Raw genomic sequence first — 55195 nt, 5'->3', positions numbered from 1 at the left:
GGCTGGTCAGGCTTGCGACTGGTGGCTCGGCCCGACCCGGGTGAGCGAGCGGAGCCGGGCCAGGACCCCGTCGCGGCGCGGCGGAGCCAGGGGCGGGCTCGCCGCCCCCGCGCCCGACCGGAGCCCGGCAACCAGGTCGGCGAGCGCGGCCGCGGCGTCATACCGAGGTTGCCAGCCCAGCGCGGTCTCCGCCAGGGTGGTGTCCCCGAGCGCGGCGCGATCGGCCAGCTCGAGCCAGCCCGGGTGCACCGGCAGCACCCCGCCCAGCCAGGCCGCCCGGGTCGCGAGCTGCACCACCGGCTTCGGCACCGGGAGGCGGGTGCCACCGAGGACTCCGGCCAGCGCATCCGCGGCGAGCACCTCCGGCGCGGCCAGGTTGACCGCGCCGGTGAAGCCCCGGCCGAGGATCAGCCGGATGGCTTCGGCGACGTCGGTGGTGTGCACCACCTGCGCGCGCAGGTCCGTCCACAGCGGAACCGGCAGCCGCCGTCCGCCGACGAGGTGAGCGGGCACCGCCGGGCCGAGCAGCCAGCGCGCGAACTCCCCGGCCGCGCTGCGGTGCAGGATCGCGCACGGCCGGATCCGCGCCACCTTGACCTGCGGATACTCCTCTTCGAACCGGTCCAGCAGCGTTTCCAGCGCGGCCTTGCCACGGCTGTAGGCGCTGCCCGCGATGCCGTCGCACGGCCAGTCCTCGGCCACCTTGTCCCAGCGGGGCGCGGGCCCGTAGGCGGCCACGGACGAGGCGACGACCACGTGCGGGACCCCGGCGCCCGCCGCCGCGGCCAGCACGTGCCGGGTGCCGTGGTCGTTGGTGCGCTCCATCGGCGGGTCGCCGCGCACCGGCGAGATCGCCCACGCCAGGTGGACGACGGCGTCCGCGCCCGTGAAGACCTCGGCCAGCTCCTCCTCCGCGCCGGGGAGGCCGATGTCGACGGTCCGCCAAGCCGCCCGCCGGTACGGTTCGGCCGTCGTGTCCGGCAGCCGCCGCGCGAGCCCGACCACCTCGTGGCCGGGCTCGAGCGCGTCCAGCAGTGCCGTTCCGACGTTCCCGGTCGCCCCGGTGATCACGATGCGCACCCGAAAGGCTTACCCGGTGTCGCGGTCGCGAAACTCAGTGACAACCGGGGCTTCGCCCCGGGCCGGGGGCTTCGCCACCCGGACCCCCGAAAACCTCAGACGAGGTCACGCGGAATCCGCCGGTGCCAGTTCCGCGACACGATCCGCCGGGCCCCGTCATAGCCGTCGAGCTGCGCATCGACGACGAACTCGGTGTCGGTGCACGAGACGCGCGTGCGGGTCTCGCTGCGCGCCACCCAGTCGCCGCGCGCGAAGGTGACGTCCCACGTGGTTTCCGCCACCGGGGAGCAGAAGTCGTCGGCGACCCAGCTGTACCGCTCGCGGACGTCCCGGGTGACCTCCAGGTCGAGGTCGTCGTACCGGACGGTCCCCGCGTCCTTCACGATGTCCAGCGCCGACCGGTAGTCGACGAGGTCCCGCGAGACGGTCCAGCGCTGCTCCCCCGGCGTCACGGCCGTCACGGACATCGGCGGCGCGCCCTCGGGTTCCCCGAACGGCCGGGCCGGCAGCTCGTCCGGCTCGGCGACCGGGCGCACCGGCAGCTCGAGCGCGCTGTGTCCGGTGTGGACACTCAACAGCACCGGCGTCGGCGGCGGCCAGGCCAGCGGCCAGTACGACGTCGACAGCGAGAGCCGGATCCGGTGCCCCGCCGGGAAAGCCTGCGCCACGGCGTTCAGCTCGATCTCGACCGAACAGCGCTCCCCCGGCTCCATCGGCGCCGGCTCGTCGTGGCCGTCGCGGTGGGTCAGGTTGAGCAGCCCGTAGGTGACCCGGGTGGCCCGCCCGTCCGGGGCGACGTCGGACAGCCGCGCCGCCACCATCGCGACCGGCCGATCGGCCGAGACCTCCAGCCGCACCTTCGGCGAGCCGAGGATCTCGCAGCGCTCGGTGAGCACGTCGGTGTCGAAGACCAGCGATCCGCCGTCCTCTTCGCGCTGGTCGTAGGGCAGGTCCGGCGGCGCGCTGTAGGACGCCCACTTCCCGGAGAACTGCCCGACCGACAGCGGCGACGACACGGTCAGCGCCTCGTCGGGCACCGTCTGCCCCGGCCGCGCGAGGCGGTGCGGGGCCAGCGGCAGCTCCTGCGGCTTGACGTGCGGCGACGGCCAGGTGGCCTCCCCGACCCAGCGGCCGGGGCGGTCTTCGTAGGACGTCGACGGCGGCACGCTCTCCTGCATCCAGGTCCGCAGCATCGGCCCGTCCATCGCGCCGTTCTCGTCCCCGCGCAGCCAGTGGTCCCACCAGCCGACGACCTCCTGGAGGTAGCCGATCGCCGGGCCCGGCTCGCCCAGGTGCGGGTACTTGTGCGACCACGGGCCGATCAGGCCGCGCCGCGGCACGTCGAGGTGGGCCAGGAGCCGGATCACGGCGTTGGAGTAGCCGTCGGCCCAGCCGCTCGAGGCCAGCACCGGCACCTGGACGTCGCCGTAGTTCTCCGACACCGACGCGTGCCGCCAGTACTCGTCACGGCGCTGGTGGCCGAGCCAGTTCTCGATCCAGAGGCTGCAGTTGTCCAGCCGCTCCCGCCACATCTCCCGCCACCGCTCGCCGACGACCGCCGGGTCGGGCGGCAGCGTGGCGTAGGCGAACATCGTGCCGGACTCGGCGACGTTGTCCGACAGCAGGCAGCCGCCCATGTAGTGCATGTCGTCGGCGAAGCGGTCGTCGGTGAACGACGAAATCACGATCGCACGCAGGCTCGGCGGTTTCCGCGCCGCGACCTGGAGCGCGGCGAACGCGCCCCAGGAAATCCCCATCATCCCGGTGTCGCCGGTGCACCACGGCTGACCGGCGATCCACTCGAGGACCTCTTCGGCGTCGAGCTGCTCGCGTTCGAGGTACTCGTCGGCCAGGACGCCCTCGGACTCGCCGGTGCCGCGGATGTCCACGCGCACGCAGGCGTACCCATGCCCGGCGAGGTAGGGGTGGTGGATCGAGTCGCGGGGCGCGGTGAGGTCCCGTTTGCGGTAGGGGATGTATTCGAGGATAGCCGGCACCGGGCCGGTGTCCGACGAGACCGGCCGCCAGATGCGGGCGGACAGGACGGTCCCGTCGGACATCGGGATCCGGACGTGGTCTTCCTCGGTGATTTCGTACGGCAGCGAGGTGACGGCTCGCAAGAGCAACTTCCTCCCGGGGTTTACTTGGCGGGCTGCAGCAGGATCTTCTGGGCGCCGTCGAGCTTCTTCTGGAAGATCTCGTACGCGCGGGGCGCTTCGTCCAGGGGCAGCTTGTGCGTGGCGAAGCCTTCGACGCCGAGCGGGTCGCCGTCACCGGTGAGCACCGGCATGATGTCGTCCAGCCAGTGCCGGACGTTGGCCTGGCCCATCCGCAGCTGGATCTGCTTGTCGAACAGCTCCATCATCGGCAGCGGGTCGACCATCCCGCCGTAGACGCCGGACAGCGAGATCGTGCCGCCGCGGCGGACGCTGTCGATGGCGGCGTAGAGCACGCTGAGCCGGTCGATCCCGGCCTTCTCGGTGATCTTCTCGCCCAGCGGCTGCGGCAGCAGCCCGACGAGGGTGTGCGCCAGCTTGCCGACCGGGGCGCCGTGCGCCTCCATGCCGACGGCGTCGATCACCGAGTCCGCGCCGCGCCCGTTGGTCAGCTGCCGGATGGAGTCGCCGATTTCCTTGTGGTCACGCGTGTCGAGCGCGGTGGCGCCGTGTTCGCGGGCCCGGGCGAGGCGCTCGGGCACCAGGTCGACCCCGATCACCTGGCCGGCGCCGCGGTGCCGCGCGATCCGGCAGGACATCTGCCCGATCGGGCCGAGGCCGAAGACGACGACCGTGCCGCCGTCGGGGATGTTCGCGTACTCGACGGCCTGCCAGGCGGTGGGAACGACGTCGGAGAGGTAGACGAACCGCTCGTCCGGCGGGCCGTCCGGCACCTTGATCGGGCCGTAGTGGGCCTGCGGTACCCGCAGGTACTCGGCCTGGCCGCCGGGGACCTGGCCGTAGAGCTTGGTGTAGCCGAGCAGCGAGGCACCCTTGCCGTGCTCCCTGACCTGGGTCGTTTCGCACTGCGACTGCAGGCCGCGCTCGCACATCCAGCAGTGGCCACAGGAGATGTTGAACGGGACCACGACCCGGTCGCCGGGCTTGAGGTTCGTCACCTCCGGCCCGACCTCTTCGACCACGCCCATCGGCTCGTGGCCGAGGATGTCGCCCTCGGTCATGAACGCGCCCAGCACCTCGTACAGGTGCAGGTCGGAGCCGCAGATCCCGGTCGAGGTGATCCGCACGACCGCGTCCGTGGCCTCCTCGATCTTCGGGTCCGGCACCTCTTCGACGCGGACGTCGCGTTTGCCGTGCCAGGTCACTGCCTTCATGGCTCTCCCTTTTCCGCGGGCGGGGTGGTCAAGCCCCGGCTTCCCGCGGGTGGCGACGGACAAACCCGGGCGCGGACGTCGCGAATGACTCATTCGCGGCACCGGAGGTCCCGAATGAGTCATTCGCGACCTTCGGCAGGCCAGGGCGGGTCAGGTGATCAGGTCGGCCACCAGGTACACGGCCGCGGCCACCGCCGCGGCGGCCGGGAAGGTCAGCACCCAGCCCAGCACGATGTCGCGCGCGATCCCCCACCGCACCGCCGACAGCCGCCGCGTCGCGCCGACACCCATGATCGCCGCCGTGATGACGTGCGTCGTCGAGATCGGCGCCTTCACCGCGAACGCCGTCACGTACAACACCGACGACGCCACCGATTCCGCGACGAAGCCGTGCGGCGGGTCGAGCGGGAAGACCCGCCTGCCGAGCGTCCGCATGATCCGCAGGCCACCCGAATAGGTGCCCAGCGACAAGGCCGCGGCGCACGCCAGGGTCACCCACAGCGGGACCGCGAACGTCGACTGCTGCCCGGCCGCGACCAGGGCCAGCACGATCACGCCCATGCCCTTCTGGGCGTCCTGCAGGCCGTGGCCGAGCGCGAGCGCCGAGGCGGAGACGAGCTGGAACCGGCGGAACACCCGGCCGCTGCGGTGCGGGTTCGCGCGGCGCAGCAGCCACAGCGCGGCGACCATGGCGAAGTAGCCCAGTACCAGGCCGAGCAGCGGCGACGCCACCATCGGGATCAGCACCTTCTCGGCGATCCCGGCCCAGTGCACGGTGCTCGCGGCGGCCAGCGCCGCGCCGACCATGCCGCCGATCAGCGAGTGCGAGGACGACGACGGGAGCCCGAAGTACCAGGTGATGAGGTTCCAGGTGATGGCGCCGGCCAGTGCCGCGAAGACCACGGTGAGCGCGTCCGGCCCCACCGGGACGTCGATGATCCCCTTGGCCACCGTCGCGGCGATGCCGGTCGACAGCAGCGCGCCCGCCAGGTTCATCACCGCCGCCAGCACGAGGGCGGCCCGCAGGGTCAGCGCCCGCGTCGACACCGCGCTGGCGATGGCGTTCGCCGCGTCGTGGAAGCCGTTGGTGTAGTCGAAGACGAGCGTCAGCACGATCACGGTGACCAGGGCGGCGGTCCCCGTCACTCAGGACTCCTTGACCGCGATGGTCTGCACCACATCGGCGAGGTGCTCGAACGCGTCGGCGGCCAGCTCGAACTGCTCGACGACCTCCTTGGTCTTCAGCACCTCGAGGGCGTCGCCGCCCGGCTCGAACAGGTGGGCCAGGATCCGCCGGTAGACGCGGTCGGCCTCGTTCTCGAGCTCGTTGATCTCGATCCAGAACGGCTCGAGCTCACCCACCTTGGCCAGCCCGGGCATCGACGACGCCGTCAGCTCGGCGGCCCGGCAGAGCACCCGGACCAGGACGTCGGTCCCCGGCGGGAACGTGCCGATGCGGTAGAGCACGGCCAGGTCCGCCGCGGTGTCCGTGAAGTCCAGCACGTCGTCGATCTTGGCGGCGAGGGCCTGGATGTCCTCGCGGTCGAACGGCGTCACGAACGAACTGTTGAGCTCCACCATGATCGTGTGCGTCAGCTCGTCGCCCTGGTGCTCGACCTCGTGCAGGCGCTTCGCGATCGATTCCCGCCCGGCGGGGTCGGCGGCGACGAGCTCCCCGAGCAACGCGGTCGCGGTGACGAGGTTCTTCGCCGCGTCGGCGAGCAGGTCGAAGAACCGGGTGCCCCGGGGGGTGAAGCGCATGGATGGAAGTCCCTTCGTCGCGCACGCCCGTCCGGGGCCGAGTACCCCGTCCGGCCGTACGTTTAACGGCCGATCTCCGGGAAATCAGGAGTCATGACCGATCCCGGATCCCGGCGCCTGAGAGTACTGCTCTGGCACGTGCACGGCTCATGGACCGACGCTTTCGTCCGCGGCCGCCACGACTACCTCGTGCCTGTGTCACCCGATGGTGCGCCCTGGGGTCTCGGGAAGGCGGGGCGGAACTGGCCGTCGGTCACCGAGGTGCCGCTCGACCGGCTGGCCGAGGCCGAGGCCGACGTCGTCGTCCTGCAACGCCCGGAGGAGCTGGATCTCGCCGCCCGCCTGGGCGTTCCGGCCGTCTACGTGGAACACAACGCGCCCCGGCCGTACGCCGCGTCCAGCGAACACCCGCTCGCCGGCCGGTCCGACATCACCGTCGCGCACGTGACCCACTTCAACGCGGCCATGTGGGACTGCGGCCGCGCCCCGGTGACCGTGGTGCCGCACGGCATCCCCGATCCGGGACCGCGCTACACCGGTGAGCTCGCCACCGGCGTGTCGATGATCAACGAGCCGGTGCGGCGGCGGCGCGTCACCGGCGCCGACCTGCTCGGCACGCTCGCCGAGACCGCCCCCGTCGACGTGTTCGGCATGGGGACCGAGGAACTCGGCGCGCCGCTGCGCGGGCTGGGCGACGTCCCGGCACCGAAGCTGCACGACGAAATCGCCCGCCGCCGCGTCTACCTGCACACCGCCCGGTGGACGTCGCTCGGACTGTCGCTTTTGGAGGCGATGTACCTGGCGATGCCGGTCGTCGTCTTCGCCGCCACCGAGGCGGTCGAGGCGATACCGGACGACGCGGGGGTGCTCTCCACGGACGTCTCCGTGCTGGCCCGCGGTTATCGCGAACTGCTGCACGAACCCGACTTCGCGGCGCTCGCCGGCAAGAACGCCCGCGAGCACGCGTGCAAGCACTACGGGCTGGACGCCTTCCTGACCACTTGGGACCGGCTCCTCGCCGAGACGGCCCGTTGAACCGTGAAGGGAACGCCTCACCGATGAAGATCGCCATGGTGTCCGAGCACGCCAATCCCCTCGCCGCGCTGGGCGAAGCCGACGCCGGTGGCCAGAACGTGCACGTCGCCGAGCTGTCGGCCGCGCTGGCGCGCGCCGGGCACGACGTCACCGTCTACACGAGACGGGAGAGCCGCGACGAGCCGTCCGAGGTCCGGACGCCGCAGGGGTACCGCGTCGTGCACGTACCGGCCGGGCCGCCCCGCAAGGAGCCGAAGGACCGCCTGCTGCCGTACATGGGCGAGTTCGGCAGCTTCCTGCGGGACCGGTGGGCCCTCGATCGGCCGGACCTGGCGCACGCGCACTTCTGGATGTCCGGCCTCGCGACGTCGCTCGCGGCGGGCGCGACGGGGACGCCGGTCGCCCAGACCTTCCACGCCCTGGGCGTGGTCAAGAAGCGCTACCAGGGCGACCAGGACACCAGCCCCGCCGACCGCATCCGGCTGGAGCGGATCATCGGCCGCCAGGCCGGGCGCGTGATCGCCACCTGCTCCGACGAGGTCTTCGAGCTGTCCCGCCTCGGCGTCCCGCGGTCGCGGATCTCGATCGTGCCCTGCGGCGTCGACCTCGGCCGGTTCTCCCCCGACGGGCCGGTGGCCCGCCGCCGGCTGCCGCACCGGCTGGTCACCGTCGGCCGACTGGTCCCGCGCAAGGGGTTCGACATCGCGATCACCGCGCTCGCCCAGCTGCCGGACACCGAGCTCGTCATCGCGGGCGGCCCGGAGCGGGGCCGGCTGTCCCAGGACCCCGAGGCGGCCCGGCTGCGGCAGCTGGCCGACCGGCTCGGCGTCGGCGACCGCGTCCGCTGGCCCGGCCAGGTGTCGCGCGAGGACATGCCGGCGCTGCTGCGCTCGGCCGACGCCGTCGTGTGCGCGCCGTGGTACGAGCCGTTCGGGATCGTGCCCCTGGAGGCGATGGCCTGCGGGGTCCCGGTGGTCGCGGCCGCGGTGGGCGGCCTGACCGACACCGTCGTCGACGGCGTCACGGGGCTGCTGGTCCGCCCGCACCAGCCGAAGGAGCTCGCCTCCCGCGTCCGCCGGCTGATCGACGACCCGGCCCTTTGCCACGCCTACGGCACCGCGGGCCACGACCGCGCGGTCGCCCGCTACTCGTGGGACCGCGTCGCCGCGGACACGCTGCGCGCGTACCACAAGCTGGTCCCGGAGACGGCGATGACGGCCGAGGCCCGCTGAACCCCAGGGTCGGCTCGCGCACCTGGAGGGTCGGCTCAGGTACCGGAAGGGTCGGCTCGCGTACCTGGAGGGTCGGTTCCCGAGCCGACCCTCCGGGTACGCGAACCGACTCCCTGGGTACGCGAGCCGACCCTCTGGGTACGTGAACCGGCCCGTTCAGCCCACGTAGCGGCGGGCCTTCGACTCACGCTGGGGTGCTTCCAGCAGGCGCAGGCCGTGTTCGACGTGCTGCGGGACCACCCGGCGGTCCCGCAGCACCGACGGGAGGCCGCGGGCCACGTCCAGCAGCGCCGCTGCCGTGGCCAAGTCCGCCGGCGCGGACCGCAGCACGTCACGGCCGCGGCGGAACACCGCCGGCCAGGGGCGGCGCAGCAGGAGCGTCCACAGCGTGTTGCGGATGCCGAGGCGGCGGCGGTGGCGCGGGTCGCGCAGCTTCGAGGGCGCGTGGTGGATCACGACGTCCTCGGCCCAGCACATCCACCAGCCCCGCGCGGCCAGGTCCAGGGCGAACAGCTCCTCCTCGCCGCCGAGCCACATGCGCGTCGAGAAGCCGCCGACCTCGCGGAACGCGCTGACGCGCACCGCCGTCAGGCCCGCCATGATGCCGAGCAGGGCCGGTCCCGGCAGCCAGTCCGGCCCCGGCACCGGCGACTCGCGCAGCTCCGGGGTGATCGGGTCCTCGGCCAGGCCGGGCTCGACCAGGCAGCGCCCGGTCACCGAGCCGAGCCCCGGATACGCGTCCAGCAGATCGGCGGCCCGGGTCAGGGCGCCGGGCTGCCAGGTCGTGTCGTCGTCGCAGAAGGCCACGTACGGTGTCGTCACCTCTTCGACGGCGATGTTGCGCGCCACCGCGCCGAGGTTCTCCGCCAGCCGCAACAGGCGGACGCCGGGGAACTCCCGCGCGACCATGCCGGCCGTGCCGTCCGCGGAGCCGTTGTCCGCGACGAAGACGGGTGCGGCGTCGGGCAGGGACGTCATGTGCGCCAGCGTCTCGCGCAGCTGCTCGCGGCGGTTGCAGGTGATGATCACGACCGAGATTCGCGCCATTCGGCGGTCCTTTCCAGAGTCCGGGCCTGGTGTTCGACGTGGGCGGGCAGCACGCGCCGCGAACTCAGCGCGCGCGGCAGCCGCGGCACCGCACCGAGGACGGCGCCGGGGGCCCGCACCAGCGTCCGCGCCACCTCGCGGCGGCAGACCCGCGGTGGGCGGCGCAGCACGGCGATGAGCAGCCGGTTGCGCAGTTCGGCCCGGCGGCGCCACGACGACGGCGGCCGCGACCGGGACGGGTGGTGGTGGGCGCGCAGGCGCCCGACGTAGCAGACCTCCCAGCCCCGCGCGGCCAGGTCGTAGGCGAGCAGCTGCTCCTCGGCCCCGAAGTGCAGCAGTGGGCTGAACCCGCCCACCTGCAGGTACGCCGTGCGGCGCACGATCGCGGAGCAGGCGAGGAAGCCGAGCACCAGCGGCCCGGGCGCGCCGGCCGGGTGGCCCAGCGGGCTGCGCTCCATTTCGGGCGTCACCGGGTCGTCCCGGCATTCCGGGCCGACGAGGGTGCGTGCGGCGAGCAGGCCGGTCCGCGGGTGTTCGTCGAAGATCCGCTCGGCCTCGGCCAGCGCGTCCGGCGCCCACCACGAGTCGTCGTCGCTGAAGGCGATGTAGGGCGTGTCGGCCACGATTACGCCGAGGGTGCGCGCGGCGGCGCCGAGGTTCTGCGGCAGCCGGATCACGCGGACGTTCGGGTGTCCTCCGGCGACCTCGGCGGTCCCGTCTTCGGAAGCGTTGTCCAGCACGATGACCGGCGGGCAGGGGTCCAAAGAGGACAACCGGCCGAGGGTACGCGCCAGCTCGGTGGCGCGGTTGCGGGTGGCGATGACGACGGTCGTGCGCGCGCTCATCGCGACCCCACCAACTCGTCCACCAGCGCGGCCAGCGAGGCCGGGTGCGCGGGCGGCCGCACCGGGGCCGGCAGGCACCACTCCAGGCGGGCGTCGAGCAGCGCGGTGTCGCCGGCGTCCTCGGCCGCCACCACCGGCCAGTCCAGCGCCCGGCCCTGCGCGGTCACCTTCCCGCCGCCGGCGACCGGGTCGACGGCGAGCACCGGCACGCCGGCCTTGAGCCCGAAGACCAGCCCGTGCAACCGGGTCGTCACGACGGCGTCCATTTTGGACACCAGCGCGGCGAACTGGTCCGGGGTCGCGCACCGCTCCCAGTCCGCGTGCGCGAGCCGGGTGTCCAGCGGCACGCGGGCGCAGTCCAGGCCGGCGAGCCAGCCGGTCAGTGCCTCGTGGACGTCGCCGTGGCGCCCCGCCCCGCCGTATTCCGGCTGGCGCGGTGCCAGGATCACGCCGAGCACCGGCGTGGGCGACACCGGCGCGCCCAGCGCCAGGTCGAGCTCGGCGGTCACGCCGTCGTCGCGCGGGATGACCCGGTGGAACCCGGTGACCGCCGGGTCTTCGGCGTCGGGCACGGACACGCCGACCGCGATCCGGCGGCAGGAGGCGTAGCGCTCGTGCAGCGAACGCACCTGCGGCCCGTGCACCGGTCCGCAGGCGAAGACGACGTGGGTGTAGTCGCCGGGGGGCGCGTCGGGCAGGTGCAGGGCGCCGGGCCGGAAGCCGGGGCTCCACGCGACCCGGTGGTCGATCCCCGCCTCCGCCAGCGCGTTCCCGGCCGCGCGCAGGCTGAGGACGTCACCCGCGGTGGCTTCTCCGTGCAGAAAACTGGCCCAGCCGGTGAGCAGAACTCGCATGGTCCGGGCGCTTACCCGCTCTCCACCCCCTTACACGGTTTTGCGGCCGCCGGGGCCGGGTAGCCGCCACGGCATGACGGATCCGGGAGTGACCAGGCGGTTCGGGCGTGCGGTGGTGACCGGGGGTGCCGGCTTCGTCGGCGCGCACCTGTGCGAGTTACTGCTCGAAGAGGACATAGAAGTCGTCGCCGTCGACAACCTCGCGACGTCCTCGGCGGACAGCCTGGACCACCTGCGCCGCCACGAGGGGTTCCGGTTCGTGCGGCACGACGTCACGCAGCCGATGCCGCTGAGCTGCGAGGCCGACGTCGTCTTCCACCTGGCTTCGGCCGCCTCGCCCCGCGACTACCTGGCCCTGCCGCTGGAAACCCTGCGCGCGGGCTCACTCGGCACCGAGAACGCGCTCGAGCTGGCCCGCCGCGACGGCGCCCGGTTCGTGCTCGCCTCGACCAGCGAGGTCTACGGCGATCCCCTGGAACACCCGCAGCGCGAAGGGTATTGGGGCAACGTCAACCCGATCGGCCCGCGCAGCGTCTACGACGAAGCCAAGCGTTACGCCGAAGCGCTGACGTCGGCCTACCGCCGCGAATTAGGTGTCGACACGGCGATCGCGCGGATCTTCAACACCTACGGCCCCGGCATGCGCGCCCACGACGGCCGGATGATCCCGGCGTTCCTCGACCAGGCGCTCAAGAACGACCCCATCACGGTCACCGGCACCGGTGAGCAGACCCGGTCCATCTGCTACGTCGAGGACACCGTCCGCGGTCTGCTGGCCCTCGCCCGGGCGGACCACCCGGGGCCGGTCAACATCGGCAACCCGGGCGAACTGACCGTCCGCCAAGTGGCCGAGCGCATCAAGGACATCACCGGGTCCGGCTCCCCGATCGAATACGTCGATGCCGTCGTCGACGACCCGCAGCGGCGGTGCCCCGACATCTCCCTCGCCCGCGATGTCCTCGGCTGGGAACCGAAGATCGACTCCGACGACGGTCTCCGTCGCACTGCGGCGTGGTTCCGCCGGGCGCCGTCGCGCTGAGTAGCGACGCCCAGGGCTTATGCGCGCCATCGTTTATCAACGACTTCGCCGGGTAGCGCTATAGGCGAGAGCGGGCCCCACGAGTCCGCACCGAAACGCCAGAGGCAGGTCGATGCGCATACTCGGGATCAATGCCGTCTTCCACGACCCGGCCGCCGCGCTCGTGGTGGACGGGAAGATCGTCGCCGCGGCGGAGGAAGAGCGGTTCAGCCGCCGCAAGCACGGCAAGCAGGCGGTGCCGTTCTCCACGTGGGAACAGCCCGCGCAGGCCGCCGCCTGGTGCCTGGCCCAGGCGGGACTGTCCGCGAAAGACCTCGACGCCGTCGGATACTCCTACGACCCCGCGCTCGTCGAGCCGGGCTTGGCAGGGCACGACCCGAGCGGCGAGGAGCTGCGGACGGAGTTCGCGAAGCGGGCACCCCGCTTCCTGAAGTCCGCCTTGCCCGGGCTCGACCCGGGCATCGTCAAGTTCGTCCGGCACCACGTCGCGCACGCCGCGTCGGCCGCGCTCGCCGCGCCGTTCGGCGACTGCGCCGTGCTCGTCGCCGACGGCCGCGGCGAAAGCACGTCCTACCTGGCCGGTGAATACCGCGACGGGCGGTTCAAGGAGCTGGCGGCCCAGAAGCTGCCGCACTCGCTCGGCCTGCTCTACGAAGACCTCACCGAACACCTGGGCTTCGCGCGATCCAGCGACGAGTACAAGGTCATGGCGCTCGCTTCCTACGGCAAGCCGGAGTTCCTCGACGAACTCTGCGAGCACGTCCACGTCACCGGCGACGGCGGCTTCCACGCCTCCGGCGTCGACCTGGCCTCGCTGGCCCCGCGCCGCGAAGCCGGCCAGGAGCTCAGCAGTCGCCACGCCGATCTCGCCGCGAGTGTCCAGAAAGTCCTCGAAGACATCCTGCTGGAGCTGGCGGACTGGCTGCACGAGGCCACCGGCCAGCGCGACCTGGCGATGGCGGGCGGGATCGCGCTCAACTGCGTCGCCAACAGCCGGCTGCACGCCGAAGGCCCGTTCGACCGGATCTGGGTGCAGCCAGCCGCCGGGGACGCGGGCACCGCGCTCGGCGCGGCGCTGCAGCTGGCCGCCGAAGCCGGGGAGCCCCGCACGTCCATGAGCGACGCCGGACTCGGTCGCGGGTGGACCGACGAGGAGCTCGAAGAAATCCTGATCAAGGCCAAGCTGCCCTACGAACGTCCCGACGACCTCGCCGAGACCGTCGCCGAAGCGCTGGCGAACGACGAGGTGATCGCCTGGTTCCAGGGCCGCGCCGAGTTCGGCCCGCGGGCGCTCGGGCACCGGTCGCTGCTGGCCCACCCGGGCCGCAAGGCCAATCTCGAGCGGCTCAACGACGTCAAGGGCCGCGAGCAGTTCCGCCCGGTGGCGCCGATGGTGCGGGCCGAGCGGGCGGCCGAGATCTTCACCCGCGGCCCGCTGCCCAGCCCGTACATGCTGTTCGTGCACGACGTCGCCGAAGAATGGCGCGACCGCATCCCGGCCGTCACCCACGTGGACGGCACCGCGCGCGTGCAGACCGTGGAAGAGCGCGACAACCCGGTGCTGGCCCGGATGCTGGCCGGCTTCGAACGCCGGACCGGCCTGCCAGTCGTGATCAACACCAGCCTCAACACCGCGGGCCGGCCGATGGTCGACTCGCCACGGGACGCGCTGGAGTGCTTCGGCTCGGCCCCGATCGACCTGCTCGCGCTGGGGCCGTTCGTGCTCCGGCGTCCCCGATCCACTCGAACCGGCGCGGCGTCGCCGGCGGAGAAGGAGGTGCCGTGATGGAAGACCATCTCGCCGCGTTGGCCGAAGCCGCCGAGCGGACCCGCGAATCCGCCCCCAAGATAACCGCGTGGGGACGGCACCTGGCCGGCGTGTTCGAAGCCGGCGGCCGGCTGCTCGCCTGCGGCAACGGCGGCAGCGCGGCCGAAGCCCAGCACCTGACCGGCGAGCTCGTCGGCCGGTTCCGCCACGAACGCCGTCCCCTCTCGGCCATCGCGCTGCACGCGGACACCTCCGCGACCACGGCGATCGTCAACGACTACGGCGACCACGAAGTCTTCGCCCGCCAGGTGCACGCGCACGGGCGGCCGGGCGACGTGCTGGTGTGCCTGTCCACCAGTGGCGGCAGCCAGAACGTCGTCGCCGCGGCCAAGGCCGCGCACGAGCTGGGCGTGACGACGTGGGCGCTGACCGGGCCGGCCCCGAACCCCCTCGCCGCCCTGTGCGACGACGCGGTGACGGTCGAAGCGCCGACCGTCGCGACCGTGCAGGAAATGCACTTGGCGCTGGTGCACGGCCTGTGCGCGGCCCTCGACCACGCGCTCGGGGTGACCGCGTGAGGCCACTGGTCGTCCTCGGCGACACGCTGCTGGACGTCGACGCCGAAGGCACCGCCGAGCGGCTGTGCCCGGAGGCGCCGGTGCCGGTGGTCGACCTGACGGCCCGGCGCCGCCGCCCCGGCGGGGCCGGCCTGGCCGCGTTGCTGGCCGCGCGCTCGGCGGCCGAAGTCGTGCTGGTCACGCCGCTCGGCGACGACGAAGGCGGCCACGCGCTCACCGGGCTGCTGGAACCGGACGTCACCGTGCTGCCGCTGCCGCTGCGCGGCACGACGGTGTGCAAGACCCGGATCCGCGCGGGCGGGCAGTCGTTGCTGCGCCTGGATTCCGGCGACGGCATGGCGACCGCCGACCCGCTGCCCGCCCGGGTGCACGACGTCCTGGCCGACGCCGGAGCGATCCTCGTGGCCGACTACGGCCGCGGCCTGACGCGCAACCCGGACGTCCGGCGGCTGCTGCGGGAGCTGGCCGAGCGGATCCCGGTGGTCTGGGACCCGCACCCCCGCGGCGCCCAGCCGGTGCCGGGCACGCGGCTGGTCACCCCGAACCTCGCCGAGGCGCGCGCGGTGCTCGCCGGGCACGAGGAGCCGGCCGAGCTCGCCAAGCTGCTGCGCGGCCACTGGCACGTCGACGCGGTCGCGGTGACCACCGGGGCCCGCGGTGCGGTGCTGGCCGACGGCCTCGGGGAAACGACCGTCCCGATCCCCGCGGCGGCGCGGCTGCCGGGCCACACCGCGCCCGACACGTGCGGTGCGGGCGACCGGTTCGCCGCCGCGGCCGCCGCCGCCCTGCTCGGCAGCGCCGACACGACCGAAGCCGTGGTGACGGCGGTCGAGGCGGCCGCCCGGTTCGTCGCCGCCGGCGGGGCGACCGCGCTCTCGACGGACGACGGCCCGGTGCCCGACCCGCAGCCGGCGACCGACGCCTTCGGCCTCGCCGAGCGGATCCGCGGAACCGGCGGCCGGCTGATCGCCACCGGCGGCTGTTTCGACCTGCTGCACCCCGGGCACGTGAGCCTGCTGCGGCAGGCCCGCGCCCTCGGCGACGCCCTCGTCGTCTGCCTCAATTCCGACGCGTCGGTGCGGGGTCTCAAGGGCCCCGGCCGGCCGCTGGTCCACGACCGCGACCGCGCCCGGCTCCTCGCCGCTTTGTCCTTTGTGGACGCCGTCGCCGTCTTCGACGAGCCATCGCCCACCACCGTCCTGGAGAAGCTGCGCCCGGACGTGTGGGTGAAGGGCGGCGACTACGCCGAAGCGGACCTGCCCGAACGCGAAGTGGTCGAACGGCACGGCGGCGAAGTCGTGCTCGTCCCGACCGTGCCCGGCTACTCGACCTCCCGGCTGGTCGCCGCGGCGGCCAGTGCCTGACCCCCTCGCCCGCGAAGGAGAGCGATGCGACCCCTCGGCAACGTCCTGATCACCGGTGGCGCGTCCGGCCTCGGCGCCGCCACCGTCGACGCCGTCCGCAAGGCCGGTGGCACCCCGTACGTCCTCGACCGGGTCCGCCCGGACGACCCGGCCGAATACGTCGAAGCCGACCTGACCGACACCGCCGCGACCGAGGCCGCGGTGCGCGAGCTGGCCGAGCGCGCGGGTGGCCTGGACGGGGTCTTCACCGCCGCCGGCACCGACGCCTGCGGCCCGCTCGGCGAAGTGCCCACCGAAGCCTGGGAGCGGGTCGTCAAGGTGAACCTGTTCGGCACGGCCGCGGTGATCCGCGCCGCGCTCCCGTACCTGGAACGTTCGCACGGCACGGTCGTCACCGTCGCCTCCACCCTGGGCATCAAGGCGGTGAGCGACGCGACCGCCTACTGCGCCTCGAAGTTCGGCGTCGTCGGCTTCACCCGGGCGCTCGCCGCCGAGCTGGCCGGGCGCGTCGGCGTCACGCTGCTCATCCCGGGCGGGATGTGGACGCACTTCTTCGACGACCGCACCGACCAGTACAAGCCGCCGCCGGACGCCAAGCTCAACCAGCCCGAGCACGTCGCGAACACCGTGGTCTTCGCGCTGCAGCAGCCGCCGGGCGCCGAAGTCCGTGAACTGGTCGTGTGCGCGTCGGAGGAGGGGTCGTGGCCGTGAGTGCCGCGGTCCTCGTGCTGCGCGCGCTCGGCGTCGGGGACCTGCTGACCGCGGTGCCCGCGTTGCGTGCCCTGCGGGCGGCGTACCCCGGTGACCGGCTGATGCTGGCCGCGCCGGAAAGCCTGCGGGACCTGGTGGAGCTGATCGACGCGGTCGACGAGCTGCTGCCGACCCCGAAGCTCGGCGAACTTGCCTGGCCCGGGCCGCCACCGCGGCTCGCCGTCAACCTGCACGGCAGCGGCCCGGAGAGCATCCACGACCTCATGGCCGCCGACCCGGCCGAGCTGCTGACCCACCGCCACCCCGACTTCCCCGACGTGCCCGGCCTCGAGTGGCGCGACGACCTGCACGAAGTGGACCGCTGGTGCCGGCTCGTCGAATACCACCACCTGACGGCGGACCGGTCGGCGCTGGCCCTGCCCGTGCCGCCGGGCCCGAGCCCGGCCCCGGACGCCGTCGTGGTGCACCCCGGCGCGGCGTTCCCGGCCCGGCGCTGGCCGCCCGGGCGGTTCGCGGCCGTCGTGCGGGACCTCGCCGCGCGCGGGCACCGCGTCGTGCTCACCGGCAGCGCCGCCGAACGCGACCTGGCGGTTTCGATCGCCGAGGCGGCCGGGCTCGGCGAGGACGCCGTGCTGGCCGGGCGCACCGGCCTGGCGGAACTGGCCGCGCTGGTGGCCGGGGCGGCGCTCGTCGTCTGCGGCGACACCGGGGTCGGGCACCTCGCGACGGCGTTCGGCACGCCGTCGGTGCTGCTGTTCGGCCCGACCCCGCCCCGGCTGTGGGGCCCGCCGCCGTCCGCGCGGCAGCACGTCGTGCTCTGGGCCGGGAACGTCGGCGACCCGCACGGCGAAGAACCCGACGACGGCTTGCTGCTGCTCGGCGAAGAGCGCGTGCTCGCGGCGACGCGGGCGGCCCTCGAAGCGAGGGTGGCGCATGGCTGAGCACATCGGGATCGTCGGTGCGGGCTACGTCGGGCTGACGAGTGCCGCGTGCTTCGCGCGGCTCGGGCACCGGGTCACCTGCGTGGACGCCGACGAGTCCAAAGTGGACGAACTGGGCCGGGGCTTGGTGGCCATCGCCGAACCCGGCCTGGCCGAGCTGGTCGGCCAGGGCCTCGCCGACCGGACGCTGAGCTTCACCACCGCCCAAGCGGAGCTGTACGGCACGGACCTCGTCTTCCTGTGTCTGCCCACGCCGCCCGCCGAGGACGGCCGTCCCGACCTCGGCGTGCTCGAACACGTCGTGCCGCAGCTCGGGCGGCTGCTGCGGCCCGGCTGCGTGGTGGTCACCAAGTCGACCGTGCCGGTCGGCACCGCGGCGCGGCTGCCCCGCCTGCTGGGCCGCGACGACCTGCCGGTCGTGGCCAACCCCGAGTTCCTCCGCGAAGGGCACGCCGTCGACGACTTCCTGCACCCGGACCGGGTCGTGGTCGGCACCGACCCGGCGGACTCGCCGGCGGCCCGGCGGGTCGCCCGGTTGTACGAGCCGACCGGCGCCCCGGTGGTGGCGACCGACTCGGCCAGCGCCGAACTCGCGAAGTACGCGAGCAACGCGTTCCTCGCCGTGAAGCTGTCCTACGTGAACGTCCTGGCCGAACTGTGCGAGCGGTTCGGCGCGGACGTCCGCGAGGTCTCGCGCACCATGGGCCTCGACGCGCGGATCGGCCCGGAGTTCCTCGCCCCCGGCCCCGGCTGGGGTGGTTCGTGCCTGCCGAAGGACACCTCGGCCCTGCTGCACGCGGCCGAGGCGGCGGGGGTCGACTTCGGCATCCTGCGCGACGCGGTCCGCGTCAACGCCCGGCAGCGCGCCCGGGTGGTGCGGGCCGTGCGGCAGGCCGTGACCGGTACTCCCGCCGGGTCCCTCGCCGGAGCCCGCATCGGCCTGCTGGGCCTGGCGTTCAAGGCGGGCACCGGCGACCTGCGCGACTCCCCCGCCCTCGGCGTGGCGGCCGAACTCGCCCGCGCGGGCGCCGAGCTGACCGCGCACGACCCGGCCGTCAGGTCGGTGCCCGACACCGAAGCGGTCCAGGTCGTCGACGACCCGTACCTGGTGGCCAAGGCCGCCGCGGCGCTCGTCGTGCTCACCGAGTGGCCCGAGTTCCGGGACCTCGACTGGGCCCGGCTGGCCGCCGCGGCCGACCGGGCGGTCGTCGTCGACACCCGCAACCTGCTCGATCCCGATGTCCTCGCCGAGGCCGGGTTCGCCCACATCGGCGTCGGCACCCATCCCAGGAGGCAGTCATGACCCTGCGCGTCCTCGCGCTCACCTGCACGCTCAAGCCGTCGCCGGCGAAGTCGAGCAGCGACCTCATCGCGCGGCAGCTGCTCGACCTCTTCGCCGAACGCGGCGCCACCGGCGAGCTGGTCCGCGTGGTCGACCACGACGTCCGCCCGGGCGTCGAGGCCGACATGGGCGAGGGCGACGAATGGCCGGACATCCGGCGGAAGATCGCCGCCGCCGACGTCCTGCTGATCGCCACCCCGACGTGGGTCGGCCACATGTCGAGCGTCGCGCAGCGGGTCCTGGAGCGCCTCGACGCGGAGCTGTCCGAAACGGACGACGAGGGCCGGCCGGCGATGTTCGGCAAGGTCGGGGTGGCCGCGGTCGTCGGCAATGAGGACGGCGCCCACAAGATCATCGCGGACCTGTTCCAGGCGCTGAACGACGTCGGCTTCACCGTGCCGGCCCAGGGCGCGACCTATTGGAACGGCGAAGCCATGCAGGGCGGCGACTACCAGGACCTCGACGAGACCCCGGAGGCCGTGGCCTCGACGAACGCGACCCTGGTGCGCAACGCCGTCCACCTGGCCACGGTGCTGCGCGAACAGCAGTACCCGGCCAAGTAATTACGCCATTCGAGTGACATCACTGCGCCGGACGAGTGTGGCGCAGGCCACGTGGGTAACCCCCTGAGATCGTCCATCCGCGTCAGGGGGCTCCAATGCCGAACCGTGTCATGATCAGCCGCGACAGCAAGCCGATCCCCTGCGAAGAGTGCGGCCTGCCCACGTTGCACGTCGCGCGGCTGGTGTCCGGTGACGGCACGCTGCTGGGCCAGACGATGGTGTGCACGGCCTGCCGCCGGCACCGGTCCGAAGCCGAAGCGGTCGCGGTCCAGTAGCTTTCAGCGTCTTTCCAGCTGTTCCAGCAGCAGCCGCGCGGGCAGCGTCAGGGTCCCCAGGCCCAGCCGGGCCGGGACGCCGTCTCCTTCCGCCGTCACCAGGCGCTTTTCGAGCTTTTCGAGCAGTGCCCGGCATTCGTCCAGCTCGACCGGTTCCCCGGCCATCGCCACCGACTGCACGGCGCCGGCCAGGTGGTGCATCAGGTCGGCCAGCAACTCGCGCGCGTCCGGCCAGGGGTACTCGAACGGGTGCTCCCGCCGGCCCGCCGTCGTGCGCACCGCGGCGAGCAGCTGCGACACCGCGGGCCAGAGCCCGATGAGCGTCCGAAGGGGACGTTCGTGGCGCGTCCCGGCGGAGGGCCGCGCGCGGCGCAGGTTCAGCATCCGCCCTTCCCGCGTCAGGCCGACGGCTTCTTCGGCGGCCAGCACCTGACTGCGCGTGTCCTGCTCGTGGGACAGCAGGCCGTCGAGGTCTTCCGGCGGCTCGTCCCGGCGGATCACGTCGGACAGCGATTCCAGGAGGTCGGCCAGCGCTTTCCCGAGCCGCCCGGCCGCCGCGGCCAGCCGTTCGCCGTACAGGGGCGGGAAGATCAGGGTGTTGACGGCGACGCCGATGGCCGCGCCCAGCGCCGTTTCGAGCAGGCGGTCGCCGAGCAGGACGGGTTCGCGGGCGGTGCCGTAGGAGATCACGAGCATGCCGGTGACGCCGACCCAGACGCCGGAGTCGCCGAACCGCCGCCAGCTCCCGGCGAGCAGGCCCAGGAAGACCACGGTGGCGAGGGCGACGGCCTGCCACGGGATGAACTGGCCGGCAACGGCGGCGAGGACGACACCGGAGGCGACCGAGCCGACCTGCTGGAGCCACCCCCGCAGCGACCGGTACACGGTGGCTTCGACGAGGAAGACGGCCGCGTAGGGAGCGAGAAAGGGTTGCGGCAGCCGGAGGACGAGCGTGGCCAGCAGCCAGGCGGCGGTCGCGGCGAGGGTGGCTTTGGCGCTCTGGACGAGGATCCGGCGTTCGCGGCCGGGGACGCGGACAGCGCGGGCGAGCCAGCTGACGGGGGTCCGGTCGTGGCGTTCTTCGTCCGGTGAGGAGTTTTCGGGGCTCGGCGGCCGGAGCATGCGAGCGAACCGGCGCGCCGGGGTGGGGCCGTGCCGCTGCTGTCCGTCCGGCGAGGAATCGCGGCTCCGCTCATCCGGCACCGCGCGGGCATCCCGGCGGCCGGGAGCCCGATCCCGCGGCTGCCTCTGCGGCAGAGAACTGCCGCTCCGCCCGTCCCGCACCGCGCGGGCACCCCGGCCACCGGAAGCTCGATCCCGCTCCCCCTCCGGCGAGGAACTGCCGCTCCGCTCCTCCCGGACCGCGCGAGCAGCCCGGCCGTGCCGCTCCCCCTCTCCCGGCGAACCGGGCCCTTCCTCCTCCACCGGCCGGTCCTCGCCCGGTCTTTCGCGCTGTCCGGTCATGCGGGCGGGGCGATGTGCACGAGCTTCGTCTGGGTCATCTCGTCGAGCAGCTCCGGCCCGTAGCCGTACCCGTTGCCGCTGCGGGCGCGGGGGTGCGCCGCTCCGCCCGGGGCGCCGCCGAACACGTTGTTCACCTTGACCGTACCCGCCGGTAGCTCGCGCCAAGCTCGCTGCGCGTGGGACATCGAGGCCGTCAGCACCGTCGCCGCCAGTCCGTAGTCGCCCGTGGCCGCTTCGGCCAGGCCCTCGTCGAAACTCTCCACCACCCGGACCGGCGCCACCGGGCCGAACGTCTCTTCCGTCATCACCCGCAAGTCCGGCGCGCAGCCGGTCAGGACCGTCGCCGGGTAGTGCGCTCCGGGGCCGTCCGGGACCGACCCTCCCGTCAGCAGCCGGGCGCCGCGGGCGACCGCGTCGGACACGTGGGAATGCACGTGGTCGCGGTGCCGCCGGTCCACCAGCGGGGCCAGCGTCCGCGACTCGGCCTCCTTCACCAGCGCCGCCAGGAACGGCTCGGCGATCGCCGCACACACGTAGATCCGCTCGACCGCCACGCAGATCTGGCCCGAGTTGGCGAACGATCCCAGCGCCGCCTGGCCGGCCGCCCACGCCGGGTCGACGTCTTCGTCGATCACCAGCGGGTCGTTGCCGCCGTTCTCCAGCAACGTCTTCGCGCCCGTCGCGGCCGCGCTCGCGGCGATCGACCGGCCAGTCGCCGTGCTGCCGACGTGGGCGATGACGTCGACGTCGTCACGCATCGCCAGGATCGCGCCGACCCCGCCGTCGCCGTGCAGGGTCTGCAGCACGCCCTCCGGGAAAACGCCGCCGAGCACCTCGCCGAGCAGCTGCCCGGTGTGCGGGGCGCGCTCGCTCGGCTTGTGCACCACCGTGTTCCCGGTGACCAGCGCCGCCCCCAAGAGGCCGCAGGCGACCGCGACCGGGTCGTTCCACGGGGTGAGCGCCACGACCACGCCGTGCGGCTCGGGCACCATCAGATCCGTCGCACCGACGTCGCCGAGCAGGCTGCGGCCGCGGTGGACCGGCCCGAGCTCGGCGTACTGGGCCAACGTGCCCGCCCCGGCGAGGACGCCTGCGCGGGCTTCGTCCCGGGGCTTGCCGGTTTCCGCTTCGTTCGTCTTAGCCAGCTCGTCGGCGTGGGCCCGCAGCCGCTCCGCCGCGGTGTGCAGCAACGCTCCGCGTTCGGCGGCCGGAGTCCGGGCCCACTGCGTCCGGGTCCGGCGGGCCAGCGCGAGCGCCGCGTCGATCTCGGCTTCGCCCGCGGCCGGCACAGTGCCCACCACGCTGCCGTCGGCCGGGTTCCGGATTTCGATCGTCCCCGCGGTCATCCGCACCTCCTTCTCGTCGCTCGCCGGTTACCCGCGCGCGGCGGCTTCGACACGCCGTTTGATCAGCCCCACCCCGGGTATCCGGTTCCGGTGACTGCTTCGCTCGACTACACCGTGGTGATCCCCACGACGGGCCGCGAGACGCTTCGGCCACTCCTGGAAACCCTCCTCGGCGGGCCCGACCCGCGGCCGGCGGAAATCCTCGTCGTCGACGACCGCCCGAATGGGTCCGATCTCGACGTCCCCGGCGGTGTCCGCGTGCTGCGCTCCGGCGGGCGCGGGCCGGCGGCGGCGCGGAACCTGGGCTGGCGCACCGCGAAGAGCGAGTGGATCGCGTTCGTCGACGACGACGTCGTGCTCGCCCCGGACTGGGCGCGGCAGCTCGCCGCCGACCTCGGCTCGCTGCCACCGGACGTGGCCGCCTCCCAGGGCCGCATCACCGTCCCGCTGCCGGCGGACCGGCGGCCGGCCGACGACGAGCGCGGCACCGCGGGCCTCGAGCACGCCCGGTGGATCACCGCGGACATGGCCTACCGCCGTCGCGCACTCGTCGAGGTGGGCGGTTTCGACGAGCGGTTCCCGCGCGCCTTCCGCGAAGACTCCGACCTGGCGCTGCGGGTCGCCGAAGCCGGGCACCGGATCGACCAGGGCGAACGGCTGACCACGCACCCGGCCCGGCGGGCCGGGTTCTTCTACAGCCTGAAAGCCCAACGCGGCAACGCCGACAACGCGCTGATGCGGGCCAAGCACGGCGTCCTCTGGCGGCAGCGCACCGGCGCCGGGCACGGCCGGCTCGGGCTGCACGCACTGTCCACAGTGGCCGGTTTGGCCGCGCTCGCGCTGCCGGTGCTGCGCCACCGCGGCAAGGCGCTGCTCGCGGCTGGGCTCTGGGCCGGGCTGACGGCGGAGTTCGCCACCCGCCGGATCCTGCCGGGCCCGCGCACCCCCGGCGAAGTGGCGCGCATGGTCGTCACCAGCGCCCTGATCCCGCCCGCCGCGTGCTACCACCGGCTGCGCGGCGAGATCGCGGCCCGGCGGCCCCGGCCGGAGGTCGCGGTGCTGTTCGACCGGGACGACACGCTGATCGTCGACGTCCCCTACCTCAACGACCCGGACGGCGTCCGCCCGGTGCCCGGCGCGGTCGAGCTCGTCCGCGGGCTGCGGGAGCGCGGCATTCCGGTCGGGGTGGTGAGCAACCAGTCCGGTGTCGCGAAAGGACTGATCACGCGCGAGCAGCTCGACGCGGTGAACGCCCGCGTGCAGGAGCTCTTCGGCCCGTTCGGCACCTGGCAGGTCTGCGTCCACGACGACGGCGACGGCTGCGCGTGCCGCAAACCCGCCCCCGGCATGGTGTTGCGCGCCGCCGGCGAGCTCGGCGTCGACCCCGCCTCCTGCGTGGTCATCGGTGACACCGGCGCCGACGTCGATGCCGCGCTCGCCGCGGGCGCCCGCGCGGTGCTGGTGCCGACCGACCGCACGCTGGAACCGGAGATCGCCCGGGCCCGCCGGGACGCCGCCGTCGCCCGGGACCTGTCCGAGGCGCTGCGCGTCGCCGGGGTCGCCGGATGACCCGGGTGCTCGTCGCCCGTCAGGACAACCTCGGGGACGTCCTGCTCGCCGGGCCGTGCATCCGTGCGGTCGCGGCGTCCGGGGCGCCCGTGACGCTGCTGACCGGACCGCACGGCCGCGCCGCCGGCGAACTGCTGCCGGGCGTGGCCGAGGTGCTCACCTGGACCGCACCCTGGATCGACCCCGACCCGCCGCCGGTGACCGCCGAGGACACCGGTGCGTTCGTCTCGCTGATCCGGTCGAAGTCGTTCGGCCGCGCGCTGGTCCTGACGTCGTTCCACCAGTCCCCGCTGCCGCTGGCGCTGCTGCTGCGCCAGGCCGGGGTGCCGTGGATCGGCGCGATCTCCGAGGACTACCCGGGCAGCCTGCTCGACCTGCGCCACCGCGTCGACGGCGATCCGCCGGAACCGGTCCGCATGCTTTCGCTTGCCGAGGCGGCCGGGTTTTCGCTGCCGCCGGACGACCACGGTGCCCTGGCGCTGCGGCGTCCGTTGCCGAACACCGCCCGGCTGACCGGCGGCGGGGCGTACGTCGTGGTGCACCCCGCGGCGTCGGTGCCCGCCCGCCAGCCGTCGGCGGCCTGGAGCCGCGAGACGGTACGGGCCCTGGCCGCCGACGGGCACCGGGTGCTCGTGACGGGCGCGCCGTCGGAGCGCGCGCTGACCCGAGAGGTGGCCGGGACGTCGGCGGTCGACCTCGGCGGCCGGACGTCGCTGCCGGAGCTGGCGGCGGTGCTGTCCGGCGCTCGCGTGGTGGTGGCGCCCAACACCGGCCCCGCGCACCTCGCCGCGGCGGCGGGCACGCCCGTGGTGTCGCTGTTCGCCCCGGTCGTGCCGCAGGAGCGGTGGGCGCCCTACGGTGTCCCCACGGTGGTGCTCGGCGACCAGCACGCTCCCTGCCGCGCCACCCGCGCCCGCGTCTGCCCGGTGCCGGGCCACCCCTGTCTCGACACGATCGACCCCGCCGACGTCTGCCGCGCGGTGACGGCCCTCGCGCTGCCCGGCGCCGTCGCTCCGGAGACCGCCGAGTTAGCGCGGTGAGCGCGGCCCGGGCACGCGGCCCGGGCCGCGGGAGCCCTCAGCCGCCGATCTCCTTGCTCACGCCGCTCGGCCCCTCGTAGGTCCGGTCCGGCAGGCTGCGCACGACGTCCAAGGTGGCCGGGTCGGCGCCGTTCTTCTCGGCCGCCCGCACCAGGTCGGCCCGCTTCGCCGGGTAGTCGACGCCGGACAGGTACTTCTGCAGTTCGATCGGGTTCGGCTTGCTCACGGGAACTTTCCTTCCGTTCGGGAGCGGCGCGGTTACCCCGCCGTCCGGCCGACACACGCCCGCCGCCGCGTTTAGTCCCCGGCGGGGGTGGTAGCCGACCGGGAACGAAAGGAGCCGCCCGTGTCGCTCCCGGCGCCCCTACCCGCCGAAGCCGCTTCGCCGCGGCGTGCCGTCGTCACCGGTGCCGACTCCGGTATCGGCCGCGCGGTCGCCGCCGCCCTCGCCGGCGGCGGCCTCGACGTCGGCATCACCTACCACTCCGACGCCGACGGCGCGGAGGAAACCGCCGCGGAGGTCCGTTCGCACGGCGTGAGCGCGCACGTCCGGAAGCTCGACCTGACCGAGCTGCCCGGTGCCGCCGACGTCGTCGACGCGTTCGCCGAGGACCTCGGCGGCATCGACGTCCTGGTCAACTGCTCCGGCACGGGCAGCAGCGAGCTCGCCGTCGACCTCGATTACGAGAAGTGGCGCCAGGTCCTCGACGTCGACCTCGACGGCGTCTTCCTGCTTTCGCAGCGCGCGGCCCGGCACATGATCGACGCCGGGCACGGCGGCCGGATCATCACGATCACCAGCGTCCACGAGCACGTGCCCCGCGTCGGCGCCGCGCCTTACTGCGCCGCGAAGGCCGGGGCGGGCGCGCTGACCCAGGTGCTCGCCCTGGAGCTGGCCCAGCACGGCATCACCGTGAACTCCGTGGCCCCGGGCGAAATCTCGACGCCGATGACGGGACAGGCCGACGCCGATCCGCGCGAGCAGGACCGGCCCGGCATCCCGCTGGGCCGCCCGGGCCACGCGGCCGAAGTGGCGGCCGCGGTCGCGTTCCTGGCGACCCCGGCGGCCGGCTACATCACCGGTACGTCGCTCGTCGTCGACGGCGGCCTGCTGCTGATGGGCGCCCAGCACGGGACCGCCTACCGCGGTCACGACTGGCGCTCCCCCTGAGACCAGGGGCCCGCGTCCTGGCTGCAGGGACCGGCGCGGGCCCCGGCCGTGGGCCGGACGGCGGAACCCCCAGCCCGCCGTCCGGCCCCTTCCACTTGTCCGTTTTCCGCACGCGTGACGGGGTATCCGGCCGCGAAGGGAAGGAGACCCCCATGTCGTCCGCCGAAATCCGCTCCCGGACCGCAGTGTCCTGGCTCCGCCCGGTCGTCGCCGTCCTCGGGCTGCTCTACCTCGTGCTGGGCATCGCCGGGTTCCTGACCCCGGAAACCGCCGCGGTCGGCCACGAGACCGGCCGCGCGGTCTGGATCTTCAGCGTGACCCCGCTGCTCAACCTCGTCCACACGGCGGTCGGGGTGCTCGGGCTGCTCGCCGCGACCCGGCGCAGCGGGGCGCTGATCTACTGCTGGGTGCTGTTCGTCGGGTTCACCGGGATGACCGCCTACGGCATCCTCGCCACCGCGCTCGTCAACCCCGAAGACCCGATCAACCTGAACTGGGCGGACAACTGGCTGCACGGGCTGACCGCGGCCGCCGCGCTGGTGCTCGGCATCGTCGCGGCGCGGGCGGTCAACCGGACCGCCGCGCGCTCGCGGTGATCCCGGTCGTTTCGGCCCGTGGCCACCGGGTAGCCGGGGAAGGAAACCGCGTCAAGGAGGTTCCCATGCACCGCGAACCGGACATCCCGCCGTTGGGCGGCGGCGCATGACCCCGAGTGAGGCGGTGGTGGGTGAACCCGCCGTCGTCGTGCACTACCGGCTGCACGCGGACTTCGCGGTCGGATTCCCGTGGGTGTGCCGAATTTTGGGTGCGCGCGCCGGGTTGGAGCTGGACGCCGCCGGCCTGCGCGTCCGGTTCGGGCCGTGGCTGGTCCAGACGCCGCTGAGCAACCTCGCCGGAGCGGAAGCCACGGGGCCATACCGCGCTCTCCGCGTCTTCGGCGTCCGGCTTTCGCTCGCCGACCGCGGCTTGACCTTCGGCACGACCACCCAGGGCGGCGTGTGCCTCCGGTTCCGGGAACCCGTCCGGGGCATCGACCCGTGGGGCCTGCTCCGCCACCCGGGCCTGACGGTGACGGTGTCCGAGCCGGAACTGGTCGCCGAAGCCATCAACCGCATCGTGGCGGACGCGTGACGGCGGCCCGCATCCTGGCCGTGGCGATCGACTGCCGTCAGCCCGACCTGCTGGCCGAATTCTGGGCCGCGGCAGTGGGCAACGGAAAGACCCGCACGTGGACCGACTCCCACGGCCTCACGTACCGCCAGGTCGACTTCGACGACGGGCCGGCACTGTTGTTCCAGCCGGTGCCCGAGGAGAAGACCGTCAAAAACCGGCTGCACCTCGACTTGGCGCCGGTGGCGGGCGATCAGCGGGCGGAGGTCGAACGGCTGGTGATGCTGGGGGCGAAGGTCCTCGACGATCCGGACGACGACCCGTGGATCGTGCTCGCTGATCCGGAAGGCAACGAATTCTGCGTGCTGCCGGCCCGCTGACACCCGGCCGACTCTCCCGGCCACCGTGGTCAGTCGGAAGACCCCATCGCCAGCGGGAGTTCCCGCAGAACGCTCCTATGACAGAATCCGCCCCGTGGGCAAGCAGTCAGTCCGACGCGCGACCGCTGCACCGCGGTTCGCGCCTGTGGTCATCGCGGCGCTCGTCGCGATCACCGCGGCCGCTGCGGGGTTCCATGAGCTGCCCAACCTCTTTCAGCTTGGCAGCACGCTGGTGGTCGGCCTCCTCGCCGCCCTTGCGACGTGGGAGCTTCAAAAAAACCCGCACTTCAGGGCCTTTAGGGTCTTGACAAAGCGCAGCTTGCCTTAGCGCGGAATTGACTGTGCCTCGTGAACGACCCAAGCGGGTACAGCCCCGCGCAGACAAGGTGTCCTAGCCCAGCGCTTGCGGAAGGCAACGAATTCTGCGTGCTGCCGGCCCGCTGACACCGGCCTGGCCGTTTCGGTTTCGGCCAAAGTCAGGCTTGCCCGACCGGGTCGCCGGCGTAGGCGGCCAGGCGGTCGTCGAAGCCGTCCGCGGTGCCGGGTCTGCGGAAATCCGGGGGATCCGGGCGGCCGGGGTACTTTTCGCCGTACAAGCCGGCCACGAACTCCACGACGGCTTCCGGCGGGGGCAGCACGTCTTCGCCCAAGTAGGCCAGCACGATGACGTCGTCGCCGGTGGACGACTCGACCGCGGCCGCCCAGCCGTCGCGTTCGTCCCACAGCAGCGCCGTCTCGTGGGCCGGGAACCGGGCGAGCCGCCGCTCCAGCGCGACGTACGCTCCGGCCGGAACGTCCACCTCGCAGAACCAAGCGGGTGCGTCCAGCTTGGCCGCGACGGCCAATAGATACTGCCGCAGCCCGCGCGCCGCCGCGCCGAGCCCGTCCCGTTCGCTCATCCCGCTCCCGCCCCTTCGGTCGGTGCCCCATCGGCTGATACCCCGTCACCCACAGGGTCAACCCGGGGCACCCCGAGTGGAGCAGAGCGTCACCGGTGGTCCTCTTAGGAGCGCTCCGGGTCACGAAATGAGCAGGTTCAGCACGTCGTCGTCGCCCAGCTGGCGGAAATCGGCGTACCACTGACCGACCGCGCGAAAGTCCGGCGGTTCCGCAACGCACACGACGTCGTCGGCTTCGCCCAGCAGCCGCGTGACCGCGCCGGGAGCGGCGACGGGTGCGGCGAAGACGAGCGTCCTCGGCCGGGCCGCACGGATGTCGCGCAACGCCGCAGTCGCGGTGACGCCGGTCGCGAGCCCGTCGTCCACGAGGAGGACGTCACGGCCGGTGAGACCGGCGGGTACCCGGCCGGCCCGGTAGCGCTCGAGCCGGCGGCGCGCTTCCGCCCGTTCCCGGGCCTCGGCCCGGGCCATCCGCGCGGTGGTCAGCTTCAGCCCGCGCAGACCGGCCTCGTCGTAGATCGCCGGTCCGTCCGGGGTGACCGCGCCGACGCCGTACTCGCGGTGGCCCGGCGCGCCGATCTTGCGCGCGACCGCGACGTCCAGTTCGGCGCCGAGCCACCGCGCGACGACGGCGGCCACCGGCACGCCGCCGCGGGCGAGCCCGAGCACGACCGGGTCGGCCCAGGCCCGGCGCCGCAGCTCGCCCGCGAGCCGGCGGCCGCCGTCCTCACGGTCGGCGAAGATCCGCGGACCCGCCTGCCGCGCGGGCATCAGGTCACGGGCGCCACTCGTCGCGCCAGTCGGGGTGGGCTTCGTACACCGACGCGATGAGCTTGACGGAGGCGTCGTCGTGGACGTCGCGGATCTCGCGGCGCAGGAACTCGGCCTTCTCGGCGAACGGCACCGGGTGCCGGTCCTCCATGGCCTCGACCGGCCCGCCGGCCAGCAGCAGGCCGTCGCCGTCGTCGGCGTACATGATCCGCAACCGCCCGCGCCGCTCCGCCTCGTCGATCTGCGGCAGTTCACCCGCCCGGACGCGCTCTTCGTCCTCCGCGAGCCGGGCGAGCACGAATTCGTCGAGCTTCGCGGTCGTGGTGTCGTCGAGATTCGTCATGGGCCCGGGATACCCGCGGGGCGACGACCTCAAGCGTCCGGGCGGCTCAACCGCCGGGCGACCGCGAACCCGGTGCCGAGCAGGACGGCGCCCCCGGTGAGCCACGGCCACAGCGGCATCGAGCCGTCCGAGTCCGGGCGGGCCACCGCGGCGGCGGCCGGCACCGCGGCCGCCGGGCCCGCCACGGTGAGCCGGAACGGGACGGTGCCGGAGACCGGGTGGCCGTCGGCGGAGGTGACGCGGTACCGGATGGTGTAGGCCCCGGCCGGACCGAGCGGACGCAGCGGCGCGGAGACCCGGGCGTCCACAATGGACGCCGGACCGGCCTCCCAGTGCGAAGTCCCGTCGGGCCCGAGCACCGCGAGTTCGGTGAACCGGTTTTCCACCGGCTCGTTGAACTCGAGCACGGCCTCGGCCGGGCCCGCGGCGACCGACGCGTCCGCGGCCGGCGAACTGGACACCAGGACGCTGTGCGCGGCCGCCGCGGACGCGCCCAGCAATACCGCGCCGATGGCGGCCGCCAGCGCGGCGGCGATCCGGACCGGGAAAGACCAGCGGGAAGTCATGTTTTCTCGCCTTCTCGGGAATTCGAGCGATGCCGGAACCGTAGCGAGCTGACCCGGGTCATGACGGGAGGTCGTGAAACGGCTGTGTTAACCAATTCTCACCGGCGCGGCGCACCGCCACCCCGGGATCAGGCAAACCGGGCAGCTACTCCGACGGTTCGCCTGTCCGGTCACCCGAACAGTCCAGCGAAAGCGGCTTTCGGCCCAGCAACTCACCGCGTCAGGCCGTCCGCGGGCCGCTCGACTTAACCTGGCCTTCACGTGAAGATCACCCCGCGAAACGTGGCGGCTGGTTTATTGCTCCCACATCCCGCTCTTTCCCCGCCGCTCCGGAATTGCCGTTTCCCGTGAGCGAATTCCCGTTCTCTGGAGGACGAAACCGTGCGAGGACCCGCCCTGCGCCGTGACCACGTCATCGCCGCGAGCCTGGCCGGCGCCGTCGTGATCGTCGTCGGCTACGCCTCCGGCCTCGGCCTGCGGCCGGGCACCGCCGCGGCCACCCCGCCCGCGGTCGCGGACGGCGGCCACCCCGCCACGCCGCAAACCCCCGGCGCGCAGCCGGTTCCGGCCGGCCAGCTGCCCACGGGCGGCCCGGTGTCCCCGCTGCCCGCCATCCCGGTGGGCGACCAGCCGGCGGGCCCGGTGCCGTCGATGCCGTCGATGCCCGGCGACACCGGCGTGGTTCCGGTGCCGGATCCGGGGTCACCCGAGCCCGGGACCTTGCCTCCCCCGGTGTCCTCGCCGGAGCCGACGACACCGGCACCACCGCCGCCGGGAACCGACGTGCCCGCGTGCCAAGCCGGTGTGCCGCAACAGGTTCTCGACACCGTCGGCGGGCTGCCCCTGCTCGGCTCCCTCACGACCGGGCTCAGGGTGACCGGACCGGACGGGGCCGCCGCGCTGATCCTCGGCTACTGCCGCTCGGCCGACGGCGGCCTGACGCCCGCGATGGTGCCGGTACCGACGCCGACCGTCCCCAGTGGACGGTGAGCCGTGGACCCCGTCAAGGGCTGGTACGTGCTCGCCCGCACCGTCGACTACGCCGGTCTCACGCTGTTCGCCGGCGGGCTGCTGTTCCTCGCCGTGCTCTGGCCCGCCGGCGCCGGCCACCGCGGGGCTCGTTCGGTGCTGATCACCGGGTGGGTCCTCGGCCTGGCCGGCACGCTCGCCGGCCTGGGCCTGCAGGCGGCGTGGGCCGCGCAGCGACCGCCCGGCGACTTCCTGGCCTGGGACCTGCTCGGCCAGGCGCTGGACAGCCAGTTCGGGCGCATCTGGTTCGCCAGGGCGCTGCTGTGGCTGCTCGGCGGGGTGGTGCTGGCCTGGCTGCTGCAACGCGGCCGGGACGCGGCCACGGCGTTGCCCTGGCGGGTCGGGGCCGGGGCGATCCTGCTCGGGCTGCTCCGCACGACCGGGCTCACCGGCCACGCGGTGGAGAGCACCCGGCCCTGGCTGACGCAGCTGGCGGACTTCGCGCACCTCGCGGGCGCTTCGGCGTGGATCGGCGGGCTGGCCGTGCTGCTGTTCGGCGTCCTGGCACGCCGTGACCCCGAAGAGCTCGCCTCGGTGATCCCCCGCTACTCGAAGCTGGCGATGACGTCGGTCGCCGTCGTGGTCGCCGCGGGCGTCGTGCTCGCGTGGCAGACCGTCGGCAGCATCGGCCGCGTGTTCGGCACGGCCTACGGGCGGACGCTGCTGGTCAAGCTGGCCGTGCTCGCCGTCGTGCTGCTGGCCGCGCAGTTCAGCCGCAGCTGGGTGGGCCGCCGCCTCGACTTCGCCGTCGTCCTGCGCGGGGACGCCGCCACCGTCCGCCCCTTCGTCCATTCCGTCGCCGCCGAGACCACGCTCGTGCTCGTGGTCCTCCTCGCGGCGAGCTTCCTCGTCACGGCCAGCCCCGGCCGCTGATGGCCCTGCGAAAGGAGTCCTCGATGGACAACCCCACCCCCACCGCCCCCGAGCAGCCGGAGGTGGTGCGGCGACGGCGGAGCTGGCCGGTCGCCGTGGCGATTCTCGCACTGGCGACGGCGTTGTTCAGCCTCGCCACGCTGCGCGGCGACCGGACCGAGCAGGCCGCGCCGAGCCAGGCGGCGAACGTCGACCTGGCCGCACTGGCCCAGCAGGGTCCCCTGGCCGTCCCGCTGTACCAGGGACTCGCGCAGGAACAGGCGGGCGGGGCCGCCGCCCCGGCCGCGGCGCCGTCCACCAAGCCGGTCGACGCCATGGGCTACAAGTTCTCGCCGGCCGACCTCACGATCGACGTCGGGGACACGGTGACGTGGACCAACCACGACACCGCGCCGCACAACATCGTGGTCACCGACGGGCCGGAGAAGTTCACCTCGCCGAACCTGCAGACCGGCCAGACCTTCAGCCACACCTTCACCAAGGCGGGCAAGTACTCGTACTACTGCTCGATCCACCCGGACATGAAGGCGACCGTCACCGTGACCGGCGCGGCCCCGACCAGTGCTCCGCCGGCCTCCACCCCGACGTCCGCTCCGACGTCCGCCCCGACTTCGGCACCGAGCCACTCGATGCCGATGCCGTCCACCCCGGCCGGCGGCGGCTCCTGCGTGCCGAAGGCCGTCCTGCAGCCGATCCTCGACCACATCAAGAGCGCGCACCTCGAGACCTCACCCGGTCAGCAGGTGCAGGACATCCTCAACCTGGACCAGTACCTCAAGACCCACACGGTGTGGCTGGAAACCGTGCTCGCCCCGGTGTTCGACGGATCGGCCGGCCAGGTCGCCACCGACACGCTCGCGCCGATCATCGCGCACATCAAGAGCGCACACCTCGAGGAGTCGCTGGGCCAGCAGGTGACCGATCTGCTGAACCTCGACCAGTACATCAAGACGCACACGGTGTGGCTCGAGAACGTGCTCACCCCGTTGCTGAACCAGGCGAGCTGCTGACGCTCGCCGTCGTCACGGGTGGCCCGGTTCCCGGCCGGGCCACCCGCTCCCATCCCCGGAGGCCACTCTTCATGTCCGACACCGCCGTCCTGCCCCGGACCGGTTACACTCTGCGCCGCGACCGCTGCGTCATCGAGATTTCCTCGCGCCCGCCCCTGGTCCGCGGCCGGCTCACCGCGACCGGCGGGCACTGGACGCCCGGCTCGGCGCTCACGGTCACCTTCGACCCCCGCTCGCTGCGGACCGGGATCCCGTTCCTCCGCCGGGCGTTCCGCGGCGACGAGCTCACCTTCACCGCCGGAGAAGTCGCCGAGGACCCGTTCGTCGTCGAAGGCAGCGTGGCCGGGCGGGCGGTGCGCCTGCGCGGCGACGTCCGGCACCGGGACGAGCACGGCGTCGTCGTCTGGGCCGCCGGAGCCGTCCTCCCGGCCCGCCGGAAACCACCGCGCGCGGGCCGGTTCGGGCGGCTGCTGGCCCGCCGGCGGCTGCGCGTCGAGATCGCGATCGAGTTCGTCCGATGAGGCGCGCCGCCCTGGCCGTGGCCGGTCTGCTCGTGTTCCTGAACGTGCCGCTCGCGAGCCCCGCCGCCGCGGCGACGCAGCAGGTCATGATGCAGGGCTACGCCTTCTCCCCCGCCGCGCTGACTGTCCGGGTCGGCGACACGGTCACCTGGATGCAGCACGACGAGGCCCCGCACGACGTCGTCACGACGAGCGCGCCGGTCGCGTTCCGCAGCCCGCAGCTTTCGGCCGGGCAGAGCTGGAGCTACACGTTCCGGCAGGCGGGCACCTACCAGTACTACTGCTCGGTGCACCCGGACATGCGGGCCTCGGTGACGGTGCTGCCGGCGCCCACGACCGCGCCGCCGAGCACCACGTCCCGGCCGCTGCCGTCCCGGACCGCGGCCGGCGCGGTGCCGGTGGCGACCACACTTCCGGGGAGCACTCCCCCGGCGGCCACCTCCGTGGCCGCCGTCACCCCGGCCGCTCCGGCCACCGAGGCCATTCCGGCCGCCGCCGAGCCGCCGCCCGCGGTCCAGCAGGCGACCGCGGCGACACCGGCGACCCTGGACCCGATGCTGCTGGTCGCCGGGCTCGTCACCGGGATCGCGGTGCTGTGCCTGCTGCTGCTGAGCTCGCGGCGGGCGTGAATTCCTGTCCGGAACCTGTCCCGGCAAAGGACTGGACCAATAATATCGGCTCGGCAGAATGGGAGCATCGCCCTTCAGCGCGGAAGGTGACCGATGCACTTCCTGGCTTTCCTGACGACCCTGGCCCTGGCCGCCGCTCCGGCCACTCCGGCTACCCCGGCCACCCCGGCTGCTCCGGCGTCCGTGGCCGCGACCCCGGCCGCCGCCCCGATCTGCGACAAGTATTGCGACGCCCGGGATCCGGCGCTGTCGCCCGGTGACCGCGAAGGGAGCTCGGCGACCACCGGGTCACGCCGGATCTCCCTGCACCTCGACGACGGTGACGACATGGGCTGGGCGGCGATCACCGGCGGCGGCGCCGGCGACCACGTCTGGCTGGACCGCTCGTTCGACGCCGGGCGCACGTGGGCCTCGGGCAGCAAGCTCGGCGACACCGTGACACCGTCGGGAGCGACGGGCTACCGGACGCTGATGTACAACGCCGACGACTGGGCGAACAAGGGCGTGGGACTGTTGCGCGCCTGCGGGCAGCCCGTGGGATCGGGAACCATCGCCTGCACCGGCTGGGCCCGGACGACCTGGAACGCCTGGGACCGCCGCACCGCGGCGGCGACGGCCCTGATGGAGCGGTACAACCTCGGCACCGGCCTCTTCGACACGACCGGGTGGTGGAACTCGGCCAACGCGCTCACCGCGGTCATCGACAGCGCCCGGATCAGCGGTATGGGCAGCTACCGCTACGCGATCGACACGACGTACACGAAGAACCTGTCGGCGCAGGGCGGCAGCTTCCGCAACGACTACCTCGACGACACCGCGTGGTGGGGCCTGGCTTGGGTCGACGCCTACGACCTGACCGGCGACGGCCGCTACCTGAACACCGCCCGCGCCGACGCCGACCACATGTACGCGTACTGGGACGGCGTCTGCGGCGGCGGGGTCTGGTGGAACACTTCGCGAACGACGAAGAACGCCATCCCGAACTCGCTGTACATCCAGCTCAACGCGGCCCTGCACAACCGCATCCCGGGCGACACCGCGTACCTGGCGCGCGCCCGCGCGGGCTGGACGTGGTTCTCGGGCAGCGGCGTGATCAACAGCGGGAACCTGGTCAACGACGGCCTCAACACGGCGACCTGCACCAACAACGGCCAGCCCGTCTGGACGTACAACCAGGGCGTGCCCCTGGCGGCGCTGAGCGAGCTCAACCGCGCCACCGGCGACGCGAGCCTGCTGACGAAGGCCCGCGCGATGGCGAACGCGTCGACGACGAACGCGGCCCTCAACCCGGGCGGGATCCTCCGCGACCCGGGCGAGACGGCCGGCGGGGGCGGCATCGACGGCCCGACGTTCAAGGGCGTGTACGTCCGGGACCTGGCGGTGCTGAACGCGGCACTGCCCGATCACCCGTACACGGCCTACCTGCAGCGGCAGGCGAACGCGGCGTACACGAACGACCGGAACAGCGCGGAGGCGTACGGGCTGATGTGGGCGGGCCCGTTCGACCAGACCGACGCCGCCCGGCAGCAGAGCGCGCTCGACCTGATGAACGCGGCCCCGTGAGCCCGGGCGGGTTCGCACCCGCCCGGGCCTCGGCTCAGAGCGTCTTCTCCAGCCGGCCGGACAGCAGCTTGATGAACCGCGACGGGTCGGCCAGCTCGCCGCCCTCCGCGAGCAGGGCCATGCCGTAGAGCAGCTCGGCCGTCTCGGCCAGGCCCTCGTCGTCCGGCCGCGATGCGTGCGCCTCGCGCAGCCCCGTCACCAGGCCGTGCTCCGGGTTGAGCTCGAGGATGCGCTTGATCGGCGGCAGTTCCTGCCCCATCGCGCGGTACATCTTCTCCAGCGTCGGGGTCAGGTCGTGCGTGTCGCCGACGATGCAGGCGGGCGACGTCGTCAGCCGCGACGAGAGGCGCACCTCCTTGACGGTCTCGCCCAGCGCCGTCCCCATCCAGGTCAGCAGGCTCTCGAAGTCCTTGTTCTGCTGCTCGCGGGCGACCTCGGTGGCCTTCTTGTCCTCTTCCGACTCGAGGTCGACCTGACCCTTGGCGATCGACTGGAACTGCTTCCCGTCGAAGCCCGGCACCGAGTCGACCCACATCTCGTCGATCGGGTCGGTCAGCACCAGCACCTCGAAGCCCTTGGCGCGGAACGCCTCCATGTGCGGCGAGTTCTCGATCGCGGACCGCGATTCGCCGGTCATGAAGTAGATGTGCTCCTGGCCCTCCTTCATCCGCGAGACGTAGTCGCGCAGCGAAGTCGGCTTCTCGGCGTCGTGCGTCGAGGCGAACGAGGAGATCTCGAGGATGGCTTCGCGGTTCTCGAAGTCGTCGAGCAAGCCCTCCTTGACCGCCCGGCCGAACTCGCGCCAGAACGTCGCGTACTTCTCGGCGTCGGCGGTCATCATCGTCTTGACCGTCGACAGGACCTTCTTCACCAGGCGGCGGCGGATCAGCTGGATCTGCCTGTCCTGCTGGAGGATCTCCCGCGAGACGTTGAGCGAGAGGTCCTGCGCGTCGACGACGCCCTTGACGAACCGCAGGTACTCGGGGACGAGCGACTCGCAGTCGTCCATGATGAACACGCGCTTGACGTAGAGCTGGACGCCGCGCTTGCGCTCGCGCAGGAACAGGTCCATCGGCGCGTGCGAGGGCAGGAACAGCAGCGCCTGGTACTCGAACGTCCCCTCGGCCTGCAGCCGGATCGTTTCCAGCGGGTCCTGCCAGTCGTGGCTGACGTGCTTGTAGAACTCGTGGTACTCGTCCTCGGTGACCTCGCTCGACGAGCGCGCCCACAGCGCCTTCATCGAGTTGACGGTTTCGGCCTCGGCGGCTTCGCCCTCGCCCGCCATCCGGATGGGCCAGGTGATGAAGTCGGAGTACTTCTTCACGATTTCGCGGATCTTCGCCGCGGACGTGTAGTCGTAGAGGTGGTCCTCGGTGTCCTCGGGCTTGAGGTGCAGGGTGACCGCGGTGCCCTGGGGCGCGTCTTCGACCGGCTGGATCGTGTACGTGCCTTCGCCGGTCGACTCCCAGCGGACGCCCTCGGCGGTGCCGGCGCGGCGCGTCACGAGGGTGACCTTGTCCGCGACCATGAAGCTCGCGTAGAACCCGACGCCGAACTGCCCGATGAGGTCCTGCGACGCCGCCGCGTCCTTCGCCTCCTTGAGCTTGGTCAGGAAGTCGGCGGTGCCGGACTTGGCGATCGTCCCGATCAGGGCGACGACCTCCTCGCGGGTCATGCCGATGCCGTTGTCGCGCACCGTCAGGGTCCGCGCCTCCGGGTCGGTCTCGATCGCGATGTGCAGGTCGGACGTGTCCGCCTCGAGGTCCTTGTCGCGGTACGACTCCAGCCTCAGCTTGTCGAGGGCGTCGGAGGCGTTGGACACGAGCTCCCGCAGGAACGTGTCCTTGTTCGAATAGATCGAATGGATCATCAGCTGGAGCAGCTGACGCGCTTCCGACTGGAACTCCAGCGTCTCGATCGGGGCAGTCACTTCCATCCCTTTCCGCATGTCCGAAGGCCGTTGTTGGGTCGATCCTACCGAGTGGGTCCGACAGTTCCGACCGCGCACTTTATGAACGCAATCCCCGGGCCGGCGGCTCCCGGTGTGATGCTGGCCACGCCCCGCTGCCGATCAAGGAGGATCGAGTGCCCGGACGCTTCCCCCGATGGGCGGCCGTGTTCGCCGCGGCCTGTGCCCTGACCACCGCCTTCGCCGCGCCCGCCGCCGCGGGTGGCGTCGCCGACCACCCCGTTCCCACCACCGGCTGCGGACGCGCACCCGGGTTCCCGGCCGGCGTGACGACCACCCGGCACGTCACCTCGGGTGGCCTCGACCGCGAGTACACCGTCCACCTGCCCGCCGGGTACCACCCGTGGCGGCCGTACCCGCTGGTCCTGTCCTTCCACGGGCACAAGCGGACGTCCCAGTACCAGGAGGAGCTGTCCGGCTTCTCGGCGCTGGACACGATCGCCGTCTACCCGCAGGGCCTGATCGGCACCGACGGCGAATCGGCCTGGACCGGGGCGCCCTACTCGGCCGCCGCCGACGACGTCCTGTTCACCAGCGACCTGCTGACCGCGCTGCAGCGCACGCTGTGCGTCGACCCCGGCCGGATCTTCGCGGCCGGCAAGTCCAACGGCGGCGGGTTCACCGGCGTGCTCGCCTGCCGGCTGGCGGGCCGGATCGCCGCGTTCGCGCCGGTGTCCGGCGCGTTCTACCCGCAGGGCGGCCCCTGCCACCCGAGCCGGCCCGTGCCGGTCCTCGACTTCCACGGCACGGCCGACACGACGATCCCGTACGCCGGCAATCCGGCGAAAGGCCTGCCCGCGATCCCGGACTGGCTGGCCGCCTGGTCCACAAGGGACGGTTGCCGGCCCGCTCCGGTGTCGTGGACGCCGATCGCCGGAGTCGTCGCCGAGAAGTGGCTCGGCTGCGACCGGCGCGGCGCCCTCGAGCACTACCGCGTCGAAGGCGCCGGGCACGTCTGGCCCAGCACCCGGCCGAACAACGATTCCGCGACGCCCACGGTGCTCGACGCGACGCCGGTGATTTGGCGGTTCTTCCGCGCGCATCCCCTGCGGTGAAACGCGATTGACGCAGGTCAAGCCGCTCGGCGACGATGATTCCCACCAAGCGGGAGGCCACCGCTTCCCGCGTCCCATCGTCGAAATCGGAGTGCGCTGTGAAAGTACTCGTCCTGAACGCCGGCTACGAGCCGCTGCAGACCGTTTCGGTCCCGCACGCGATCCGCATGCTCGTGCGCCACGTCGCCGAAATCCACGAAGCCGAGGAGGGCCTCGCCTACGGGCTGTTCCCGCGCCCGAAGATCGTGCGGTTGCTGCGGTACGTCGTCATGAAGTGGCGATATACGCAGCCGCCGCGCTGGTCCCGGCGCGGCGTGCTGGTCCGTGACGGCTACCGCTGCGCCTACTGCGGGCAGCGCGCCACCACGATCGACCACGTGACGCCGCTGAGCCGCGGCGGCGCCCGGACCGACTGGCTCAACACGGTCGCCGCGTGCGGGGGCACGGCCCGCAGCTGCAACGCCCGCAAGGCGGACAAGCTGCCGGGCGAGGCCGGGATGAAGCTGCGCTTCACCCCGTACGTCCCGGCGTGGGACCAGCTGCACCGGCCCGGCGCTTGACGCGGCCTGCCCGCCTGCACACCGGCGGGCAGGCCGTTAGGCTCGAACCGATCGCCACCCGCATCCGTGTGTGCTGTGTGCTCTGGGGAAGGCCGGGGAGGTCGCCGTGACCGACGCAGGAGAGCTGATCGCCGGGCGCTACCGGCTGGCGATGAGGATCGGCCAGGGCTCGATGGGCGTCATCTGGCGCGCCCGCGACGAGCGGCTCGACCGCGTCGTCGCGGTCAAGCAGCTGGACTACGACGCGGCCATCGGGCCGGCGGCCAGTCAGCAGGCGAGCGTGCGTGCCCTGCGCGAAGCGCGGCTCACCGCGCGCCTGCGGCACCCGCACGCGATCACGGTGCACGACGTCGTCGAGGCGCCCGGCGGGCCGTACCTGGTGATGGAGTACCTGCCGTCGCGCAGCCTCGCGGAGATCCTGCTGGACCGGGAGACCCTCCCCGCCGAAGAGGTGGCGCGCATCGGCCTGCCGGTCGCGTCGGCGCTCGCGGCCGCCCACGCCGAGGGAGTCGTGCACCGCGACGTCACGCCCGGCAACGTCCTGCTCGGCGAGTCCGGCGTCGTCAAGATCGCCGACTTCGGCATTTCCCGCGCCACCGGCGAAGGGACCGTGACCGGCGGTGGGTTCATCGCGGGCACGCCGGCCTACCTGGCTCCCGAAGTCGCCGGCGGCCACGAAGCCGGTTTCCCGGCCGACGTCTTTTCCCTCGGGGCGACGCTCTACCGCGCGCTGGAAGGCACGCCCCCGTTCGGCAACGACGACAACGCGATCACGCTCCTGCTGCGCATCGCGAAGGAGGAGACGATCCCGCCGCGGCACCAGGGGCCGCTCGCCGAAGTGCTCATCCGCATGCTGCAGCGGGATCCCGAAGCGCGCCCGTCGATGGCCGAGGTCCAGGAGCTGTTCGAAGCGGTCACCGGCGGCCGTCCGCTGCCGCCGCCCCGGCCGCGGCCCCGGGCCGGGACCCGGCTGCTGCGCGTCCGCCGCCCCCGGCGCCGGCTCGTCCTGGCGTCCGCCGCCGGCGCGGTCCTGCTGGCCCTCGGCGTGGTGATCGGCACGGTGCTCGTCCCCGGCGGCACGACGACCGTCGCCGCACCGGTTTCGTCCGTTCCCGCGGCCTCTCCCCCGGCCTCGACGCCCGCGAGCCCCACGCCGGCCGACCTGGGCTGCGCGGCCCGCTACGAGGTGACGAACTCCTGGCCCGGCGGCTACCAGGTGCAGGTGACGGTGCGCAACGACCGGACCGCGGGCCTGTCCGGCTGGCGCGTCCGCTGGCAGCTGCCCGCCGGTCACCGCATCAGCGGCTTGTGGAACGGCACCTTCACGGTCGATGGTTCGACGGTGACGGTCGAAAACGCCGGCTGGAACGCCAAGCTCGACGCGGACGCGACGACGACGTTCGGCCTGATCGCCTTGACGCAGAACGGAAGTGCCGACGCCCGGCCGGCGCTCACCTGCCGGACGCTCTGACCAGCGGGAGGTCCCGTGCGGCCCCACCACGTCCGGGACCGGCGCCGGTCGATCCACTTCGACGGCCGGACGGTCACGCTCAAGGTCGCCACGAAGTCGCTCGGCTTCCTCCCCGGCGACACCCCGCACCGGTTTCCGGTCGCGAAGCTGACCGACGTCCGGCACACCGCGGCCACCCGCGCGAAGCCCGGCGAAATCGTCTTCGTGGCCCCGAACGCTCCCACGGAGGTCGTCGCGAACGTGCCCTTCGGCTGCGACAAGCTGCCGGGCAACACGTTCCGCTACGGCTACTCGAAGCTCGCCGCGGTCAAGGAATTCCTGGAAGCCGTCGAAAAGGCGCGGAAGAAGTAGCGCGTTGGACCGATCGGCGGTAATTCGCCGAAGATCGTGACCCGGCTCAACAGTCCGGGCGGCCGGCCCGTCGTAGTGGTGATCACTCACCTCACGGAGGCGCCAGTGCGAAGAAGATTTTCGATGTTCGCGGTCCTGCTCGCCGGTGCGGCGGGCGTGGCCGGGCTCGCCCCGCCGTCCGCGGCCGCCGCGGGTTCGTCCTCGACCGTCACGCTCGTCACCGGGGACCGGGTGACCGTCGGGACCGCCCCGGACGGCCGGGACACGTTCGAGGTGCAGCCGGCCGCGGCCAAGGGCATGGCGCGGGCGCTGGTGCACCTGCGGCTCGGCGGCCGGGACTACGAGGTGCCCGGCACCGCGCTGCCCTACCTCGGGCGCGGACTCGACCTGAGCCTGTTCGACGTCAAGGCGCTGCTGGCCGGGGCCCGGGCGCCGGTCGACACCGCGACGTTCGGCGCCGCACTGGCCAAGCAGTTCAAAGAGGACAGTGCTCGTGGCCGCTTCGGCGGGCGAGGACTGTTCGCCGGCGGGGCCCGGTACGCCCTCCCGGGAGCGCCGAAGCGGCAGGCGGTGCGGCCGCGATCGGTGCTGCGGACGGTGTCGGTCGACGCCACGGACATCGCGGGCAAGCCCGCCGACACCGGTATCGCGTTCCTCTACAACACCGACGACGGCGACACCCTCGCCGGCGACGAGAACTTCAACTACTTCTTCGGCGGGACGGCCAAGTTCAGCGTGCCGGACGGCAACTACAGCGCCCTCGGGGTGTTCTGGACGTCCGACGCCGACGGCAACCCGACCCAGCTGCGGTTCAGCGCGCAGCCGGAGTTCGCGGTGAAGGCGGACGCGACCGTCCGCGTCGACGCGAAGCGGGCGTCCAGCAAGCTGACCTGGGTGACCCCGCGCCCGGCGCTGCTCGACGACACCGGCTTCCTGTTCCGCCGGGCCGCCAAGACCGGCCCGGCGCTGCTCGTCGACTTCGACGCCGGGCCCGGCGTGCCGATCTCGGTGTCGCCCACCAGCACCCCGGTGCGCACCGGGGCGCTGCAGACCTATCCGTACAGCAGGCTCGTGTCCCCGCCCGGGCCGGGCACGCCGTACGAATACGTGCTGCAGAAGGCGACCATCGGGGTGATTCCGCAGCAGCGGTACGTGATCACGGCGAAGGACGTCGCCGCGGTCGACGCGACCTACTTCAGCGAGTACTCCTCGCTCGGCCTGCGCCAGCGCAGCGGGATGTTCTCGTTCGAGGACGTCAGCGGCCACCCGTCGCACCCGATCCAGCTGCCCCGGAAGCAGACGGAATACGTCTCGGCCGCACCGGACCTGGGGTGGTTCGGCGGCTTGTCGAAGTACGTCCTGCCCGGGCCGTTCCCCGGCTGGGCCGGCGGCCAGCACGAGCAGTTCCGCACCTACCAGGGCGGCTCGTCGGTCACCGAGGACTGGAACCGCTTCCCGCTGCACCCCGCCGGCGAGGTGGCGCTGCTGCCGCTGACCGACGGCCGGGCGTACACGCTGCCGGGCGCGACGCGGGCGGGCGACCTGGTGCGGATCGCGATCACGCCGTTCAGCGACAACCAGCCCGGTCACACCGGTTTCGGCTTCATCGGCGAGCCCCGGGACACCATCACCGGGTCCTACCGGTTCACCCAGGACGGCACGACCCTGGCCGAAGGCAGTCCGCGGAGCGTCGCTACGGTCGGCTTCGACCAGGAGGTCACGCCCGGCCCGTCGACGCTGGGGCTGACGATCGACGCCGGGCGCACCGGGCCGATGTACCGGCAGAGCACCGCGACCCACACGGAGTGGACGTGGCGGTCGCAGCACGTCGAAGGGGTGACCCTGCCGCCGACGCTGTACTGCGCCCGCGCCGCGGAGGAGCCGGACCGGGAGTGTGCGGTCGAACCGCTGCTGACGCTGGGGTACGCGGTCGGCGGCCTGCGGCCGGACGGGTCCACGCCGTCCGGTGCGCAGGGCCTGGACCTCACGGTGGGGCACCTGCAGCAGAGCACCGGCTCGCCGGTGACGGCCGCGACCGTGCAGTACTCGACCGACGGGACGACCTGGCAGGACGCGACCGTCACCGCCCGCGGCGACGGCGTCTTCCACGCGGGCTTCACCGCAACCACGGAGGCGTTCCGGGGCACGGACGTCTCACTGCGCGTCACGGCGGCCGACGCCGCCGGGGTGACGATCGCCGAGACGATCACCGCCGCCTACCACGTCTACCCGTCATGAGAGGACTGTCCACGGTGAACAAGAGATGGCTGGTGATGCTGGCCGCCGCGGTGGCGGCGATCGGGCTGGTCACGCCGGCCGCGAGCGCGGCACCGGCGCCCCGCGCGGCGTGCCCCGAGCAGCCGGGCCTGCTGCACTGCCTCACCACGTACACGCCCGGTGCGGCGCGCTCGGCCGGCGGCCCGGCCGGCTGGGGCGCCGACGACCTCGCGGCGGCCTACCGGCTGCCGGCTTCGGCGGAGCCGGACACCGTCGTCGGCATCTCGATCGCCTTCGACGCGCCGGACCTGGAGGCCGACCTGGCCGCGTACCGGGCGCAGTACGGCCTGCCGCCGTGCACGACGGCGAACGGCTGTTTCCGCAAGGTCAACCAGCAGGGTGCGGCCACACCGCTGCCGGCGAACAACTTCGGCTGGGCCATGGAGTCCACATTGGACGTGTCGATGGTGTCCGCGGCGTGCCCGTCGTGCCGGATCCTGGTCGTGGAGGGCAACTCGCCCGGGTTCGCCGACCTGGCGGAGACGGCGGACACGGCGGTGCGGCTGGGCGCCAAGGTGGTGTCGAACAGCTACGGCGCCCGCGAAAACGGCGCGGCGCTGGCGTACGCGAGCCATTACCAGCACCCGGGCGTGACGGTGGTGGCGTCTTCCGGCGACCGCGGCTTCACGGCGGCGAGCTACCCGGCGGTCCTGGCCTCGACGATCGCGGTCGGCGGGACGTCGCTGGCCCGAGATCCGGACTCCGCGCGCGGTTGGGCGGAGTGGGCTTGGCCGTACGGCGGCAGCGGCTGTTCGGCGTACATCGCGAAGCCGAAGTGGCAGCAGGACACCCACTGCGGCAAGAGAACGGTCGCGGACGTGTCGGCGGCGGCCGAGGACATCGCGATCCACTACACGGATGCGGACGGCTGGACCCGGGCGAGCGGCACGAGCGCTTCGGCGCCGTTCATCGCGGGCCTGATCGGCCGTTCGGGCCACGCGGGGGCGATTGGTCCGGCGGACGTGTACGCCAAGGCGGCCTCGTTCACCGACATCACCACGGGCCACAACGACCCGGCCGGAGCGGGCAAGAAGTGCGGCGGCGATTATCTGTGCGTCGCGGGGCCGGGTTATGACGCGCCGACGGGTGTCGGGGTACCGGACGGCCTGGCGGGCTTCTGAGGGAACCGGTGGCGTGGGCCGGCTGCCCACGCCACCGGTACTGGCCGCCAGGCGTCCATGGCAACTCACACCCCACCGCGGTCGCGCCCGCTGGTGGAGGGCACAGCGTCAGCCTCGCTGAGCAGCTCCCGGCCGCCAGTCGGCCACGGTAACCCGCCCCCACCACCGCGCTGACCGGCGGCGGCGCTCAGAGCGTCGTCAAGGCCCGCCATGGCCCGGACGGCACAGCCCGCGCTCGTAGGCCAGCAGCCCCGCGCCCGTCCGGTGCGCGCAGCCCAGCTTCCGCACCACCGTCGCCACGTGGTCCCGGACCACCGGTTCCGGCAGCTCGAGCCGCTCGGCGATCTCCGCGTTCGTCAAAGCCGCGCCGACCGCCGCGAGCACCTCGGTCTCGCGGGCCGACAAGCGGTCCACCGCCGCCAGCCGCTCGTCGCGCGGGCCGGACAGCCTGGTCGCCGAGGCCACCCAGCGGCGGGAGGCGTCCGGGGACAACACCACGTGGCCGTCCGCGGCCAAGCGGACCACCTTGATCAGGTCGCGGCGCCGGGCCGATCGCAGCAGGAAGCCCGCCGCGCCGTCGCGGAGGGCGCGCAGGATGCCCGCGTCCGAGTCGAACGTCGCCAGGGCCACCACCGCCGGACGGCGGGTCAGCGCGTCCGGCCAGCCCAGGCGCAGGTCCAGCAGCAGCACGTCCGGCAGGCGCCGGCGCAGGGTGACCCGGGCCGCCGTCGCGTCGGGGGCCGCGCCGACCAGCTCGATGCCGTCCGCCTCCTCGAGCACCGTGCTCAGGCGGGCTCGCACCGCCGGGTCGCGCTCGGCCACCAGGACCCGCACCGGCAGCGGCGCGAGCACCGCGTCAGTCCTTCGGCCGCAGGCGGATCAGCGGCAGGTCGGTCTTCGACGCCCCGACCAGGTCCCGGCCGCCCGGGCCGCGCAGCCGCACCTCGCGGAACCGGACCGACGAAAGCTGCGCGGCTTCGATCGGGTAGACGTCGCCGTAGCGCTTGATCTTCTCCACCAGCTCCTTGCCGAGCAGCTCGACCAGACCGGCGTGCCGGGTCGCGCCGCCGCCCAGCGGCACGTCCAGCTGCCTGCGCACCTCGGGGAACCGCTGGTCCAGCTCGACGGCCAGCTGGTGGATCGTGACGTAGGCCGGGCCGAACTCCGCGGCGTCGGGACCCGGCGGGATCTCCTTGAGCACCTTGATGAGCTTGTCGTCCATCCCGAGCTTGTCCCACAACGTCACGTCTTAATCCTCCGCTCACGACCGCCGTTGGTCTACCAGAGGACCGGCACGCGGTCCACTCCCCCGGTGACACGGTTGGTCCGGACCTGGAGTTCATCGACGCCGACGGCCAGGCGCAGCCCCGGAAACCGCCGGAACAGCGACCCGAAGACGACGCGCAGCTCGGTGCGCGCGAGGCTGGCGCCGATGCAGAACCAGCCGCCGTAGGCGAAGGAGAGGTGCGAGGTCGCCTTGCGGCCGGGGTCGAACGCCGCCGCGTCGAGGAACACCGACGAGTCCCGGTTGGCGGCCCCGAGCGCCAGCACGACCGCGTCACCGCGGGCGATCTCCACGCCGCCGAGCTCGACGTCGTCGTGCGCGTACCGCAGGACGCCGAGCCCGCCCGGGCGGACAGCCGCAGGATCTCCTCGACCACGCCGTGCACCCGCCCGTCGGGGTCGGCGGCCAGCGCATCCCGGCGGGTGAGGTCGGCGAGCAGGTAGAGCACGCCAAGGTCGATCCGGTTGGACGTCGTCTCGTGGCCGGCGAACAGCAGGCCGGCGGCGAGCCGGGCGAGGTCGTCGTCGCCGAACGACGGATCGCCGGCCTGCGCGCGGACCAGGTCCGAGACGACGTCCTGGCCGGGAGCGCGCCGCTTCGTGGCGGCGAGCCGGCTCATGTAGGCGGCGAACTCGTCGAGCGCCGCACCGGCGCCGTCGCCGATGTCCATCCGGCCCATCCGGTCCGACAGCACCCGGAAGGTGTCTCGGTCTTCGGACGGGACGCAGAGCAGCTCGCAGATCACCAGCACGGGCAGCGGGAACGACAGGTGCTCGTGCAGGTCGACCGGGCCGCCGGCGTCGCGGGCCCGGTCCATGGCGTCGAAGCAGCCGTCGGCGAGTTCCTGGACGTGGCCGGCGAGCCGCCGGATCCGGTTGGCGGAGAAGGCCGGTACGAGCATCCGCCGCATCCGCGCGTGGTCGGTGTGCTCGGTCTCGTGGTCCCCTTGCGGCCGGCTGAGGATCGCGGCGTCCGAAAGCGCCGACGCCTCCTCCGGCGCCGGGTGCGAGCGCCCGAACCGCGGATCGGTGAAGACGCTCCGGACCTGTTCGAACCCGGTGACCAGCCAGGCGGGATCCCCGGCCGGAGTGGTCACGGCGACCACGGGTCCCTGCCGGCGCAGCACCTCGAAGAGCGGCGCGATTTCCAGGACGTTCGGCCGCGCGAACGGCAGACGCGGGCGATCCGTGGTGGCGGTCATGGTTCTCCTCCCGGGCGCGCGGCCGATCGGCGCGGACACGGACGGGCCGGTCACCGGCCGCTCCCCCGGCCCCCGCGATCCACGGTACTCACCGGACGTGGCTACCGGGGCCGGAGGCCAAGCCCCGGCTCGGGAAACCGCCGCCCCGAACCACCCTCGCGCCCCGGATTCCGCCTGGCAGGTCCGGCCGACGCTCCAAAGTGGACCGGAAAGCCGACTCCCGCCGCCGGGGTCGCGATCAGCCTGCGCATCGCGGCGGCGATCGCCGACGCGGTGATCATCATCAGCGGCGCCCCCGGCCTGGCGCTGGGTCGTGACGGAGCCCGGTGCCGGAGAGTCGTCTCCGGCGGTTCGCCGTCGCCCGTCCGGGGTAACCCATCGGCGCTCAACCTTCGGGGCCGTTCACCCGTACTGATCCCCGGCAGGACGTTAGGCGAAGGGGACGACGGATGCGCAGGACCGAGGTGGTGACCCTGCTGGGTGCGGTGCTGGTCACGGCTGCTTGCTCGGCGCCGCGCACCACGACACCGAGCCCGATCGCGGAGCCGGAGCCGCTGACCACCAGTCCGGCCGCGCCGACCACGACCACCCCGCCCCCGCCCCCGCCCGCGCCGCCGTGCGCCGTCACCACCGGGGCGTGCGTGAGCCTGCCGCAGCGGCTGGCCTGGCTGCTGCGCGACGGCCAGGTGGTCCGCGGCCCGGTCCCGGCCGGGTTCGGGCCACCCGACCAGGCAACACCCGCCGGGTCGTTCCGCGTCGCCTGGAAGGACCGCGAGCACCGCAGCAGCCAGTACGGCACCGACATGCCCAACTCGGTGTTCTTCGCCGCCGGCGGCATCGCCTTCCACGCCGGGCCGCTCGACGCGCCCTCGCACGGCTGCGTCCACCTGACCGACGCCGATGCGGCGGCGTTCTTCGACGGGCTGAACGTCGGGGACGCGGTGCAGGTCTTGTAGGCTCCTTCCCTGTTGGACACTCCCACTGTCGTCTCCCGGCTGCGCGCCGCGGGCTGCGTGTTCGCCGAAGACGAGGCCGATCTCCTCGTCGCCGCGGCCACGTCCCCCGCGGAACTCGGTGCGCTCGTCGAACGCCGGGTCGCCGGGCTGCCGCTGGAACACCTGCTGGGCTGGGCGGAGTTCCACGGCCTGCGCGTCACCGTGCGGCCCGGGGTGTTCGTGCCGCGCCACCGCACCGGGTACCTGGTCGACGTCGCCGTCTCGCTGGCGCCCCCGGACCCGGTGGTGCTCGACCTGTGCTGCGGCTCCGGGGCGCTGGGCGCCGCGTTCGCCGCCGCGCGGCCGCCGCGTGAGCTGCACGCCGCCGACGTCGAGGCCGCCGCGGTCGAGTGCGCCCGGCTGAACCTCCCGGACGCCCACGTCCACCGGGGCGATCTCTACGACGCGCTGCCGTCGGCCCTGCGCGGCCGGGTCGACGTCCTGCTGGCGAACGTGCCCTACGTCCCGACCGAGGCCGTCGCGACGATGCCGCCGGAAGCGCGCCTGCACGAGCCGCTGGTGGCGCTCGACGGCGGCGCGGACGGCCTGGACCTCGCCCGCCGCGTCGCCGCGGGCGCGCCGGGCTGGCTCGCTCCGGGCGGGACCCTGCTGATCGAATCGAGCGAGCGGCAGGCGCCGGTGCTCGCGGAAATCCTTGCGGCGGCGGGGTTGTCGCCGCGCGTGCACTCCTGCGACGAGCTGGGCGCGACCGTCGTGACCGGTACCGCGGAACCGTGACCTCACGTTCCGGCGCTCCCGGACGTCTACCTGGTGTGATCGTGAAACCGTTCGAGCAAGTCGTGGCCGAGCACGGGCCGATGGTCCTCCGGGTCTGCCGGGCCGTGCTCGGGTCCGCCGACGCCGAAGACGCCTGGTCGGAAACCTTCCTGGCCGCGTTGAAGGCGTACCCGGAGCTGCCCGCCGACGCGAACGTCCAAGCGTGGCTCGTCACGATCGCGCACCGCAAGGCCGTCGACGTCACCCGCGCGCAGGCCCGCCGGCCGGTCCCGGTCGGGGACGTCCCGGACCGGCCGGGCCGCGCGGACGCGTGGAACGGCGACCTGTGGGACGCGCTGGCGAGATTGCCGGACAAGCAACGCCTCGCCGTGGCCTACCACTACCTGGCCGGGCTGCCGTACCGCGAAATCGCGGAAATCACCGGCGGCACCGCCGACGCCGCCCGCCGGGCGGCGGCCGACGGCGTCAAAGCGCTGCGAGCCTGCTACCCCCTGGAAGGAGCGCACTCATGACGGACATGTTCCAGTTCTTCACGAACGAGGTCCTGCTCGACCCGAACCCGATGCACGAGCGGCTCGTCGCCGACGCCGCCCGCCGGGGACTGCTGGACGTCGCCTACCACATCGTCGACTCCCCGGTGGGGCCGCTGCTGCTGGCGGCGACCGAGGAAGGCCTGGTGAGGGTGGCCTTCGACCGCCAGGACCACGACGGCGTGCTGGCCGAGCTGGCGGCGATCATCAGCCCGCGGATCCTCCGGACCCCGGCCCGGTTCGAGGAGGTCACCCGCCAGCTCGAGGAGTACTTCACCGGCGAGCGGCACGCCTTCGACGTCCCGCTGGACCTGCGGCTGGCGCGGGGGTTCCGCCGGGCCGTGCTGGCTCACCTGGCCGAGATCGCCTACGGGAACACGGAAAGCTACGCGCAGGTCGCGGCGGCGGCGGGGAGCCCGAAGGCGGTCCGCGCGGTCGGCACCGCGTGCGCGCTCAACCCGTTGCCGGTGGTGGTGCCGTGCCACCGGGTCGTCCGGTCCGACGGGTCGTACGGGCAGTACGCCGGCGGGGAAGAAGCCAAGCGGGCCTTGCTGACGATGGAGGCGGCGTGACGACGTTCGAGGAGCGCGTCGCCGCGGCCGACTGGGCCGCGGTGGCCGCCGAGGTCGACGACTACGGCAGCGCCCTGCTGCCGCGGCTGCTCAGCCCGGCCGAGTGCGCGCGGCTGGTCGAGCTGTGGGACGAACCGGCGCACTTCCGGGCGACGGTGAACCTGCGTCGTCACCGCTTCGGGGACAACGGCGACTACCATTACTTCGCTTCGCCGTTCCCCGAACCGGTGCAGCGGCTGCGGCAGGCGCTCTACCCGCGGCTGCTGCCGATCGCGCAGGACTGGGCCGCGCGCCTCGGCCGGCCGGCCGAGTGGCCGTCCACTTTGGACGAGTGGCTGGCGGTGTGCCACGCCTCCGGTCAGCGGCGGCCGACGCCGATCCTGCTGCGCTACGACACCGGCGGCTGGAACGCGCTGCACCGCGACCTCTACGGCGACAAGGTGTTCCCGCTGCAGGTGGTGATCAACCTGAACGATCCGGGCACCGACCACACCGGCGGCGAGTTCCTCCTGGTGGAGCAGCGGCCACGCGCGCAGTCACGCGGCACGGCGACGCTCATCCCCCAGGGCCACGGCCTGGTGTTCACCACCCGGGACAGGCCGGTCCGCTCGGCCCGCGGCTGGTCGGCGGCCCCGGTGCGCCACGGCGTTTCGGTGGTCCGGTCGGGCCGCCGCCACACCCTCGGCCTCGTGTTCCACGACGCCGCATGACCTCGCTCGAACTGGCGGCGCTGCTGGGCTTGCTCGGCCGGGCGCGGCACATCGTGATCGGCACGGATGCTGCCTCCCGGCCCGACGGCGAGCGGATCGCCGCGGCCTGGGGCGGCCTGGTGCTGGCCACGGTGACCTGGCCCGAAACGGCGGCGTCGTGGCTGCGCCAGGCCCGCCGCTTCGCGGCGCCGGAGCCGGACGCGTGGGTGGTCGCCGCCACCCCGGCGGGCTGGGCCGGCATGAACCGGCGGCTGCTGCTGTCGACGTCGTGGAGTCCACATCGGACGATCGCGACTTCGGCACTGGAAGGGTGCGCGCTCCCCGGCCTGCGCGGCGCCCGCGCGGACGGGACTACTTGGGAGAACCGATGAAACACGCTGTGGTGGATTCCCCGATCGGCCCGCTGACCGTCGTCGGCGACGGCGCCGTCGTGACCGGCCTGTACTTCCCGAACCACTGGACCCGCCCGGACCGCACCACGTTCGGCGAGCGCGACGACACGGCGTTCCCCGAGGCGACGCAGCAGCTGGCGGAGTACTTCGCCGGCCGGCGCACGGTGTTCGACGTGCCGGTGCGGGCGGACGGCCCCGGCTTCGACCGCACGGTGTGGGCCGAGCTCGCCAAGATCCCGTACGGCGCCACGGCGACGTACGGCGAGCTGGCCCGGGCGGTCGGCGGCCTGCCGCACGACGTCGGCGCGGCGGTCGGGCGCAACCCGCTGAGCATCCTGGTGGCGTGCCACCGCGTCGTCGGCAAGGGCGGGAAGCTCACGGGCTACGCGGGCGGGGTGCAGCGGAAGGCGTTCCTCCTGGACCTGGAGCGGCCACCGGCCTCGGGGCTCTGGTGATCAGACCCGGCCGAGCAGCAGCGTCACCCCCAGCCCGGTCATCGTCACGGCGATCACGACGTCGAGCACGCGCCAGGCCATCGGCTTCGCGAACACGCCGGCCAGCCGCCGCGCCCCGAAGCCCAGGGCGCTGAACCAGACGGCGCTGGCCACTCCGGCGCCGAGGCCGAACAGCCACCGCCCGTCGCCGTGGGCGACCGCGACCGAGCCGAGCAGCAGGACCGTGTCGAGGTAGACGTGCGGGTTCAGCCAGGTGAAGGCCACGCAGGCGAGCACGGCCTTCCGCAGCGGCGTGCGGTCCTCGCCGACGGTCATGACGGACGGCCGGAACGCCCGCCGCGCGGCGAGCGCGCCGTAGCCGAGCAGGAACAGCCCACCCCCGACGGCGATGACCCCGATGGCGGTCGGCCACTGCGCCAGCACGGCCCCGATCCCGCTGACCCCGAGCCCGATGAGCACGAGATCGGACACGGCACAGATGACGACCAGCGGCGCCACGGCTCCGCCGCGCAGGCCTTGTTGCAGCAGGAAGGCGTTCTGGGAGCCGATCGCGACGATCAGGGACAGGCCGGTTCCGAATCCGGCCAGCAGGAGAGGCAGCACCCCGACACGGTATGACCGAGGAGCTGCATTACTCCAGCTAAAGATCCTTACGTAACGTTAGCGCTGCTGATGTCCAGCGGCCGTCAGTGCACCGCGGCCTGCAGCTGGGCGGCGTGCGCCTGGGCTTCGGGGAGAGCCGGGCTGCAGAACTCCGTCACCATCGCCAGGATGCGGCCGGACGCCGCAGCGGGTGACGCGGTCAGGTCCGGGCTGGACGCGACGGTGATCTGGCGGGTCGCGGTGTCTTCGCTCATGCTCCACGTGCTGTACCCCGGCACGTCCCCGGCGTGGCCCCAGACATCGGGGGCGCCGGGGCCGCAGATGCCGGCCAGGGAGAGGCGCATCAGCCCCAGCCCGTAGCTGAGCAAGCCGCCCTGCCCCGGCCACAGGACCGTGGTCTTCATCTGCGCGAGCACGTCGGCCGGCAGGAGTTCGCCGTCGAACAGCGCGCGGAAGAAGCGGTTCAGGTCGGTCGCGCTCGAAATGATGTTTCCGGCACCGAAGTAGCGGCTGAAGTTGTAGACGGTGACGTCCGTCAGCCCGTGCGGCGCGGGGTAGAGCTGCTCGTAGCCGCGGATGGCCGGGTGCGGCACCAGCGGGAAGTCCCGCGGCAGGAACGTGTCGGCCAGGTGCAGCGGACCGGTGATCCAGTCGGCGAGCACCTGCTCGAACCGGCGGCCGGTGAGCTTCTCCACCAGCAGGGCCAGCACGTTGTAGCCGGTGTTGGAGTACGACCAGCTCGTGCCGGGCGGGAACAGCAGCGGCTGCACGGTGCTGTCGTGGATCGCCTCCACCTCGCCGAAGTGCTCGAACCGTTCGGTGTCCACCTCCGCCAGGGTCGTCCAGGTGTACTGCGGCGCCAGGTCCCGCGGCAGGCCGCTGGTGTGCTGCAGCAGCTGGCGGACGGTGATCGGCTCCGGGTAGGGCAGCAGGCCGGGCAGGTACTTCGCGATCGGCTCGTCCAGCCCCAGCCGGCCCTTCGCGGCCAGCTTCAGCACGAGTGTCGCGGTGAAGGTCTTGGACACGCTGGCGATGCGGAACCGGCCGCCGGTGTCGGGCTTCGCCCCGGTGACGACGTCACCGACCCCGGCGCGCCCCCGCCAGCGGCCGGCCGGATCCGTGGCGACGGCGATCATCCCCACGTTCCCGGCCTGCACGGCGGTGTCCAGCGCGGCCTGCCGCGGGTCCGTGGCCGCGGCGGCGACAGCGGTGCCGCTGCCGGTGAACACGAGCACGGCGCAAGCGGCGGAGACGACCATTCGACGCATGATTTCCCCCCGGATGTCTGCGGCCCCCTCCGACGGTAGCGCAGACCGGCCGGCTCGGTAAGGGAGTGCACCGGACCGGAAACGCCGTCGCGTGCGGCAGGATCTCCCCATGGACGACTACCCGAACCACGACGCGGTGGGCCTGGCCGCCCTGGTCCGCGAAGGCCAGGTCACCCCGGCGGAACTGCTCGAGGCGGCGCGGGCCCGGCTGGCGCGGGTCAACCCGCGGCTGAACGCCGTCGTGCGTGCGGTGGACCCGCCCGCGGCCGCGCCGGACGGGCCCTTCGCCGGCGTTCCGTTCCTGATCAAGGACCTCCACCAGGACTTGGCCGGAACGCCCACCAGCGGCGGCTCACGGTCGATGGCGGCGATACCCGCCGCCGAGACCAGCACCGTGGTGCAGCGCTGGCTCGATGCCGGGCTGGTCGTCTTCGGCAAGACCAACACCCCCGAATTCGGCGCCAAGGGCATCACCGAACCGGACCTGTTCGGAGCCGCCCGCAACCCCTGGAACACCGGCCACACGCCAGGCGGGTCCTCCGGTGGTGCGGCCGCCGCGGTCGCCGCCGGGATCGTGCCGTGCGCGGGGGCCAGTGACGGTGGTGGCTCCATCCGGATCCCGGCGTCGGCGTGCGGTCTGTTCGGGCTCAAGCCGTCACGCGGGCTGATCCCGGCCGGGCCGTCGCGCGCCGAAGGACTCGGCGGCACCGCCACCGACGGCGTGATCTCCCGCTCCGTCCGCGACACCGCGGCCATGCTCGACGTCCTCGCCGGTCCGACCCCGCTCTCGCCCTACCTCGCCGGCGGTCCGCGGACTCCCTTCGCGGACGAGGCCGGGCGCGACCCGGGCCGGCTGCGTGTGGCGCTGTGCACCGCCAGCGCCATCAACCCGGCCCCGCACCCGGAAGCCGTCGCCGCCGCGCGCGCGGCCGGTGCTCTGCTCGACGAACTCGGGCACGACGTGGTGGAGCTGTCCGCGCAGCCGTTCGACGACGCGGCCCTGGCCCGCGACTTCCTGACCAGCTGGTTCGTCAGCTGCGCGCACGCGATGGCGGAATGCCGGGCGGCGAGCGGAGCCGGCGACACGGCCTTCGAACTCGACACCCGCACCATGGCCGCGCTGGGACGGGCCACCAGCTCGGTCGACCTGGTGCGCGCCATCGAACGGCGCCACGAGCACACCCGGCGGCTCGCCGGGTTCCACGAGTCCTACGACCTCCTGCTGACCCCGACGACGGCCACCCCGCCGCCGCGGATCGGGGCGTTCGAATCCCCGGCGCCGCTGCGCGCGGCGCAGCGGGCCCTGCTCGCCGCCGGAGCGGCCGGGCTGCTGCGGCACACGCCCGTGGTGGAACGGATGATCTCCGACAACCTCGGCTGGGTGCCCTACACCCAGCTGGCCAACCTCACCGGCCGGCCCGCGATGAGCGTCCCCCTGCACTGGACCGCGGACGGGCTGCCGATCGGCGCCCAGTTCGTCGGCCGGCTCGGCGCCGACGACACGCTGTTGCGGCTGGCGGGCCAGCTGGAGCGGGCCCGGCCGTGGGCCGGGCGCCGACCGCCGCTGAATTAGTCTCGCGATCGGGAAAACC

The 55195-nt window shown here is 73.3% G+C and carries 58 protein-coding genes and 1 pseudogene; 38 read left to right on the top strand and 21 right to left on the bottom strand.

All coding sequences use genetic code 11. The annotated features are described in order from the left end of the window. Positions 1–6 precede the first annotated feature (6 nt). The 5 genes from AB0M30_RS05600 to AB0M30_RS05580 form a co-directional block, all read right to left on the bottom strand. The gene (locus AB0M30_RS05600) at positions 7–1080 is read right to left on the bottom strand and encodes an NAD-dependent epimerase/dehydratase family protein (protein ID WP_364580256.1); all 1074 of its coding nucleotides are present in this window, start codon (positions 1078–1080) and stop codon (positions 7–9) included. A gap of 95 nt (positions 1081–1175) precedes the next feature. Then, positions 1176–3200 carry a CocE/NonD family hydrolase gene (locus tag AB0M30_RS05595; protein WP_364580253.1) on the bottom strand — a complete coding sequence of 675 codons (2025 nt, stop codon included), beginning with the start codon at positions 3198–3200 and terminating at the stop codon, positions 1176–1178. 20 nt (positions 3201–3220) lie between these two features. Further along, positions 3221–4411 carry a zinc-dependent alcohol dehydrogenase gene (locus AB0M30_RS05590; RefSeq protein ID WP_364580250.1) on the bottom strand — a complete coding sequence of 397 codons (1191 nt, stop codon included), beginning with the start codon at positions 4409–4411 and terminating at the stop codon, positions 3221–3223. 150 nt (positions 4412–4561) lie between these two features. Then, a complete protein-coding gene (locus AB0M30_RS05585) occupies positions 4562–5557 on the bottom strand; it encodes an inorganic phosphate transporter (protein WP_364580248.1) in 996 nt (331 codons plus the stop codon). Next, positions 5558–6172, bottom strand: a complete 615-nt coding sequence (locus tag AB0M30_RS05580; RefSeq protein ID WP_364580245.1) for a DUF47 family protein — start codon at positions 6170–6172, stop codon at positions 5558–5560. Between the two features lie 93 nt (positions 6173–6265). On the opposite strand from AB0M30_RS05580, the gene AB0M30_RS05575 reads away from it, so the two are divergent. Both AB0M30_RS05575 and AB0M30_RS05570 read left to right on the top strand, forming a co-directional pair. After that, on the top strand, positions 6266–7207 hold the full coding sequence (locus AB0M30_RS05575; RefSeq protein ID WP_364580242.1) for a glycosyltransferase: 942 nt from the start codon (positions 6266–6268) through the stop codon (positions 7205–7207). A gap of 23 nt (positions 7208–7230) precedes the next feature. Continuing rightward, entirely contained in the window at positions 7231–8439 is a 1209-nt protein-coding gene (locus tag AB0M30_RS05570) for a glycosyltransferase family 1 protein (RefSeq protein ID WP_364580239.1), read from the top strand. 156 nt (positions 8440–8595) lie between these two features. Here the strand turns inward: AB0M30_RS05570 and AB0M30_RS05565 are convergent, their stop codons facing one another. From AB0M30_RS05565 to AB0M30_RS05555, 3 genes are read right to left on the bottom strand one after another with little or no spacing between them, the layout of a single operon-like run. Continuing rightward, positions 8596–9486, bottom strand: coding sequence for a glycosyltransferase (locus tag AB0M30_RS05565; RefSeq protein WP_364580236.1), 891 nt, complete (start codon positions 9484–9486; stop codon positions 8596–8598). Then, the gene (locus AB0M30_RS05560; protein WP_364580233.1) at positions 9465–10331 is read right to left on the bottom strand and encodes a glycosyltransferase; all 867 of its coding nucleotides are present in this window, start codon (positions 10329–10331) and stop codon (positions 9465–9467) included. The genes AB0M30_RS05565 and AB0M30_RS05560 overlap by 22 nt, the downstream gene beginning before the upstream one ends. Next, on the bottom strand, positions 10328–11185 hold the full coding sequence (locus AB0M30_RS05555; RefSeq protein WP_364580230.1) for a polysaccharide pyruvyl transferase family protein: 858 nt from the start codon (positions 11183–11185) through the stop codon (positions 10328–10330). Before AB0M30_RS05555 ends, AB0M30_RS05560 begins: the two co-directional genes overlap by 4 nt. 73 nt (positions 11186–11258) lie before the next feature. Here AB0M30_RS05555 and AB0M30_RS05550 point away from each other — a divergent pair, with 73 nt between their 5' ends. From AB0M30_RS05550 to AB0M30_RS05510, 9 genes are all read left to right on the top strand, one after another. Further along, a complete protein-coding gene (locus AB0M30_RS05550; protein WP_364580227.1) occupies positions 11259–12224 on the top strand; it encodes a UDP-glucuronic acid decarboxylase family protein in 966 nt (321 codons plus the stop codon). A gap of 112 nt (positions 12225–12336) precedes the next feature. Next, positions 12337–14010, top strand: a complete 1674-nt coding sequence (locus AB0M30_RS05545; protein ID WP_364580224.1) for a carbamoyltransferase C-terminal domain-containing protein — start codon at positions 12337–12339, stop codon at positions 14008–14010. Further along, positions 14010–14570, top strand: a complete 561-nt coding sequence (locus tag AB0M30_RS05540) for an SIS domain-containing protein (protein WP_364580503.1) — start codon at positions 14010–14012, stop codon at positions 14568–14570. Before AB0M30_RS05545 ends, AB0M30_RS05540 begins: the two co-directional genes overlap by 1 nt. Then, on the top strand, positions 14567–15934 hold the full coding sequence (locus AB0M30_RS05535; protein WP_364580222.1) for a PfkB family carbohydrate kinase: 1368 nt from the start codon (positions 14567–14569) through the stop codon (positions 15932–15934). The genes AB0M30_RS05540 and AB0M30_RS05535 overlap by 4 nt, the downstream gene beginning before the upstream one ends. A gap of 24 nt (positions 15935–15958) precedes the next feature. Continuing rightward, positions 15959–16645, top strand: a complete 687-nt coding sequence (locus tag AB0M30_RS05530; RefSeq protein WP_364580219.1) for an SDR family oxidoreductase — start codon at positions 15959–15961, stop codon at positions 16643–16645. Then, positions 16636–17586 carry a glycosyltransferase family 9 protein gene (locus AB0M30_RS05525; protein ID WP_364580216.1) on the top strand — a complete coding sequence of 317 codons (951 nt, stop codon included), beginning with the start codon at positions 16636–16638 and terminating at the stop codon, positions 17584–17586. Before AB0M30_RS05530 ends, AB0M30_RS05525 begins: the two co-directional genes overlap by 10 nt. Beyond that, positions 17579–18889 carry a UDP-glucose/GDP-mannose dehydrogenase family protein gene (locus tag AB0M30_RS05520; RefSeq protein ID WP_364580213.1) on the top strand — a complete coding sequence of 437 codons (1311 nt, stop codon included), beginning with the start codon at positions 17579–17581 and terminating at the stop codon, positions 18887–18889. The genes AB0M30_RS05525 and AB0M30_RS05520 overlap by 8 nt, the downstream gene beginning before the upstream one ends. Next, positions 18886–19491, top strand: coding sequence for an NAD(P)H-dependent oxidoreductase (locus AB0M30_RS05515; protein WP_364580210.1), 606 nt, complete (start codon positions 18886–18888; stop codon positions 19489–19491). The genes AB0M30_RS05520 and AB0M30_RS05515 overlap by 4 nt, the downstream gene beginning before the upstream one ends. 95 nt (positions 19492–19586) lie before the next feature. Continuing rightward, positions 19587–19766 (top strand): hypothetical protein, encoded by a 180-nt coding sequence (locus AB0M30_RS05510; RefSeq protein WP_285991339.1) that lies wholly within the window; start codon positions 19587–19589, stop codon positions 19764–19766. 3 nt (positions 19767–19769) lie between these two features. Here the strand turns inward: AB0M30_RS05510 and AB0M30_RS05505 are convergent, their stop codons facing one another. Next, positions 19770–20888: an aromatic acid exporter family protein gene (locus tag AB0M30_RS05505; RefSeq protein WP_364580207.1), complete on the bottom strand. Its 1119-nt coding sequence runs from the start codon at positions 20886–20888 to the stop codon at positions 19770–19772. Positions 20889–21226: 338 nt separating this feature from the next. Then, the gene (locus AB0M30_RS05500) at positions 21227–22576 is read right to left on the bottom strand and encodes an aldehyde dehydrogenase family protein (protein WP_364580204.1); all 1350 of its coding nucleotides are present in this window, start codon (positions 22574–22576) and stop codon (positions 21227–21229) included. A 90-nt stretch (positions 22577–22666) separates the two neighbouring features. Here AB0M30_RS05500 and AB0M30_RS05495 point away from each other — a divergent pair, with 90 nt between their 5' ends. Both AB0M30_RS05495 and AB0M30_RS05490 read left to right on the top strand, forming a co-directional pair. Continuing rightward, entirely contained in the window at positions 22667–24145 is a 1479-nt protein-coding gene (locus AB0M30_RS05495) for an HAD-IIIA family hydrolase (protein WP_364580201.1), read from the top strand. Next, complete coding sequence (locus tag AB0M30_RS05490; RefSeq protein WP_364580198.1) at positions 24142–25185, top strand: glycosyltransferase family 9 protein; 1044 nt, start codon at positions 24142–24144, stop codon at positions 25183–25185. Before AB0M30_RS05495 ends, AB0M30_RS05490 begins: the two co-directional genes overlap by 4 nt. Before the next feature lie 37 nt (positions 25186–25222). Here AB0M30_RS05490 and AB0M30_RS05485 read toward each other — a convergent pair whose 3' ends face one another. After that, positions 25223–25411 carry a DUF2795 domain-containing protein gene (locus AB0M30_RS05485; RefSeq protein ID WP_103338961.1) on the bottom strand — a complete coding sequence of 63 codons (189 nt, stop codon included), beginning with the start codon at positions 25409–25411 and terminating at the stop codon, positions 25223–25225. A 120-nt stretch (positions 25412–25531) separates the two neighbouring features. Between AB0M30_RS05485 and AB0M30_RS05480 the strand changes: the two genes are divergently transcribed. The 5 genes from AB0M30_RS05480 to AB0M30_RS05460 all read left to right on the top strand — a co-directional run bounded on the left by AB0M30_RS05480 (position 25532) and on the right by AB0M30_RS05460 (position 28174). After that, positions 25532–26356, top strand: a complete 825-nt coding sequence (locus AB0M30_RS05480) for an SDR family oxidoreductase (protein WP_364580195.1) — start codon at positions 25532–25534, stop codon at positions 26354–26356. 152 nt (positions 26357–26508) lie between these two features. Beyond that, complete coding sequence (locus AB0M30_RS05475) at positions 26509–26952, top strand: DUF4383 domain-containing protein (protein ID WP_364580192.1); 444 nt, start codon at positions 26509–26511, stop codon at positions 26950–26952. A 106-nt stretch (positions 26953–27058) separates the two neighbouring features. After that, entirely contained in the window at positions 27059–27487 is a 429-nt protein-coding gene (locus AB0M30_RS05470; protein WP_364580189.1) for a hypothetical protein, read from the top strand. Then, positions 27484–27846, top strand: a complete 363-nt coding sequence (locus AB0M30_RS05465) for a VOC family protein (protein ID WP_360175108.1) — start codon at positions 27484–27486, stop codon at positions 27844–27846. The genes AB0M30_RS05470 and AB0M30_RS05465 overlap by 4 nt, the downstream gene beginning before the upstream one ends. A 94-nt stretch (positions 27847–27940) precedes the next feature. Beyond that, positions 27941–28174, top strand: a complete 234-nt coding sequence (locus AB0M30_RS05460; RefSeq protein ID WP_364580186.1) for a hypothetical protein — start codon at positions 27941–27943, stop codon at positions 28172–28174. Positions 28175–28322: 148 nt separating this feature from the next. Here AB0M30_RS05460 and AB0M30_RS05455 read toward each other — a convergent pair whose 3' ends face one another. The 4 genes from AB0M30_RS05455 to AB0M30_RS05440 form a co-directional block, all read right to left on the bottom strand. Further along, positions 28323–28745 (bottom strand): DUF6292 family protein, encoded by a 423-nt coding sequence (locus AB0M30_RS05455; protein WP_364580183.1) that lies wholly within the window; start codon positions 28743–28745, stop codon positions 28323–28325. A 120-nt stretch (positions 28746–28865) separates the two neighbouring features. Then, a complete protein-coding gene (locus AB0M30_RS05450) occupies positions 28866–29516 on the bottom strand; it encodes a phosphoribosyltransferase family protein (RefSeq protein ID WP_364580180.1) in 651 nt (216 codons plus the stop codon). A gap of 4 nt (positions 29517–29520) precedes the next feature. Continuing rightward, a complete protein-coding gene (locus tag AB0M30_RS05445; protein ID WP_364580177.1) occupies positions 29521–29859 on the bottom strand; it encodes a hypothetical protein in 339 nt (112 codons plus the stop codon). 29 nt (positions 29860–29888) lie between these two features. Beyond that, positions 29889–30425 carry a copper resistance CopC family protein gene (locus AB0M30_RS05440; RefSeq protein WP_364580174.1) on the bottom strand — a complete coding sequence of 179 codons (537 nt, stop codon included), beginning with the start codon at positions 30423–30425 and terminating at the stop codon, positions 29889–29891. Positions 30426–30806: 381 nt separating this feature from the next. On the opposite strand from AB0M30_RS05440, the gene AB0M30_RS05435 reads away from it, so the two are divergent. From AB0M30_RS05435 to AB0M30_RS05410, 6 genes are all read left to right on the top strand, one after another. Continuing rightward, positions 30807–31415, top strand: coding sequence for a hypothetical protein (locus AB0M30_RS05435; protein WP_364580172.1), 609 nt, complete (start codon positions 30807–30809; stop codon positions 31413–31415). Between the two features lie 3 nt (positions 31416–31418). Beyond that, on the top strand, positions 31419–32327 hold the full coding sequence (locus AB0M30_RS05430; RefSeq protein ID WP_364580169.1) for a CopD family protein: 909 nt from the start codon (positions 31419–31421) through the stop codon (positions 32325–32327). A 23-nt stretch (positions 32328–32350) separates the two neighbouring features. After that, positions 32351–33337 carry a plastocyanin/azurin family copper-binding protein gene (locus AB0M30_RS05425; protein WP_364580166.1) on the top strand — a complete coding sequence of 329 codons (987 nt, stop codon included), beginning with the start codon at positions 32351–32353 and terminating at the stop codon, positions 33335–33337. Positions 33338–33408: 71 nt separating this feature from the next. Then, positions 33409–33858 carry a hypothetical protein gene (locus tag AB0M30_RS05420; protein ID WP_364580164.1) on the top strand — a complete coding sequence of 150 codons (450 nt, stop codon included), beginning with the start codon at positions 33409–33411 and terminating at the stop codon, positions 33856–33858. Beyond that, the gene (locus AB0M30_RS05415) at positions 33855–34487 is read left to right on the top strand and encodes a cupredoxin family copper-binding protein (protein WP_364580162.1); all 633 of its coding nucleotides are present in this window, start codon (positions 33855–33857) and stop codon (positions 34485–34487) included. The genes AB0M30_RS05420 and AB0M30_RS05415 overlap by 4 nt, the downstream gene beginning before the upstream one ends. Positions 34488–34580: 93 nt before the next feature. Beyond that, on the top strand, positions 34581–36050 hold the full coding sequence (locus AB0M30_RS05410; RefSeq protein ID WP_364580160.1) for a glycoside hydrolase family 76 protein: 1470 nt from the start codon (positions 34581–34583) through the stop codon (positions 36048–36050). Between the two features lie 34 nt (positions 36051–36084). Here AB0M30_RS05410 and htpG read toward each other — a convergent pair whose 3' ends face one another. After that, positions 36085–37980, bottom strand: a complete 1896-nt coding sequence (htpG, locus tag AB0M30_RS05405; protein ID WP_364580158.1) for a molecular chaperone HtpG — start codon at positions 37978–37980, stop codon at positions 36085–36087. A 155-nt stretch (positions 37981–38135) separates the two neighbouring features. Between htpG and AB0M30_RS05400 the strand changes: the two genes are divergently transcribed. From AB0M30_RS05400 to AB0M30_RS05375, 6 genes are all read left to right on the top strand, one after another. Continuing rightward, positions 38136–39074: a ferulic acid esterase gene (locus AB0M30_RS05400; protein ID WP_364580155.1), complete on the top strand. Its 939-nt coding sequence runs from the start codon at positions 38136–38138 to the stop codon at positions 39072–39074. Between the two features lie 98 nt (positions 39075–39172). Continuing rightward, positions 39173–39634, top strand: a complete 462-nt coding sequence (locus AB0M30_RS05395) for an HNH endonuclease (RefSeq protein WP_176170002.1) — start codon at positions 39173–39175, stop codon at positions 39632–39634. Between the two features lie 106 nt (positions 39635–39740). Then, positions 39741–41105, top strand: a complete 1365-nt coding sequence (locus AB0M30_RS05390) for a protein kinase (RefSeq protein ID WP_364580150.1) — start codon at positions 39741–39743, stop codon at positions 41103–41105. A 15-nt stretch (positions 41106–41120) separates the two neighbouring features. Then, positions 41121–41456: a hypothetical protein gene (locus AB0M30_RS05385; RefSeq protein WP_364580149.1), complete on the top strand. Its 336-nt coding sequence runs from the start codon at positions 41121–41123 to the stop codon at positions 41454–41456. Positions 41457–41579: 123 nt separating this feature from the next. After that, positions 41580–43694: a hypothetical protein gene (locus AB0M30_RS05380; RefSeq protein WP_364580146.1), complete on the top strand. Its 2115-nt coding sequence runs from the start codon at positions 41580–41582 to the stop codon at positions 43692–43694. A 14-nt stretch (positions 43695–43708) separates the two neighbouring features. Next, positions 43709–44854, top strand: a complete 1146-nt coding sequence (locus tag AB0M30_RS05375; RefSeq protein WP_364580144.1) for a S8 family serine peptidase — start codon at positions 43709–43711, stop codon at positions 44852–44854. A 198-nt stretch (positions 44855–45052) separates the two neighbouring features. Here the strand turns inward: AB0M30_RS05375 and AB0M30_RS05370 are convergent, their stop codons facing one another. The 3 genes and pseudogenes from AB0M30_RS05370 to AB0M30_RS05360 all read right to left on the bottom strand — a co-directional run bounded on the left by AB0M30_RS05370 (position 45053) and on the right by AB0M30_RS05360 (position 47340). Then, complete coding sequence (locus AB0M30_RS05370) at positions 45053–45706, bottom strand: response regulator transcription factor (protein WP_364580142.1); 654 nt, start codon at positions 45704–45706, stop codon at positions 45053–45055. 4 nt (positions 45707–45710) lie between these two features. Next, positions 45711–46100: a hypothetical protein gene (locus tag AB0M30_RS05365; RefSeq protein ID WP_103338937.1), complete on the bottom strand. Its 390-nt coding sequence runs from the start codon at positions 46098–46100 to the stop codon at positions 45711–45713. 32 nt (positions 46101–46132) lie between these two features. Next, positions 46133–47340: pseudogene (locus AB0M30_RS05360) on the bottom strand (cytochrome P450). 449 nt (positions 47341–47789) lie between these two features. Between AB0M30_RS05360 and AB0M30_RS05355 the strand changes: the two are divergent. From AB0M30_RS05355 to AB0M30_RS05325, 7 genes are read left to right on the top strand one after another with little or no spacing between them, the layout of a single operon-like run. Next, positions 47790–48296: a L,D-transpeptidase gene (locus AB0M30_RS05355; protein WP_364580140.1), complete on the top strand. Its 507-nt coding sequence runs from the start codon at positions 47790–47792 to the stop codon at positions 48294–48296. Positions 48297–48308: 12 nt separating this feature from the next. Next, positions 48309–49073 carry a putative protein N(5)-glutamine methyltransferase gene (locus AB0M30_RS05350; RefSeq protein WP_364580137.1) on the top strand — a complete coding sequence of 255 codons (765 nt, stop codon included), beginning with the start codon at positions 48309–48311 and terminating at the stop codon, positions 49071–49073. A 35-nt stretch (positions 49074–49108) separates the two neighbouring features. Then, positions 49109–49585 carry a sigma-70 family RNA polymerase sigma factor gene (locus AB0M30_RS05345; RefSeq protein ID WP_103338933.1) on the top strand — a complete coding sequence of 159 codons (477 nt, stop codon included), beginning with the start codon at positions 49109–49111 and terminating at the stop codon, positions 49583–49585. After that, positions 49582–50175: a methylated-DNA--[protein]-cysteine S-methyltransferase gene (locus AB0M30_RS05340; RefSeq protein ID WP_364580134.1), complete on the top strand. Its 594-nt coding sequence runs from the start codon at positions 49582–49584 to the stop codon at positions 50173–50175. Before AB0M30_RS05345 ends, AB0M30_RS05340 begins: the two co-directional genes overlap by 4 nt. After that, positions 50172–50885: a 2OG-Fe(II) oxygenase gene (locus AB0M30_RS05335; RefSeq protein ID WP_364580131.1), complete on the top strand. Its 714-nt coding sequence runs from the start codon at positions 50172–50174 to the stop codon at positions 50883–50885. Before AB0M30_RS05340 ends, AB0M30_RS05335 begins: the two co-directional genes overlap by 4 nt. Next, positions 50882–51256 carry a hypothetical protein gene (locus AB0M30_RS05330; RefSeq protein ID WP_364580128.1) on the top strand — a complete coding sequence of 125 codons (375 nt, stop codon included), beginning with the start codon at positions 50882–50884 and terminating at the stop codon, positions 51254–51256. Before AB0M30_RS05335 ends, AB0M30_RS05330 begins: the two co-directional genes overlap by 4 nt. After that, positions 51253–51732: a methylated-DNA--[protein]-cysteine S-methyltransferase gene (locus AB0M30_RS05325; protein WP_364580126.1), complete on the top strand. Its 480-nt coding sequence runs from the start codon at positions 51253–51255 to the stop codon at positions 51730–51732. Before AB0M30_RS05330 ends, AB0M30_RS05325 begins: the two co-directional genes overlap by 4 nt. Here AB0M30_RS05325 and AB0M30_RS05320 read toward each other — a convergent pair whose 3' ends face one another. Continuing rightward, a complete protein-coding gene (locus AB0M30_RS05320) occupies positions 51733–52335 on the bottom strand; it encodes a LysE family transporter (RefSeq protein WP_364580123.1) in 603 nt (200 codons plus the stop codon). Between the two features lie 83 nt (positions 52336–52418). After that, positions 52419–53603, bottom strand: a complete 1185-nt coding sequence (locus tag AB0M30_RS05315) for a serine hydrolase domain-containing protein (RefSeq protein WP_364580121.1) — start codon at positions 53601–53603, stop codon at positions 52419–52421. Between the two features lie 109 nt (positions 53604–53712). Here AB0M30_RS05315 and AB0M30_RS05310 point away from each other — a divergent pair, with 109 nt between their 5' ends. After that, positions 53713–55176: an amidase gene (locus AB0M30_RS05310; RefSeq protein WP_364580118.1), complete on the top strand. Its 1464-nt coding sequence runs from the start codon at positions 53713–53715 to the stop codon at positions 55174–55176. Positions 55177–55195: the final 19 nt, after the last annotated feature.

It is taken from the genome of Amycolatopsis sp. NPDC051716, from assembly GCF_040681595.1.
Classification (GTDB): Bacteria; Actinomycetota; Actinomycetes; order Mycobacteriales; family Pseudonocardiaceae; genus Amycolatopsis.
Note: the sequence above shows the minus strand (reverse complement) of the source record. Positions and strands in the feature narration are given on the sequence as shown.

Coding starts and splice junctions, on each gene's coding strand:
- AB0M30_RS05590 (WP_364580250.1), bottom strand. CDS start 4,411: ATGAAGGCAGTGACCTGGCACGGCAAACGCGACGTCCGCGTCGAAGAG.
- AB0M30_RS05580 (WP_364580245.1), bottom strand. CDS start 6,172: ATGCGCTTCACCCCCCGGGGCACCCGGTTCTTCGACCTGCTCGCCGAC.
- AB0M30_RS05575 (WP_364580242.1), top strand. CDS start 6,266: ATGACCGATCCCGGATCCCGGCGCCTGAGAGTACTGCTCTGGCACGTG.
- AB0M30_RS05570 (WP_364580239.1), top strand. CDS start 7,231: ATGAAGATCGCCATGGTGTCCGAGCACGCCAATCCCCTCGCCGCGCTG.
- AB0M30_RS05565 (WP_364580236.1), bottom strand. CDS start 9,486: ATGGCGCGAATCTCGGTCGTGATCATCACCTGCAACCGCCGCGAGCAG.
- AB0M30_RS05560 (WP_364580233.1), bottom strand. CDS start 10,331: ATGAGCGCGCGCACGACCGTCGTCATCGCCACCCGCAACCGCGCCACC.
- AB0M30_RS05555 (WP_364580230.1), bottom strand. CDS start 11,185: ATGCGAGTTCTGCTCACCGGCTGGGCCAGTTTTCTGCACGGAGAAGCC.
- AB0M30_RS05550 (WP_364580227.1), top strand. CDS start 11,259: ATGACGGATCCGGGAGTGACCAGGCGGTTCGGGCGTGCGGTGGTGACC.
- AB0M30_RS05545 (WP_364580224.1), top strand. CDS start 12,337: ATGCGCATACTCGGGATCAATGCCGTCTTCCACGACCCGGCCGCCGCG.
- AB0M30_RS05540 (WP_364580503.1), top strand. CDS start 14,010: ATGGAAGACCATCTCGCCGCGTTGGCCGAAGCCGCCGAGCGGACCCGC.
- AB0M30_RS05530 (WP_364580219.1), top strand. CDS start 15,959: ATGCGACCCCTCGGCAACGTCCTGATCACCGGTGGCGCGTCCGGCCTC.
- AB0M30_RS05520 (WP_364580213.1), top strand. CDS start 17,579: ATGGCTGAGCACATCGGGATCGTCGGTGCGGGCTACGTCGGGCTGACG.
- AB0M30_RS05515 (WP_364580210.1), top strand. CDS start 18,886: ATGACCCTGCGCGTCCTCGCGCTCACCTGCACGCTCAAGCCGTCGCCG.
- AB0M30_RS05510 (WP_285991339.1), top strand. CDS start 19,587: ATGCCGAACCGTGTCATGATCAGCCGCGACAGCAAGCCGATCCCCTGC.
- AB0M30_RS05505 (WP_364580207.1), bottom strand. CDS start 20,888: ATGCTCCGGCCGCCGAGCCCCGAAAACTCCTCACCGGACGAAGAACGC.
- AB0M30_RS05500 (WP_364580204.1), bottom strand. CDS start 22,576: ATGACCGCGGGGACGATCGAAATCCGGAACCCGGCCGACGGCAGCGTG.
- AB0M30_RS05490 (WP_364580198.1), top strand. CDS start 24,142: ATGACCCGGGTGCTCGTCGCCCGTCAGGACAACCTCGGGGACGTCCTG.
- AB0M30_RS05475 (WP_364580192.1), top strand. CDS start 26,509: ATGTCGTCCGCCGAAATCCGCTCCCGGACCGCAGTGTCCTGGCTCCGC.
- AB0M30_RS05470 (WP_364580189.1), top strand. CDS start 27,059: ATGACCCCGAGTGAGGCGGTGGTGGGTGAACCCGCCGTCGTCGTGCAC.
- AB0M30_RS05455 (WP_364580183.1), bottom strand. CDS start 28,745: ATGAGCGAACGGGACGGGCTCGGCGCGGCGGCGCGCGGGCTGCGGCAG.
- AB0M30_RS05450 (WP_364580180.1), bottom strand. CDS start 29,516: ATGCCCGCGCGGCAGGCGGGTCCGCGGATCTTCGCCGACCGTGAGGAC.
- AB0M30_RS05445 (WP_364580177.1), bottom strand. CDS start 29,859: ATGACGAATCTCGACGACACCACGACCGCGAAGCTCGACGAATTCGTG.
- AB0M30_RS05440 (WP_364580174.1), bottom strand. CDS start 30,425: ATGACTTCCCGCTGGTCTTTCCCGGTCCGGATCGCCGCCGCGCTGGCG.
- AB0M30_RS05425 (WP_364580166.1), top strand. CDS start 32,351: ATGGACAACCCCACCCCCACCGCCCCCGAGCAGCCGGAGGTGGTGCGG.
- AB0M30_RS05420 (WP_364580164.1), top strand. CDS start 33,409: ATGTCCGACACCGCCGTCCTGCCCCGGACCGGTTACACTCTGCGCCGC.
- AB0M30_RS05415 (WP_364580162.1), top strand. CDS start 33,855: ATGAGGCGCGCCGCCCTGGCCGTGGCCGGTCTGCTCGTGTTCCTGAAC.
- AB0M30_RS05410 (WP_364580160.1), top strand. CDS start 34,581: ATGCACTTCCTGGCTTTCCTGACGACCCTGGCCCTGGCCGCCGCTCCG.
- AB0M30_RS05380 (WP_364580146.1), top strand. CDS start 41,580: ATGTTCGCGGTCCTGCTCGCCGGTGCGGCGGGCGTGGCCGGGCTCGCC.
- AB0M30_RS05355 (WP_364580140.1), top strand. CDS start 47,790: ATGCGCAGGACCGAGGTGGTGACCCTGCTGGGTGCGGTGCTGGTCACG.
- AB0M30_RS05340 (WP_364580134.1), top strand. CDS start 49,582: ATGACGGACATGTTCCAGTTCTTCACGAACGAGGTCCTGCTCGACCCG.
- AB0M30_RS05330 (WP_364580128.1), top strand. CDS start 50,882: ATGACCTCGCTCGAACTGGCGGCGCTGCTGGGCTTGCTCGGCCGGGCG.
- AB0M30_RS05325 (WP_364580126.1), top strand. CDS start 51,253: ATGAAACACGCTGTGGTGGATTCCCCGATCGGCCCGCTGACCGTCGTC.
- AB0M30_RS05315 (WP_364580121.1), bottom strand. CDS start 53,603: ATGCGTCGAATGGTCGTCTCCGCCGCTTGCGCCGTGCTCGTGTTCACC.
- AB0M30_RS05310 (WP_364580118.1), top strand. CDS start 53,713: ATGGACGACTACCCGAACCACGACGCGGTGGGCCTGGCCGCCCTGGTC.